The organism is Endozoicomonas sp., from assembly GCF_031844845.1.
Classification (GTDB): Bacteria; Pseudomonadota; Gammaproteobacteria; order Pseudomonadales; family Endozoicomonadaceae; genus Endozoicomonas.
Genome location: NZ_JAVRMB020000279.1, coordinates 1 through 47,308, shown reverse-complemented (window position 1 = coordinate 47,308; position 47,308 = coordinate 1). Strand labels below are relative to the sequence as shown.

Genomic DNA, 47,308 nt, shown 5'->3' with positions numbered 1-47,308 from the left:
TTCGACGGGTGTTTTTGATCCTCAATAATGGAAGAGGCGTTGTAGAAAATATCAGCTTTCCGTCATCCCCGCGAAGAAGGGTGTTGCAAAAGGTCTCAAATGCCGATTTGTACCGCTGCTGTCTTTCCCGCGAAGGAGGGTTTTGCGACAGCCTCGAAGGCGGGAATCCATCTCGAGAGTGGGAGTCTATCTCGAGCAGTGGATCCCCGCCTTCGCGGGGATGACGGTTACGAGTTCATTTTTGTAAAGTATTGAAATTTCTATAAATGGATTCAGATCGCGAGTTTTTTGTGACAGGTATCCAAGCTAGAATAGGCGCTTTAAAGTAAAAGTAGAAAATGTTGGACGTTAATTATGCGCTTTAAACGTGCTGCCTCAAATCCATTTTTCCTGAATGAGGATGTGCGTATTGAGAGGCTCTCCCATGATGGCCGTGGGATTGCCCGTCACAAGGGGAAAATCCTGTTTGTTGATGGCGCATTGCCTGATGAAGTCGTACGTGTTCAGGTGACTGAAGATAAGCGGCGTTTTATGAATGCCCGCGCCAGAGAAATACTGACAGCCTCTCCTGAACGTTGTGAGCCCGAGTGCAGGCATTTTCGCCAGTGCGGCGGTTGCGCTCTGCAATACTGGTCTCACGAAGGACAGCTCAGCAGTAAGCAGGAAATTGTCCTCGATCAGCTGCGGCGTTTTGCCAATATAGCACCTGAGCACCTTGATGAGCCTCTGGTTTCACCCCCTTATGGATACCGGTACCGTTGTCGTTTTGCCATACGCTGGAAAAAAGGAAATTTGCAGCTGGGCTTTCGTGAAAAATCCAACAATGCCATTTGTGTTATTGACCACTGTCCGGTACTGGCAGAACCTTTACGGGAAATCCCCGGGCTTCTCAAGTCATTTCTGCCAACGCTGAAAAGCCGTGAAGCCATTTCCCATGCAGAGTGTTTTCTTGCAGAGAATGGCCGCGGGTTACTGTTGCGTCATATCCGCCCCCTGTCTACAGGGGATCAGGAACTACTCAGGGAATTTGCGGCTTCTCACCAGCTGTTTCTTTATCTGCAGGGTAGCCCTGAAAGGATTGATCCTTTCTATCCGGTTGTTTCTGATGAGAAAGGGCATGAAGCGCTCTATTATCTCTTGCCATCATCTGGCCTGAAGCTGTACTTCCGGCCCCAGGATTTTACTCAGGTTAACTGGACGATAAATCAGTCGATGGTTGATCAGGCCATTGAATGGCTCAACCCAAAGCCTTCAGATAAAATCCTCGACCTGTTCTGTGGATTGGGTAACTTTTCTCTGCCGTTGGCCCGAAAATCAGGGCATGTTACCGGGATAGAAGGTTCGCAGAGTTCAGTGGATCAGGCGGTCAGAAATGCAGAGCTGAATGGTTTTGATAATGTGAGTTTTTATCGGACTGACCTGTCCAGTGATTTCAGTTCAGAATCCTGGGCCAGAGAACGTTACGATATTGTGGTGCTGGATCCGCCAAGAGCCGGTGCCGATTTTATGATTGGCCAACTCAGTAGGTTATTGCCTGACCGGTTGTTGTATATTTCCTGCAATCCGGCGACATTGGCAAGAGATGCAGGTATCCTTGCGTCCAGTGGTTTCAAGTTGCACCGCCTGAGTGTAATGGACATGTTTCCACAAACTTCTCATGTGGAATCCATGGCGCTTTTCATAAGGTAGCACCTGGCCGGTAGAGAACTCTCCGGTAATAACTGCCCTATTTTAAAGAAAGAGACGGAATGGAATAGATGGTCAAGGTTAGAGAGGATCAGCCTCAGCACTATGACGGCAGTGTCGATTTGGGTGCCTGGCTGAATCGCCTTCAGGAACGTTATGGTGTCGGTGATACGGATAGCCTGAGAGAGGCCTGTGAACTGGTCTGTCAGGCCGAGCTGCTGGCCATGAAGCAAAGTTCATCTGATGACACCGTCTGGCCAGCGGGGCAAGGTTGTTTCCGTACCGGACTGGAAATGGCGGAAATCCTGTCAGAGCTGAAACTGGATATGGATACCCTGGTTGCTGCTGTTCTCTACCGAGCCGTCCGTGAAGCCAAACTGCCGCTTGCCCAGGTCGAAGAAAACTTTGGCAAGGTGGTGGCTGGACTGATTCAGGACGTTCAGGGTATGGCTGCCATCAGTAATATCCAGAATCCCAGGAAGCAGGTGTTGGATCATCAGCAGGATCAGCTGGAAAAGATCCGCAAGATGCTGGTTTCCATCATTGATGATGTTCGTGTCGCGTTGATCAAACTGGCGGAACGAACCTGCGCCATTCGAGCGGTTCAGCATGCCAGTAAAGAGAAGCGGCAGCGAGTCGCCCGGGAAGTGTTTGAAATCTACGCGCCATTGGCTCACCGACTGGGTATCGGTTATATCAAGTGGGAGCTGGAAGACCTCTCATTTCGTTATCTTAAGCCCCATGACTATAAGAAAATTGCCAGGCTGCTGGATGGCAAACGGCTCGATCGTCAGCAATACATTACCGATGTCGTGGATGCACTGAAATCATCACTGTCTGAAACTGACGTCGAAGGTGATGTGAACGGTCGGGTTAAACATATTTACAGTATCTGGCGCAAGATGAAGCGGAAGAATGTTGATTTCCGTGATCTCTACGATATTCGCGCTGTCCGTATTCTTACCCATGAAGTCCGTGATTGTTATGCAGCTCTGGGGGTGGTTCATTCCTTATGGAATCACATCCCGAAAGAGTTTGATGATTATATTGCCACGCCTAAAGAAAATGGTTATCGCTCCCTGCACACGGCTGTATTCGGGCCGGATGGCAAGACACTGGAAGTGCAGATTCGAACCCATGATATGCACGAAGAAGCGGAGCTTGGGGTTTGTGCTCACTGGAAATACAAGGGCACCGACGTTAATAGCAGTAGCGATAGCTATGAAGAAAAAATATCCTGGCTGCGTCAGGTTATGGAGTGGCATGAAGATCTTGGCGATCTTGGTGAGCTGGGCGGCCAGTGGCGCGCGGATGTAGAACCGGATCGTATTTATGTTTTCACCAAAGATGGCCATGTGGTTGACCTGTCTGTGGGTGCGACGCCCATTGATTTTGCCTACCGTATCCACTCTGAAGTGGGTAGTCGATGCCGGGGAGCCAAAGTCGCCGGACGTATTGTGCCGTTGAACCATAAGCTGAAGACGGGGGATCAGGTGGAAATTCTAACCGCCCCCAATGCCCGCCCGAGCCGCGACTGGCTTAACCCGGATCTGGGGTATGTCATTACCAGTCGGGCCAGGGCGAAAATAACCAGCTGGTTCAAGAAACAGGATCGCGATGCCAATATTGTTGACGGCCAGAGCCTTCTGGAGATAGAAATAAAACGACAGGCGTTACATGGCGTCAACTACAGTGAGATTGCTCAGGCGGTCAACTGTCTTTCTCCGGACGATATGTTTGCCGGGATTGGTGCCGGTGACATAAAGCTTCGTCATGTGGTCTCGCTGGCTCAGAAACAGGTAGCACCGGAAGAAGAAAAATCTTTTGAGATTCGTACCAAACCGCAACAGGAGAGACTATCAGACAGCACCATCAATATTGATGGCGTCGGTAACCTGTTGACGCAGATGGCCGGTTGTTGTCAGCCGGTGCCGGGTGATCAGATTGTTGGCTACATTACCGTGGGCCGTGGTGTGACGATTCATCGTGAAGACTGTAATACGGCGCTCAATTTGCGAAGTCGTGAGCCGGAACGGCTGATTGAGGTTAACTGGGGTTCGAAACCTGAGTACAGTTATGCTGTGGACGTTATGATTACCGCCTATGATCGCCCGGGTCTGCTCAGGGATATAACGGTGGTGCTGGCCAACGATAAGGTCAATGTGCTCTCCATACAGACTCGTACCAGTAAGGAAGAGCTCCTCGCCAGTATGCTGCTGACCATGGAGGTTCCCGGCCTCGACAGCCTGGGACGTATTCTGGCAAGAATCAGCCAGTTGCCCAATGTCATTGATGCCGTCAGGCACCGGAAGATGAGTTGATCTCGCTTCCCGTTGCCCGCCCCCCGTTACCCGAAAAAGCCCGTCTTATCTTTTTCGGGTAACGGGCCGCGGGTAGCGGTCTTAAGGAGATTGAATTGCCCCATTCCATTGATGACCTTATTACGCTGATGGCCAGGCTCAGGGATACTGAACATGGCTGTCCTTGGGATCTTAAACAGACTTTTGCCACTATTGCGCCTTACACTCTGGAAGAGGCCAGTGAGGTCGCTGAAGCGATTGAACGGGAAGATTACGATAATCTCAGAGAAGAGCTGGGAGACCTGTTATTTCAGGTTGTTTTCCATGCACGAATGGCTGAGGAAGCCGGGCACTTTGACTTTACTGACATCAGTCAGGAGCTTCTGGCGAAACTGATTCGCCGGCACCCCCATGTATTTCCCGACGGTAGTCTCGAGTCGTTTTCTTCTCAGGAAAAACTCTCACCCGAACAAGTCAAACAGAAGTGGCAGGAAATAAAGGCAGAGGAAAAAAAGCAAAAAGGACAAAAAAAGTCTGACTCTGCCATGCCTGATGATTTGCCCAGAACATTACCAACATTACAGCGAGCAGAAAAAATTCAGGCTGCAGCCGCAAGAGTTGGTTTTGACTGGCCTGAAGCCGAACCGGTATTTGACAAGATTTATGAAGAGCTGGATGAAATCCGCGAAGCAAGAGATGAGGGCCAGGAGCGAATCTCTGAGGAAGTAGGGGATCTTCTATTTGCCTGTGTCAATCTTGCCCGTCATCTTGGCGTTGATGCGGATATGGCCTTGCGCAAGGCATGTCATAAATTTGATGGGCGCTTTCGTAAAATGGAAGTGCTTTCCTCAACCAATGGTCAGGTGTTTGAGCAGCTGACACTTGAGGAGATGGAAAACTACTGGCAGCAGAGTAAGGGTGCCAGTTGAGGTTTGATTCTGCTTTATGAATTGGCCCCCCCGGAAGGAGGGGCATCCATGCAAAGCACAATTGGTTTAATATTCATTTTCACAAGCGCTGTGTTTATTTTACTAAATGCTTCGATGATTTGATCATTATGTACTCTTGCAAGTTCGCTAGTACTGTCATCGGTTGAAGTTGTGTCAGCAAGACTCAGTTGAATATAAGTTATTTCAGTTTCAGACAGGGTTATTTTCATGCCATTGAATTTTACTACTGGTTTTTGTTCGGGTACTGAAATGTCAGGAACAACTTGATCTGCAGGTATGACAAGTTCGGGTAGAATAGAGCTCATAAAGCTACCCCGGATGATAAGGTTGTAATCTCCAGTCTCTATCCGATCCTTTGTATTATCTTTTGGCGATTCATCAAAGTTCTATAATAGAAGCAATGCCTGATCTTCTTGAAAAGAAAAGGCATTGAGTAAGCTTATTCTACAACATGGTGCTTGATGTGGTTGTTAAAAATTCTGTGAAGTTTTTATTTTTGTTGTTCGACTTTTTCACTGCTGGCCAATAGTCGGTCACTGAGTGCAATGATTCGCCTGTCAAAATATATTGCTGATGCTGGTATCTGTTCAAGACGGCAGGCTTCCCGGCTTATTGAAAGTGGCTGTGTTCTGGTGAATGGGCGGCAAGGGTTGCATATCGACCGTATAAAAGACGGTGATTGTGTACTTGTAAGCGGTCAGGAAATACAGGCAGGCATTGAAAAAGTCTATTTTCTGTATAACAAGTCGGTGGGGGTTGACTCGGTTTGTGATTTTGAAGATTCCGCCAGTATTGTGCATTATTTACCTGATCTGAAGGATAATCGTCGTGTTTTCCCGGTTGGCAGGCTGGATAAGGACTCCCATGGTTTGATGCTGTTAACAAACCATGGTGAGTTATGCCAGAAGCTGATGCATCCGGATTTTTATCATGAGAAAGAGTATCTGGTTCGTGTCGACAGGCCTTTTTCTGAAGCTTTTTTAGTAGCCATGGCCGCAGGTGTGCAGTATGGAAAAATTACTACAAAGCCCTGCCGTATCAGGAAAGTAGAAGACGAGTGGTTCAAGATCACTCTGACTCAGGGGCTTAACCGTCAAATACGCCGGATGTCTCAGAGTCTGGGGTATCGGGTTATGGACCTTCAGCGCATTCGTATGGTCAATTTGCAGCTGGGTGAGCTGGCGCTCAATAAACACCGGGAGCTTAAGGAGGATGAGGTTGCTGTATTACTGAGGGAAGCGGGCCATCAATAGAAAATCCTGCCCCTGTTGTTGATATCGCTGATAAGGCTGCAGGATATCAGACGGAATGCTTTCAATTTCCGGAAATATGAAGCCTGCTCTACGATAGAAGGTTTCAAGGTGAGAGTACGGGTAGCACCAACAGGTTGCTGATGCCAGACTCTTCATGTCCTTCATGGTTTGGTTGAGAAGTCGTGAGCCAATACCCTGTCTTCGGGCATTGCCGGACACCCAGACACTTCTCAATAAATAACCAGCGGATTTTGGGCTGGCTCTCAGTCCAGCCACAATCACGCCCTGTTCGTTCCGGGCAATCCAGGCTCGCTCACCACCTCTGGCCTTACCTTTGTGGCCATTTTCCTTGAAAAAACGGTTTACCAGGGGGAAAGCCAGATGATCAAGCTCTGCCACTGAGAAGGTGGCTGATTCGGTCATATCAGCTATTCTTTTTCGCCGTTTTCTGGGCTGCAACGAGAATTCCACGCAACATATTAAGCTCTTTTACTTCAGGACGGGCACGGTTAAAAAAGCGTCGCAGTCGGGTCATGACCAGTCCGGGGTGTTGCTGAATAATAAAGTCGATATCCGTCAGTGTGGTTTCCAGATGTTCGTAGAAAAGCTCAAGCTCCTTGATGAGAGGGTATTCCTGCTCTGGTTTCTCATTGTTGTCAGCGCAGTCGCTTTTAAGAGAGGCCTTGTGGATTTCATAACAAAGAATCTGGATTGCTGAAGCCACATTCAGCACAGGGTAGTCCGGATTGGCATCAATGCTGGTGTGGAAATGGCACTTTTCCAGTTCGCTATTGGTCAGTCCCATGGTTTCCTGACCAAAGACCAGCGCAACCGGAGATTGCCGGGACTCTGACAAGAGCTGGGCGGCGCATTGTTCAGCTGACAGCATGGGGCGTGAGAAAGAGTGGGTCCGGGTTCTGGCGCTGGTGCCTATCACTAAAGAGCAGTCAGCAATGGCTTCATCGAGTGTGTCGAACAGCCGGGCTTTTTCAAGCACATCAAGTGCGCCTGCCGCCATAGAGTTGGCCTCGGATGCAGGAAAGCGCTTGGGGCTCACCAGGCAGAGGTCAATCAGTCCCATGGTTTTCATGGCCCTGGCTGCGGAGCCTATATTGCCGGGGTGGAAAGTATTGATAAGGATAATGCGAATATTCTGGAGCATAACGACCCATGGCTTGCCCGGTGGTATAGATGAAACACTTTTGTTTCAGCACCGGATTATAAGGGAGTTATGACCCTGAAAACCAGTTGATCACTGGCGGTTTTTGTTTAAGGAAAGTGGCATTGTATATTTTGAATGGCAGCATCGCGGAACCCGGCTGGCCAGGATAATGCCGGTTTTAGAGCGATCCATTGTTCACCGGCATATTCACTGACATGGTTTGACGGCCGGGAATCAGAGATTGCTTTCTTCCCCGGCAGCGGTCCCTGTCTCCAGGCTGGCGACCGGGTCGTAATTGGCGACGGACGGCTGGTTACTTTCCCTGCCTCCCTGACGGCGGTTCAGTGGTGAGGCCAGCCAGGGCAGAACCCCTTCGGAGCGCAGGATTGCCCGGTTATTTTTCAGGCTGAAAGCGTAATAGCCAAGCGCGAAAACCACCGCCAGACAACCTGCCCCTACGGCCACTGCCTGATTCAGGCTGTTATCGGAGGAGTTGGAGTAGGGAGGTAGCAATTGCTCGCCAGCTTCGCTAACGGTTTTTGCGGTGCTTTCTGTTAATTCTGTGAAGGTGCCGGTGGCCTGTGCTGGTGTGGTACTCTTTTGCACGGCTGGGCGATCCTTGAAGCGATATTCTGGACAAGTACCGGGGCTAAAACATGCGGTGGCATTATATTTTGGCGACCAGAGTTTGCAGATTATATCACAGGATTCACAAGTGATAGCTTCGGGTTCGCAGTATACACCTTCAATAAAATCGCATCTATTTGAACAAGCATCGTCAATCATTTGAGGGCATCTATTATTACACTTTTCTGTATCATAATGAATCGAGTGATTGTCACAATATATACTACAGCTTTCGCAGAAGGTATTGGTGCAGTAGGTTTTGGAGGCACCTTTAACGCGGCTTTGTCTGCATTCCAAGTCGCTGCGACAAGTACCACTACTACTCGATATTACAGCACACACAACACACACCGCCAGCGCACCTCTTGCGTCCGGTGTACCGCAACTCTTCCCATTGTCAGACTTTTTGCGGTAGTCATTAGCGGCATGGTTAAGAAAAGTCCGGATATCCTTATCACCGGTGTCTTTTTGTATCGCCAGTTGCCTGCGGTTGTTCGCCTGTTCCAGCATTTTGCCAATGGTGATGCCGGGGTACCGCTCACACAGGGTCAGTATTGCCGATAGCAGGGGGCGGTCAATAGTTTCCCTGACCGGGGTGTTGAACAACAAATGGCTGGTAAAATTCACCAGACCCGGATTCTGGTAACGCCTGATGGCCAGCGCCAGGTAAAGGGGATAAAAGTCCTGTTGCATCAGTGAGCGTTCCTGCAGTATGTTTCGTTTTTTCAGCCCTCTTGCTGTTTCCATTGACTGGATAAATCTCCTGAGTTCACCGGTGGTTCGGCTGGCAAGACTTTCCAGCTGTTCCGCCAGATCATTGGTTTTATTCAGGTCCAGGGGCCGTTGCAGATTTTTCATATTCGCTTCGAACACTTGCTTTGCTTCGCTTTTCGTGAGCTTTGTCTCAGGGGGAGGGGGACATTGGTCGGTTCTGTTGATAACCGCTGAAGGGCAGGCTTCGGAGGAGGGCTTGTCGGGGTGATCTGGGTCGGTTTTACCAATATTTCTGGAGTTTATGTTTTGCCGCAGTTGAGTCCTTTCCCCGTTGATGGACGGTTGTTTGTTCCCGGATGGGGAACGTTTGACGGCATAGACAAATCGGTTATTTGATTGAACTGGGGGGGACTGGGGTTGAGGCAATGGCTGATCGAGAGTGGCCTGCTTTTTATTGGTTATCATAAAAAAAACCGGTTATGAAAATTAGTGATCTGAGTCGCTCCCGATTGGACAACTGGCATATTATTAAGTTCCTGATAAGTATTGACCCTGCTGTCTGGCAGCTTCAGCACCACCGATGATTATGATCCCCTCACCAGACTTGTAGCCCTGCGCCATTCGGAGGTTGTCGCAAAAGGCAGAAAAGCGGTCTCGACGCAGGTCGGTTCGCTTGCGTACCCGAAGGGCATAAAAGCCGACACCCGAACCAACCGCCGTGCACCACTCAATACCAAAGACCGTCGGCTTTCTGGCCTTTAAGGCTCTCGAGTCCTCGGGTCCCCCTGAACGGGGAACCGACCTGCACAGATTGGAAGCAGTTTTTGAGTTTTGCCACAGCCTCCTTCGCGGGAAAGACGGCAGTGGTATAAATCGGCATTTAAGACCTTTAGCGAAAACTTTTTCGGGCTGTGCATTTTCGGGGCTGTGCATTGCCTGAAGGATGTTCCGGGGACTGTTCGTAGTGAGCCCCCATCAACTTATGTACAATGCGCTCCTCAGGTAAGCAGTCCGGGAAATCAATAAAGCATGAGTCAAACTACGCAAAAGCAGGGCTATCGATGGTTATTACGGCAGATAAAACCGGCCCGGCATTGGCTGTTGATCTCAATGACCCTTGGTTTGCTCAGTGGAATTTTTTTGATTGTGCAGGCTTCTATTATGGCCAGCATGATTCACCGTCTGGTGATGGAAAATACCAGCAGGGAAATGTTAACCGATGATTTTTTCTGGATACTGTTACTGGTACTTATTCGCGGTGCCTGTGCCTGGGGGCGTGAGTTTTGTGGGTTCAGGGCGGGAGCGAGTGTTCGGGTTGAGGTGCGAAAACTGCTTCTGGATAAACTGAGACGGCTGGGACCTCTGGTTATTGGGGAAAAACCGGCGGGTAGCTGGTCTGCCATTGCCGTTGAACAGGTAGAAGAGCTGCAGGAGTTTGTTGCCAAATATCTTCCTCAGATGGTTCTTGCAGTGACGATTCCTGTGATCATGCTTGTTGTTGCCTTTCCTGAAAGCTGGGTAGTAGGGATTATTTTTCTGGGAACAGCACCGCTGATTCCGATCTTTATGATTCTTGTGGGTACCAGGGCGGCTGAGGCGAATCGCAGAAATTTTCAGTCGCTTTCACGTCTGGGCGGTTTTTTCCTTGACCGGCTGCAGGGGTTGGAAACGTTAAGACTGTTTCAGCGTACCCGATTTGCAGAAGAACAGCTGGTGGATGCCAGTGAAGACTTCCGGATAAAAACCATGCAGGTTTTACGCATGGCCTTTCTCTCATCAACGGTGCTGGAATTTTTTGCCTCTGTTTCCATTGCCATGGTGGCGGTATTCCTGGGAATGAGTTTTCTGGGGCATCTCACCTTCGGTGGCGAGGTGACGCTATATACCGGTCTTTTCCTGTTACTGCTGGCTCCCGAGTATTACCAGCCTCTGCGGGAGCTGGGAACTTATTACCATGCCAAGGCTAAGGCGGTAGGTGCGACAGAAGAAATTCTGGACATTCTTTCCCGTGAGGAGCCAGAAGCTCATCGGGGAAAGTTGATGTTCCCTGCAACGTCTCCGCTAACTATTGATGCGAAAATGCTATCGGTCACTGCCAGGGTAAAAAGCACTGCTAAATCAGTGGACGAAGATCTTCTTGAACATAAGGAACAGCTATTGCTGGATCAACTGTCGTTTACGATTGATGCGGGCAGTCGGGTTGGCATCATTGGTAGCAGTGGTGCCGGTAAAACGACACTGGTCAATACCCTGATGGGTTTCTGGAATTATCAGGGCGAGATTCGGGTGGCGGGTCAATCCCTTGCAGATACCGATCTTGATAGCTGGCGAAAAGAGATTGCCTGGCTGGGGCAGCATCCTCTGATTATTCATGGCTCAGTCTATGACAATATTGCCTTTGGTCGGCCGGTGTCCCGTGAGCAATGTCTGGAGGCTCTGGCCAGGGCACAGGGAATGGATATTCTTGACAGACTCCCCGATGGCCTGGATAGCCCATTGCAGGAACAGGGCGGAAACCTTTCTGTGGGTCAGGCCCAGAGAGTTGCACTGGCACGAGCCCTGGTCATGCCGGTTCGGCTATTGATTCTGGATGAACCAACGGCCAGTCTCGATGCCGCCAGCGAAACACTGGTGCTGGACGCGCTCAGTGCTATTTCGAAGGATTGTACGGTGATTACCATTACCCATCGAATCAATCAACTTAATGCCATGGATCAGATATTGATGCTGGAAAATGGTCGATTGGTTGCCAATGGTTCACCCTCCTCGCTGGCTAAGGAAAGTCCTGAGTACCAGCAGTTTATCCGTATGCACGGTGATCGAAATGCAGGGAGCCTGGATAATGAATGACCTCTGGCCTTTTCTGAAATTATACCGGCAACACCTGAGTATGTTGTCACTGGGGATTGTCCTTGCCATTATCACGTTGCTGGCCAGCCTCAGTCTGCTCTCCCTTTCGGGCTGGTTTATTTCGGCCACCGCCATTGCCGGTCTTACTTTAACGGCAGCGCAGACCTTTAACTTTTTTACGCCGGGTGCCGGAGTCCGGGGATTTTCCATTGTCCGCACCGCGGCCCGTTATGCTGAGCGCCTGATAAGTCATGATGCTACTTTCCGTCTGCTGTCAGGATTACGCAGCTGGTTTTTCAGCAAACTGATTCCTGTTTCTCAGGAGCAACTGGGGCAATACCGAAAGGGTGAGTTACTGGATCGGCTGGTGGCTGATATTGACGCACTGGATCAGCTGTATCTGAGGCTGGTCAGTCCACTGTTGTCGGCACTGATCGTGGCATTGCTTTTTTCATTCTTTCTGTCTTTTTTCAGTACTGCTGTGGCGATGGTAGTGCTTATGGTAATGAGCCTGTGGATTCTGTCCATGCCATTGCTTTTCTATGTGTTGGGCCGGGAAGCCGGTGAGTCTATGGGCATCCGGCAGGCTCGCCTTCGCCAGCAGATACTGGATTATTTGCAGGGGATGGCGGAACAGCAGATATACGGCAGTGATTCAGTCAGTCGCGCAACCATCGCCGATTCAGAAGATCAACTGATAAGGGATCAGTCCCGAATGGCTGCCCTGGAAGGGCTGGGTTCTGCACTCTTTGTTTCCTGCTCAGGGGCTGCTGCGCTGCTGGTTTTGTATATTGGCAGTGGTGAAATGAGCGCCGGACTGGTCAGTGGTCCGGTAATGGTGATGATGGTATTCGGTATGCTGGCCAGTTTTGAAGCGTTGATGCCGCTGCCTGTTGCTTTCCAGTTTCTGAGCCATACCCGGCACGCTGCCAGTCGTTTGCGTCAGGTGGTCAAGACGCCAGCGGTCGTCTTTCCGGATAAAGCTTCTGGTCACTCGGTAAAAGGTGAGATTCAATTCAGGGATGTTTCCTGTGCCTATTTTGAAGGTAATGGTGATGGCCATAAGATCATTAATAAGTTCACTTTAACGATCATGGCTGGGAGCCGCATAGCTCTTCTCGGAAAAACCGGTTGTGGTAAATCAACCCTGATCAAATTGCTGAACCGGGGGTTGGAACCTCTCTCCGGGCAGGTCTGCCTGGATGGTCAGTATCTTCAACATTTTTCGGAGCAGGAACTCTATCAGGCAATAACCTTTGTGCCCCAGAAAACCCATGTGTTCAGTGCCACATTAAGGGGGAATCTGCAATTGGCGGCTCCCCGGGCCACCGATGAAGAACTCTTGAATGTTGTTCATCGTTCTGGCATGGACAGGCTCGCAGCGGCAAGGGGAGAGGGGAGTGATTTACTGAATATCTGGCTGGGGCAGGGTGGCATCGCTTTGTCCGGTGGCGAGCAGCGTCGTCTGGCTATCGCGCGGGCCATGTTGAAACCGGCGCCGGTTCTGGTAATGGATGAGCCGGGTGAAGGCCTGGATATTCATAGTGAACAGGCACTGTTGGATACAGTACTGAGCGAGTTCAGGGAAAGTACCGTCATTATGATTACTCATAAAACCACGGTTCTTGAAAGGATGGATCGGGTCTATCGGATGGAAGATGGTTGTCTGATGAAACGGGTCAAAACAGAGCTATGAGATTTTCTATGAGTGGCTGTGTGTATTAGGAGTATATATTGGCTATACTTACTTTTGGTGTTATTGGAGGTAAGTATGACGAAAACAAGAACTACGGTCACCATTGATGAAGCCCTGCTGGCTGAGGCTCGCTCTCTGCCAATCCCCCCGTTGTCAGCATTGTTTGAACAGTCGGTCCGCAAGGCGGTAAAAACCGCCAGGGCAGAAAAGTGGCGGGAAGAGAACCGTCAGGCATTGGCAGAATACAATGAGCGGATTGAACGGGAAGGGGTATTCAGTGAGCAGTATGGGGTGTGGCATGGCAAATCAGTTTGACGTTTACCGGCTTGATAATTTGATGGTCGTTGTGCTGCAAAACAATTTTGCTGAAACAGCGACAACCGTGGTTGCACCGCTGTTGCCTAAGGAAAAGGTGAATACGCCGCTGACCGGGCTGATGCCGGAAGTGGAGCTTTCCGGGGCGTTAATGGTGGTGGATGTGCCGGCACTGGCAGCTATACGATCTAACCTGCTCCGAGCCCGTTCCGGTGAGTTGACTATGTATCGTGAGCCATTACTGTCAGCACTGGATTTACTATTTACCGGATTTTAAATAGCCGGTTTAGCTAGTGCTGGCCCCCTTAATAGAGTTTTTTTTCCGGCCAGTCTTCTATCAGGCTTTTGCGAATCGCTGAGCGTTCCTGCTCATTCATTTGGCAAATGTCTTTCCCGGCTACTTTCGAATAGAAGTGCCACATCCAGGTCTTGTTGACCGGGTTGGGAATAATAAAGTATTTTCTTCCATACTGGTCTCTGGTTTTTTCTACCGATGATTTATCAAAAGGGGATAGTCCCTGTTCTTTAAGATCAAAGTCATCCAGAAGGTCACCCACGTATAGTCTTACATCGTAGTTTTTGCCATTGATCTTTCCGGTCATGATGGCTTTACGTTGATACTCTTTACCACAACTCTTCCTGCTCCCCGGACAGTACTTTGAACGGTTGAGCAGATGGCTTTCTGTCACTTTAGGGAAACCATTGTAACTTAGCTGTTTCAGGGTCAGGGTTTCAATATCACCTTCGTGACCGGGACGTCCGGATGAGTGCTCCCTGGCCGTTAAATAGAAGATCTCATAGCCCAGTGCTGCTGCTTTATTTAGAAACTCTCTGGCGCCCGGGATAGAAGAGCTGCCAGGCCGTTTTTCGAAACTCTCCATTTTTTCTTTGGGATCAGTAAATGTCTGGCAAAGTGGCGGTATTAAATGAATCGGGGGGTAGTCGATTAATGTTCCATCAATGTCGACAATAATGGCCCGGTTGTCAGCCTGTCTGTTTTCAGACCGTTCAAGGGCCCGGGTTGCCAGATTGTATGTTTGCACGGCTATGGCACTAAAATCCGCAGACTTCCTGATCCAGAGGTCGGCCATCATGATCTGTTGCTGATAGTCTGGGGGAGAGGGTAAGGTTACGCCTTTGTAATTGGCTGCCCGAACTCTGGCATTATGTTTTTCATCGGGGTGGAGGGTTCGGTAGTCACTGGCAAGTGCTTCTTCCCAAAAACCGTAGACAGTATTGGGTAAAATAAACCATTCGCTGCCAAATTTATTTTGATGTCGACTGACCCATTTTTTTTTCACCGGATATAATCCCCTGTCAACTTCTCCGAGGTCGTTCAGCTGGTCGCCCAAAAGCATGACCGGGTGATAATCCATGCTGATAATATGGTGTCGTTTATCTTCTTTGCTCAGGGTTGTGTTATTTTCATCCTGAAGCAGAAGATGGTTTTTACTGCTGACTGGATAGCCCAGTTTTTTGAGTTTGTTGAGGGTTATTGTTTTTACGTCATTGAATCGACCACTGATATAAAAGATAGCTACACCCATCTCACTGGCTTTTTTCAGAAACTCGACAGAACCGGGAAGAGCGGTTGCTTTCTGATGGTTCCACCAGTACCTCGATCGTTCGATGCTTCGGGCTTCGCTGGTATCAACCATGCTGCTGAAATAGGCGGTGCCGGCAATCAGGGTGTCATCAATCGCCGTGATAATGGCAGGCTTTTTCCCTTTTGGAATGTTTTTCAGTGACTGTTTTAACTGGTCTTCTGCATTATTAAAAACCTGGTAAAAATAAGCGGCGTATTCTCCAGAATGTTGTTGCCAATTAGCCGCAATAATTATTTCATTGTTTAAGTCTTGTTGTTCATAGCTGTTGGCAAAGAATGATTTTGCCGTAAGCAGAGGTGTAAGCAATAGAGCTGCTAAGATTTTCTTGTCCATAGAGTCCGGGTCTCATCATTATGATTGTGATTAAATTGGCCGGTACAGAATAGACAATGAAATTGAAAGTCTATGGAAGACTTTGCTCTCGGTTGTTAATGAATAAGTTCCTTTTTATTGACAAAAGAGTTAAGGCTTTCGTTTAAAACCCTGATTTATCATCAGGGTTTGTACAGCATGCGCTTTCAGGGCTTTTGGGCATGAAAAGCCTGACCATTGATATGCTGGCTCTCATCACCCATCAGATAGAGATAAACCGGCATAATGTTTTCAGGTGTGGGCAGCGTTTGAGGGTCTTCACCGGGAAAGGCGGAAGCTCTCATGGTTGTGCGAGTGCCGCCAGGATTGATGCTATTGGCCCGGACGGAACTGACGCCATCTTCTTCATCAGCCACAATCTGCATTAATCCTTCGGTAGCAAACTTGGACACACTATAAGCCCCCCAGTGAGCCCTGCCTTTGTGACCAACACCGGATGAAGTGAAAACCACCGATGCTTTTTCAGAAAGTCGGAGCAGGGGTAATAACTCCCGTGTCATCATGAAACCGGCGTTCAGGTTAACCTGCATGATTTTCATCCAGGTTTCTGTGGGGAACTGACTGATGGGTTTCAGTTCTCCCAGCAGGCCGGCGTTGTGCAATAAGCCATCCAGTTGACCAAATTCATTCTCGATGGTTTCCGCAAGGTTGATGTAATCGAAGTCGCCAGCACTTTCCAGGTTCAGCGGGTAGATGGCTGGTTGTGGCCACTGGTTGAGTTCGATTTCATCATAAACCGCTTCCAGCTTTTCAGTGTTGCGTCCCAGCAGGATAACGGTGGCTCCGTGACGGGCATAAGTGAGTGCAGCGACTCTGCCAATGCCGCTGCCAGCGCCGGTCACCAGTATAACCTTTCCTTTCAGCAGGTCTTGTGGTGCCTGGTACTTAAACATAATGTTTCTCCTTATCAGGCTGCTTTCAGGCCGGTGATCGGTCTTTGGGCATTTCCCAGTTAAGGGACTCAAACCAGTTATGCAACTGCTGGACATTATCAATATTAAAATCTGCCTGCCATTGCTCAGGGTTATCACCCTCGGCGATATAACCATAATGGGCAGCAACAGTCACCATGCCGGCTCTTTTTCCTGCTTCAATATCACGAATATGGTCACCGATATAGACACTGTTTTCCGGTGAGCAGTTGGCTTGTTTGCAGGCAAGGATCAGGGATTCCGGGTCAGGCTTGGCGTTTCTGACATCTTCCGGGCAGACAATGGAGTGGCTTCTGTCAAACAGGCCGGCCTGTCGAATCAGGGCAATGGCGTAGGGCTTTGGCTTATTGGTTACGATGCCCCAGGCAAGGTTGCGACGTTCCAGCTCGTCGATCAGTGGCAGAATGCCGGGGTAGGGCTGAGAGAGGGTTGAGCGGTTGTGATCCTGAATGTGCAGGTCATAGTATTGCAGGAACTGGGCTTTTTTCTGCTCAAGCTCTGTTCCGGGGGGGATTTTAAACGCCAGCTGCATCAATCCCCTCGAGCCGGCGGATACATTCTGTCGAATTACATGACCGTCAAGTTCAGGTTGCTGGTGTTCGGTCAGCATCTTATTTATCGTGATCACAAAGTCTTCTGCGGTGTCTAGCAGGGTGCCGTCCAGATCGAAGAAAACGCCTTCAATGGCTTTCATAATTATTACTCTTATTTAGCGGGCTTTGATCCATAGATCAGATAGTTGACATCCACATCCTTTGGATTGAGTCGATACACTTTGGTTAACAGGTTGTAAGTCATTCCCGTCATATCATGAACGTCCAGGTCTGCTTTTCTCATATCACTGCATAGCTCACTGGGTTTGATAAATTTACTGTGTTCGTGAGTGCCTTTGGGCAGCAATTCAAGCAGGTATTCCGCGCCGACAATAGCGAAGAGATATGATTTCGGGTTTCGGTTGATGGTCGCGAAAAAGACCTGCCCGCCGGGCTTCAGGAGTTTGCTGCAGGCCTTAATAACAGACGCTGGATCGGGCACATGTTCCAGCATTTCCAGACAGGTGACCACATCAAACTGGCCAGGCATCTCTTCTGCCAGCTCTTCGGCCGTGATTTGGCGGTAGTTTACTTCAACGCCGCTTTCCATGCTGTGCAGACGAGCAACGGAGAGAGGTGCTTTACCCATATCAATGCCGGTAACATCAGCGCCTCTCTGAGCCATTGATTCACTCAGGATGCCGCCACCGCAGCCAATATCAACCACACGCTTGCCGGCAAGGCCAACACGCTCATCTATGTAATTCAGGCGCAGCGGGTTAATCTCATGCAGAGGCCGGAACTCGCTGTCCGGATCCCACCATCGACTGGCCAGTTCTTCAAACTTGGCGATTTCACCAGGATCCACATTTTGTGCAGAGCGCATTTCGGGCATTCGTTCTGATCCGTTAAGGAAAGCGTGTGATTTAGGCGGTAATGCCAGCTAAGAGGGGGGCGCCGGGAATAGGCTGGTACTGAAGTAGGGCAGTCTATTCCCGGACACCCTCCTGAATAAGGCGATTATACCTTTAATATTGCAGCTGATCGCAAGAGTCGCTTCTCATTCTCTGCTTTGGTCAGGCTCTCTGATCAAGGAGGGGGGTATGTCTATGTCTTCAAGAGGCCGCAAAGAGGATTGTTGTAGTGGTTTTATCCCAGAGATCTCTCGCGGTTGCAGCGTGTACTGTGGTAATCTCGCTCTTTTATTGATGGATCACTTATTGGTGATCCCATGAATAGTGATGCCTTGAATGAGAGCCTTCTTCTGTATTTCTCGCTAAATTAAAGAAGAACTTTTCAACATCGGTATCCTGGTCCACAGAACCGGAATGGATGCTGACTCCAATCTGTTGGCCGTAAGCAAAAGGACGACTGGGTTTCCATGACTGAAATTGCCAAAGAGATTCTCCCGGTAAATATTGAAGATGAGCTCAAGCAGTCCTATCTGGACTATGCCATGAGTGTCATCGTTGGTCGGGCATTGCCTGATGTACGCGATGGGCTGAAGCCCGTACACCGGCGCGTACTGTTCGCCATGAGTGTGCTGAGCAACGATTGGAACAAGCCCTACAAGAAATCTGCCCGTGTCGTCGGTGATGTTATCGGTAAATATCACCCCCATGGTGATTCCGCTGTTTATGACACCATTGTTCGTATGGCGCAGCCTTTCTCGCTGCGTTATATGCTGGTGGATGGTCAGGGGAACTTTGGTTCCATTGATGGTGACTCTGCGGCGGCCATGCGTTATACCGAAATTCGCATGAACAAGATCGCCCATCAGCTGCTGGCGGATCTTGATAAAGAAACCGTTGATTATGTGCCCAACTATGATGGCACGGAGCTGATTCCTGCGGTAATGCCTACCCGTGTGCCGAACCTGCTGGTAAATGGTTCCTCAGGCATTGCGGTGGGTATGGCCACCAATATTCCCCCTCATAACCTGACAGAAGTCGTCACCGGTTGTCTGGCATTGCTGGACGATGAAACGCTGACCGTTGATGATCTGATGGAATATATCCCCGGTCCGGATTTCCCCACCGCTGCCATGATCAATGGCCGTGCTGGCATATTGCAGGCTTATCGTACGGGGCGGGGTCGAATCTATATTCGCTCTAAAGCGGATATAGAACATGACGAGAAACGCAATAAAAGCACCATCATCGTTAATGAATTGCCTTATCAGGTTAACAAGGCCCGCCTGATCGAAAAGATCGCCGAGCTGGTAAAAGATAAGAAGATTGAAGGCATCTCAGAGCTGCGTGATGAGTCCGATAAAGACGGCTTGCGTGTGGTTATTGAACTGCGTCGCGGTGAAAACGCCGAAGTCGTATTGAACAATCTTTTTGCCCAGACCCAGATGGAAACGGTGTTTGGTATTAACATGGTGGCGCTGCAGGATGGCCAGCCAAAGCTGTTAAACCTGAAAGAAATTATTGCTGCCTTTATCCGTCATCGTCGTGAGGTGGTGACCCGTCGTACTGTTTATGAGCTTCGTAAAGCCCGGGAGCGGGGTCATATTCTGGAAGGGCTTGCGGTTGCCCTGTCCAATATTGATCCGGTAATTCAGCTGATTAAGGATTCGCCAACACCGGCAGAAGCCAAAGAGAAGCTGATTGCTCAAGGCTGGAATCCAGGCCATATGACGGAAATGGCGGAGCGTGCCGGTGCGGATGCCTGTCGTCCGGATGAGTTGCCGGAAGAATACGGACTCAGGGACGGGCTTTACTATCTGTCTCCCGTTCAGGCTCAGGCGATTCTTGAAATGCGCCTGCATCGTCTGACTGGTCTGGAACATGAAAAGCTGCTGTCTGAATACCGTGAGTTGCTGGAGAAAATCGCTGAGTTGATGCTTATCCTGTCCAGTTCACAGCGTCTGAAAGAAATTATTCAGGAAGAACTTGAGCGGGTTCGGGAAGAGTTTGGTGATGAACGTCGTACTGAAATTACCAGTTCCCGCCGTGACCTGACCGTTGAAGACCTGATTGATATAGAAGATATGGTGGTCACCCTGTCCAGTGGCGGTTACGCCAAGACCACAACATTGGATACCTATCAGGCTCAGAAGCGGGGTGGGCGTGGCAAGTCGGCGGCTTCGGTCAAGGAAGAAGACTACGTTCAGCACATGCTGGTGGCCAATACGCATACCCGAATTCTCTGTTTCTCCAGCAAGGGTAAGGTCTACTGGCTGAAGGTTTACCAGATTCCTCAGGCAGGCAGAACGTCCCGTGGTCGGCCGATTGTTAACATTCTGCCACTGGAAGAGGGTGAGAAAATCACCGCTATGCTGCCGGTGGAAGAGTTTACGGAAGGTCATTTTGTCTTTATGGCCACCGTAAAAGGTACGGTCAAGAAGACGCCTCTGGAACAATTCTCCCGCCCACGTTCTTCTGGCTTGATTGCTCTTGGTCTGGATGAGGGCGACACGCTGGTGGGTGCTGAAATCACCACGGGTGAGAAACAGGTGATGCTGCTGTCCAATGGTGGTAAGGCCGTTCGCTTCGAAGAGACGGGTGTTCGCGCCATGGGACGTACAGCCCGGGGCGTGCGTGGCATGAGGTTGCCGGAAGGTCAGCGGGTTATCTCCCTGATTATTCCTGAGGATGATACCCAGATTCTGACCGCCAGTGCCAAGGGTTATGGTAAGCGTACAGACGTTAACGAATTCCGTATAACCAGTCGGGGCGGGCAGGGTGTAATATCCATGCAGTGTACCGAGCGGAATGGTGAAATTGTCGGTGCTATCCAGGTGAAGAGCGGCGAGGAAATCATGCTGATTTCCGATCAGGGTACTTTAGTTCGTACGCGGGTCGATGAGGTTTCATCGCTTAGCCGTAATACCCAGGGCGTAACGCTGATTCGCGTCTCTGAAGGTGAAAAACTGGTGGGGGTTGCCCGGGTTGAAGAGCCGGAGACTCCAGAGGGTTTCGTTGGAGAGCTTGATGAAGACCTTGATGAAGACCTTGATGGAGAGCTTGATGAAACGCTTGACGGCGAGCCCGGTGGCGACGTAGACGTTGCCAGTGAAGCTGAGCAGGTTGTGGATCAGGGTGATCCTGTTGATAATGACGGGCCGACAGAGTCCTGATGGTTTAATTTAACGCCAGCCTCGTGCTGGCGTTTTTGCGCCTGATGGTTTTTTTATGGGTATTTTGTCAGTAATGATCCGGGTGAAGTGAACCGCCTTTTCTTGAGAGGGAGTCATTGTGAAGCATTCTGTACATGATGTTCTGGCACAGCTGGAAAATCGCGTTTACAACTTTTCTGCGGGTCCGGCACCGATGCCTCGCGAAGTTCTTGAGCAGGCTCGTGATGAGCTTCTGAGCTGGAAGGATGTGGGTGCTTCTGTTATGGAAGTGAGTCATCGGGGTAAGGAGTTCCTGGCTACGGCCATGGAGGCGGAGCAGGATTTGCGGGATCTGTTGAAGGTTCCTGACAATTATAAGGTGTTATTTCTTCAGGGAGGGGCCCGGGGGCAGTTTGCCGCAGTACCAATGAACCTGAAAGGTGACCGGCAGTCCGCTGATTACATTAATAGTGGTCACTGGGCTCAGTCAGCCATCAAGGAAGCTCAGCGCTATCTGGATGTGAATATTGCTGCAGATGGTAAGTCCGGTGGGTTTAGTACCATGCCCTCGCAGGACCAGTGGCGGCTGAGTACGGATGCGGCCTATTTGCACTACACCCCTAATGAAACCATTGGCGGCCTGGAATTCTCATTTATTCCTGACTCCGGAGCCGTACCCCTGGTTGCGGATATGTCGTCCAATATTCTTTCCAGACCCATTGATGTCAGCAAGTTTGGGGTTATCTATGCCGGGGCCCAGAAGAATATTGGTCCGGCAGGATTAACAGTGGTTATTGTCCGGGATAACCTTCTGAATCAGGGTTCTTTCATGTGCCCGGCGATTCTGGATTACAAGGTTCAGGCTGACAAAGACTCCATGTATAACACGCCACCGACCTTTGCCTGGTATCTGGCTGGCCTGGTCTTTAAGTGGCTGAAGAAGCAGGGTGGACTTGAAGCTATTAATGAAATAAATGAGCGTAAGGCATCCAAACTCTACGGGAAAATTGATCAGTCCGGTTTCTATCAGAACCCGGTTGACCTTCAGTGGCGTTCCCGCATGAATGTGCCTTTCACGCTTGTTAAGTCTGAACTGGATGAAAAGTTTCTGACCGAGTCTGAGCGGGAAGGTTTCCGCTATCTTAAGGGCCACAAGGCAGTAGGCGGTATGCGAGCCAGTATCTATAATGCAGTGCCTGAGCAGCATGTGGATGCTCTTATTGATTTCATGAAAGAATTTGAACGGCGGTACGGATAATGACAGAAGAGACGTTGGGGCAGTTGCGAGTTCAGATTGATTCTCTTGATCAGAAGATTATTGACCTGATCAGTGAGCGCGCGCGGTGTGCCCAGGAAGTGGCTCGTGTGAAAACCGAAGCTGACCCCTCTGCTGTTTTTTATCGTCCGGAGCGTGAGGCTCAGGTTCTTCGTAAAATCATGAAGAACAACGAGGGCCCTCTGAATGATGAAGAGATGGCCCGATTGTTTCGCGAGATTATGTCGGCCTGTCTTGCCCTTGAGGATCCGGTCAAGGTTGCCTTTCTGGGGCCGGAGGGTACGTTTACCCAGCAGGCTTCATTGAAGCATTTTGGTCATTCCGCGGTCTGCGTACCCATGGCGGCTATTGATGAGGTGTTCCGTGAAGTGGCGGCAGGTGCCGTCAATTATGGCGTTGTGCCGGTAGAAAACTCTACTGAAGGTGTCGTCAGTCATACGCTGGACAGCTTTATGGATGCATCACTGAAAATCTGTGGTGAAGTGGTGCTGCGCATCCATCAAAATATGATGGTTTCAGAAAATACCCGGCGCGACCATATTACCCGTATTTATTCGCATGCCCAGTCGTTCGCCCAGTGTCGTAAATGGCTGGATTCTCACTGGCCAATGGCTGAGCGTGTTGCGGTTAGCTCTAATGCTGAAGCGGCCAAACGTATCAAGGGTGAATGGAACTCGGCAGCCATTGCTGGTGATATGGCGGCGGAAATGTATGGTCTGGAAAAAATTGCCGAAAAAATTGAAGATCAGCCCGATAACTCCACTCGCTTTTTGATTATTGGTAATCAACCTGTGCCACCCAGTGGTAATGATAAGACGTCGATTGTTATCAGCATGCGTAACCAGCCCGGTGCGCTGCATGCCATTCTTGAGCCTTTTCATGTTCATGACATCGACCTGACCCGGGTAGAGACCCGTCCTTCCCGGTCAGGCATCTGGAACTATGTGTTCTTTGTGGACTTCGAAGGGCATCAGGAAGACCCTGTGGTACGCAAAGTGCTTGAAAAGCTGGGTGAGCGGGCGAACGATCTTCGTATCCTTGGTTCCTACCCCAAAGGTGTGCTTTAACAGTACACCTTATGTCAGCAGAATCTGAAGCCAACTATAAAAATGCGGTGTCTAATATCTTGGGCTTGCACCCTTAACCTCGGAAGTTGTTTGCAATAGTCATTAGTGCAGCGTCTTATTGCGAGGGCCTTCCTAAATTTTTGCGGAGCAAAAAATGTCTTGTGATTTTCTGGAACTGGCAGTACCCGGTGTAAGGAGTATGAGCCCCTATCAGCCAGGCAAACCTATTGAGGAACTTGCCCGGGAGCAAGGGCTACCGGTGGAAGATATTGTCAAGCTGGCCAGTAATGAAAACCCGTTGGGACCACCCCCTTCTGCGGTAAAAGCCATGACGGACTCTCTGGCAGAGCTTGCCCGTTATCCGGATGGCAGCAGTTATCTGTTGAAACAGGCTCTGGCGGAGAAGTTGAATGTGGCGCCTGAGCAGCTGACCCTGGGTAATGGCTCTAATGATGTATTGGTGCTGCTGGCGGAATCTTTTCTGGATTCAGACGGTTCTGCTATCTATTCTCAGTACGCTTTTGTCGTTTACCCTCTGGCTGTGAAAGCGGTGGGGGCAGAAGGTATTGTCGTTCCGGCGCTCAATTACGGGCATGATCTTGAGGCCATGGCCGCCGCCATTAAAGAGAACACTCGAATTGTGTTTTTGGCAAACCCTAATAACCCAACAGGTACCAGCTTCAGTGAGCAGCAGTTGCTTGAATTTCTTGATAAGGTTCCAGAGCGGGTCATTGTTGTTCTGGACGAAGCCTATTTTGAATACGGGATTGGTGGTGATCTGCCCAATGGCATTAACTTGCTCGATCGTTACCGAAATTTAGTCGTCACACGTACGTTTTCCAAGGCCTATGGTCTTGCTGGCGCGCGTGTTGGGTACTCAATATCCAATCCTGAAATAGCTGATGTGCTTAATCGTTTGAGGCAGCCATTTAACCTTAACCTTCTGGCTCAGTTCGGTGCGGTTGCCGCTCTGCAGGATGATGCCTATATGCAGAAGTCCATTGAGATTAATCAGCAGGGAATGGAATTTCTGGAGCAGGGGTTTGCTGATCTTGGTTTGAGCTGGATTTCTTCTTCGGGTAATTTTATTACCGTTGATATGAAGCGTGATGCCATGCCAGTTTATGAAGGGTTGTTGGCAGAAGGTGTGATTGTTCGTCCTGTGGGCAATTACGGAATGCCAGAGCATCTTCGTATTTCTATTGGTCTCCCGGAAGAAAATCGTCGTTGCCTGGAAGCGCTTGCCCGGGTTTTGGCATAAAGACCGCTTCCCGCTTCCCGCTTCCCGCAAAAGCACAAGCGGGCCGGCTTTTTCGGGCGGCGGGGAGCGGGCAGTGTTCTTTGAAGGAGTATGTTTGTGCAAACCGTTGATACACTGCTGGTGGTCGGGCTTGGCCTGATTGGGGGATCTTTCGCGGCGGCGGTGAAGTCTGCCGGAGTTTGCCGGCAGGTGTATGGTTATGATCAGGACAGGGGTTCGCTGGAGGAGGCTGAGGCTCTTGGGATTATCGATCATGGCTGCCAGAATCTTGCAGAAGGTGTTGCAGTAGCTGATGTTATTATGCTTGCTGTCCCCATGCTGGCGATGAGGCCCGTACTTGAGCAGCTGGCAGAGTGCTCTCTGGATGGCTCTCTTAATAGTAAGGTGATTACCGATGCCGGTTCCAGCAAGAGGACTCTACTGGATGCGGCGCTTGAGGTATTTGGTGAGGTTCCGGATTATCTTGTGCCAGGGCATCCCATTGCTGGTTCTGAAGAAAGCGGAGTGGCCGCTGCAAAAGCAGACCTGTTTGAAGCTCACGATGTTATTCTGACTCCGCTGGAAAATACCCGGCTCCCGGCTATTGAGAAAGTAAAAATGCTGTGGGAGGCCTGCGGGGCGGTGGTGACCAATATGGATCTCTATCATCACGACGAAGTGCTGGCAAAAACCAGTCATCTTCCTCATGTTCTGGCATTTTCACTGGTGGATACGCTGGCTGGGAATCCGGACAATCATGATATTTTCCGGTTTGCAGCCGGAGGGTTTCGTGATTTTACCCGTATTGCCGGTAGCGATCCTGTTATGTGGCATGATGTTGCGCTGGGTAATAGTCAGGCAGTACTGGCAGCACTTGATGAGTTTACAGACGGTCTTGAAGTGCTCCGCAAAGCCATTATTGAAAAAGACAGCCAGTCGCTGTTGGGTATTTTTGGTCGGGCTCGTTCGGCACGGCAGCATTTTTCCTCTCTTCTGGAGAGTAGAAAACAGAGGGTGAAAGCACTGCCTGAATCGTTGGTGAGTCGTGAGGGTTTATCTGGCTCTGTACTGTGTTCGTGCCCTGGACAGTTCGAAGAAAAAGAGACAAAAGAAGAAGTAATGGAAAGTATGAAAGAAAGTACGCAGATGTTTATTGCCAGCCCTGGTGGATCAATTTCCGGTGAATTTCGAGTGCCGGGTGATAAATCCATATCACACAGATCCATCATGCTGGGAGCCCTGGCAGAAGGTGAAACGGTTATTGAAGGGTTTCTTGAAGGTGAGGATGCCCTGGCCACATTGAAAGCCTTTCGTGATATGGGGGTACAGATTGATGGACCGTATCAGGGTCGGGTCACCATACAGGGTGTTGGCATGCATGGCCTCAAACAGCCGGAAGGTCCGCTGTATCTGGGTAACGCGGGAACTGCCATGCGCCTGATGGCGGGCCTTATGTCCGCCCAGTCTTTTGATGTCACCCTGACCGGCGATCACTCTCTGTCGGGTCGACCCATGAATCGTGTGGTTGACCCTCTGGCTCAGATGGGTGCCAGGATTGAGACTTTAGACGGTGGTCGCCCACCACTGAAAATCAAGGGTGGGTCTCATCTGAAAGGTATTGAATATCAGCTTCCCATGGCTTCTGCCCAGGTTCAGTCCTGTCTTTTGCTGGCCGGTATGTATGCTGAAGGGGAAACGGTTACAGTAGCGCCGGGTATTGTTCGTGATCACACCAACCGGATGCTTAGTGGTTTTGGGTATCCTGTTGCTGTGACTGGTGATAATGGCTGCAGGGTGGCCGTAGAAGGCGGTGGAAAACTGGAAGCAACCCGCATTGATGTGCCTGCCGATGTATCATCTGCCGCATTCTTTATGGTTGCCGCTTCCATTGCTGAAGGCTCAGAAGTCCGTCTCTCTCATGTCGGCATGAACCCGACCCGCTCAGGTGTTGTGGAAATTCTTCAGTTGATGGGCGCAGATATTACTCTTGAGAATGAGTCCCTGGTTGGTGGTGAACCGGTTGCGGATATTGTTGTTCGCTCAGCACAGCTGAAGGGGATTGATATTCCTGAACGCCTGGTTCCTATTGCTATTGATGAGTTTCCGGTACTTTTTGTTGCAGCAGCCTGCGCACAGGGGCGAACGTTGCTGACCGGTGCCCGTGAGCTTCGGGTTAAAGAGAGTGATCGAATTCAGGCGATGGCGGATGGTCTGATTTCATTGGGTATTGATGCACAACCACTGCCTGATGGTATGATGATCAACGGTTCCGGTGTTGCCACAAAGCCTGTATTCAAGGGTGGAACCATTGACAGCCATGGCGATCATCGTATTGCCATGGCATTTGCAGTGGCTGCACTGCGGGCAAAGGATGATATTCGCATTTTGGACTGTGCCAATGTGGCGACTTCATTCCCGGATTTTGCAGGTCTGGCAACTCGAGCCGGTATGCGTATTGTGGTTAAAGGTAAATGCGAGTGAGTGAGTCTCAAACACCAGTGACTGTGGTCACCATTGATGGACCCAGTGGCTCTGGCAAGGGAACCGTTGCGGCCCTGTTGGCCAGAGAATTAGGCTGGGGACTTTTGGACAGTGGTGCGTTATATCGTTTAACTGCCCTGGCGGCGTTGAATCACGGGGTGGATTTTACCGATGAATCCTCTCTGGAAGTGCTGGCAGGCCATCTCGATGTGCAGTTCCTTCCCCTGGAAAGTGGCGAGGGATTGACCATTATTCTTGAAGGGGAGCAGGTGGGTCCCAGTCTCCGCACGGAGGATGTTGGGGCTATGGCGTCCAGGGTTGCCGCTCTGCCGGGTGTGAGAAATGCCCTGTTACAGAGGCAGAGGGATTTTGCAGAGCAACCGGGTCTGGTTGCTGACGGTCGGGATATGGGAACCGTTGTTTTTCCAGATGCTGCGCTCAAGGTCTTTCTGACAGCCAGTTCGGAAGAGCGTGCGAAAAGGCGTTATGAGCAGTTGCATCAAAAAGGGATTGGTGCTAGTTTTGATCGCCTTTTGGCAGATATTAAGGCCAGAGACGAGCGAGACAGCCAGCGGGCTGTAGCGCCGCTCAAACCGGCCGATGACGCCATCATTCTTGACAGTACCCGTATGAGTATTCATGAAGTATTCAACGAAGTACTCGAACAAATGCGCTTGAAAGGGCTGGTATAGCACTTTTGCTGCCATTGTTTGCATGCTCTGTCATGAAAAAGCTACACATTTGAGCGGTGTTTCATCGCTCTTCGAAGGGGGTACAGATAATACTGTATCCTTATTTTCTGGAGGTTCGTTTCTGGCGTAAAGCCAGCATTGCAGATTCGAACCTGTTTAAAGTAACCCATACTGGCTGGCGGTGTGGATGACAAGCAGCGATGCGCTATCCGGTTGTTGTTAACCGGCTGACAGAGCAGAAGCTTTTCAGTTGCGTACGTTGTCACAGGAAAAAACATGAGCGAGAGCTTTGCCGAACTATTTGAAGAAAGCCTGAAAAACATCGAAATGAAGCCAGGCGCCATTGTCAGTGGTGTTGTGGTTGATATCGATAACGATTGGGTAACTGTCCATGCTGGTCTGAAGTCTGAAGGCGTTATTCCCAAGATTCAGTTCCAGGATGAGAACGGCGAACTGACTATTGCCATTGGTGATGAAGTTCAAGTGGCTTTGGATGCGGTTGAAGACGGTTTCGGTGAGACTCGTCTGTCCCGTGAAAAAGCCAAGCGTATGGAAGCCTGGAAGGAACTTGAAAAAGCCTTCGAAGCGGAAGACGTGGTTAAGGGTGTTATCAGTGGCAAGGTCAAAGGTGGCTTCACTGTTGACGTGGCGACTATCCGTGCATTCCTGCCAGGCTCTCTGGTTGATGTCCGTCCGGTTCGCGACACTGCGCACCTGGAAGGCAAAGAGCTTGAATTCAAAGTTATCAAGCTTGATCAGAAGCGTAACAACGTTGTTGTTTCCCGTCGCAGCGTTCTGGAAGCTGAAAACAGTGCTGAACGTGAGCAGCTGCTGGGCTCTCTGCAGGAAGGTCTGGAAGTTAAGGGTATCGTTAAGAACCTGACTGATTATGGCGCCTTCGTTGATCTGGGCGGCGTAGACGGCCTGCTGCACATCACTGACATGGCCTGGAAGCGCATCAAGCATCCTAGCGAAATCGTTAATGTTGGTGACGAAATCAACGTTAAGGTTCTGAAGTTCGACCGTGATCGCAACCGCGTATCTCTGGGTCTGAAGCAACTGGGTGAAGATCCATGGGTTGCTATCACCAAGCGCTTCCCTGAAGGTGCCCGTGCTTCTGGCCGCGTAACCAACCTGACTGACTACGGCTGCTTCGTTGAGCTGGAAGAAGGTGTTGAAGGTCTGGTACACGTGTCTGAAATGGATTGGACCAACAAGAACATTCACCCATCCAAGGTTGTTAACCTGGGTGATGAGGTTGAAGTTCAGGTTCTGGACATCGATGAAGAGCGTCGTCGTATTTCTCTGGGTATCAAGCAGTGCAAGATCAACCCGTGGGAAGACTTCTCAGGTACCTTCAACAAGGGCGATAAGCTGGCTGGTAAGATCAAGTCTATCACTGACTTCGGTATCTTTATCGGTCTGGACGGTGGTATTGACGGTCTGGTTCATCTGTCTGACATCTCCTGGAACGAAACTGGCGAAGATGCTGTTCGTCAGTACAAGAAGGGCGACGAAGTTGAAGCCGTTATCCTGGCAATTGATGCTGAGCGTGAGCGTATCTCTCTGGGCATCAAGCAGTTGTCTGAAGATCCATTCAGCATTTATGCCAGCCTGAATGAAAAAGGCACTATCGTTAAGGGTATTGTCAAGGAAGTAACGGCTAAAGCGGCTGTTGTGGAACTGGCAGAAGAAGTTCTGGCGACTCTGAAAGCTTCTGAAATCAGTGTTGATCGCGTTGAAGACGCAACCAACGTTCTGAAAGAAGGTCAGGAAGTCGAAGGTCGTATCATCAGCATCGATCGCAAGAACCGTAACATCAGTCTGTCTATCAAAGCGAAAGACCAGGCTGAAGAAAAAGTAGCTATGAAAGAGCTGCGCACCAAGCAGGAAGATGACGTCGCTGGTCCGACCACCATTGGTGATCTGATCAAGGCTCAGATGGAAGGTAAGTAATCCATCGGACTCCTGATTGCTTCTTGAAGTACTCTTGTTTCGATAGCTGTTTCAACAGTAGTTTCCAGAAGTAGAAAAAACCGCGAGCGTTTTACGCCTCGCGGTTTTTTTTGATCTGATGGAAGCTGCATTTTGAAAGATATCAGCTTGTCTCCGTGGCAAAAAAAGGTATATTCAGGTTTGCCGCTTCCCTAAAGGTTTTTAGCGTCTAATCAAAGGGTTGCTTGATTTCTCGGTGTGGGTTAGCTAGTGTAGAAACAGCCTGGATTTTTAAAGGTGATGTGCGAATAAGAGTGGTGTCTGGCAAGGTCTACAGAGCCTTGAGACATTCCGGGAATGGCAGGGAAAGGAAAACGACGATGACCCGGTCTGAACTGATTGAGCGGATTGCCCAGTTGCAACCGCAGCTCTCTATCAAGGATATTGAGTTGGCTGTAAAAGCTATCATTGAACAAATGTCTCATTCGCTGGCCAGTGGCGAGCGCGTGGAGATCAGGGGGTTTGGTAGTTTCTCCCTTCACTATCGTGCCCCAAGAATTGGGCGAAACCCGAAAACCGGTGAATCTGTATGCCTTGATGGTAAATATGTTCCCCACTTCAAACCGGGCAAAGAGCTTCGGGACAGGGTGAATCGTGGCTTGCAGGCAGAAGCGGATTGATCGTGAAATAACTTTATGGCGGATTATCAGTTGGCTCTTGTCAAAGGTGGTTTTACGACGATAGTCGTATGGATAAAGCGTCTGCTGGTTTTGGCGCTCTTTGTTGTTCTGCTGGTGTTTTTTGTCAACTTTACCCTGTCGAATACAGAACAGATCAGCCTTGGAATGGGTGGTTTGAGTATTCCTCCGGTGACTAGTTCGACGCTTGTTATGGTTCCCTTTGTATTGGGTGGCTTTTCAGGTCTTCTGGTTTCTCTGATGCTGGTGATTCGGCTGCGTCTTGCTAATGCCAGTTTGCAAAGAAAACTGGGTCGCCGTGATGCTGAAATTCAAAAATTGAGATCCAGCGCCCTGAAAGGGTTAACGGATGCCTGATATTGCGTTACTGGGTCTTATTCTGGCAGCAATCGTCATTGGTTATTTTCTCGGGTGGCGTGATCAGAAAAGAAGAAAATCCGGAGGGGATGGTCAGCTCTCGAAAGATTATTTTGTGGGCCTGAACTACCTGATTAATGAGCAAACTGATGAAGCTATTGATGTCTTCATCAAGGCGCTGGATATCAATAATGACACAGTGGATACCTATCTGGCGCTGGGCAGTTTGTTCAGTAAGCGTGGAGAGGTGGAAAAGTCCATTCGTGTGCATCAGGATCTCCTTGCCCGACCCAGTCTGACATCGGTTCAGTCCTTCCAGGTTCAGCTTGCGCTGGCTCAAAACTACTTTTCTGCCGGTCTGCTGGATCGTGCGGAAGCTATCCTTATTGACCTCAGTCGCCAGAATCATGACCTCCGAGACCAGGCCCTACAGCAGTTATTGAGAGTCTACGAGCAGGAGCGGGAGTGGGATAAGGCGACGGAGGTTGCAGAAAGGCTTCGCCGTACCCGTGGAGAGCATTTTGCGGTCCTTCTTGCTCATTATTATTGTGAGCAATGTGAGATTGCCCTTAAGCACAATGATCGTGTGGCTGCTCATCGGCTGATTCGTCAGGCCTTTTCCCGTGACCGGCAGAGTGTCAGAGCCAGCCTTTTACTAGGGCAGATGGAGTTTGATGAGGGAGGCTATAAAGAGGCGATTAAAGTCCTGCAGAGGATTTCCGTTCAGGATATCAGTTTTATGCCACTCTCTCTTCCGTTGCTGGAAAAGGCATTTGAGCAGACCGGGAGCCTGCGGGGCTTTGGTGCATATCTTGGGCGCTGTTTGAATGAACGCCCTGGAACAGCAGTCACCATCGCTATGACCCGTCTTTTGACCAGAGAGTCAGGCGAATCTCAGGCAGTTAACTTTCTTTCAGCGCAGCTTGATCGTCATCCAACGCTCAGAGGGTTGCATGAACTGATTGATCTTCGCCGCCACTTTCAGGGCGATCCTCCGGATAATATATTAGGGTTAATTCATCGTCTGACGGATCGAATGCTCGAGCTTAAGTCGGTGTTTGCCTGTGGTCGCTGTGGATTTTCTGGTAAGGAAATGCACTGGCAATGTCCTCGTTGTAACCACTGGGGGGCGGTCAAGCCTATTCAGGGTTTCGAGGGGGAGTAATTTACAATATATGACGTAGATGCTTTTATTTTGAACTTTAATTTTAGGTTTCAGTCTTTTCAATGAAGGATTTTTATTTATTTAAAAAGGTTTTCAGATATATCGGTATGTCTAATTCTTACATGCTAATTTGAGAAATCAGGAATGCCAAACTGTTTTAGTTCAATTACCAATAGTTTTTATTGTCCGCGATCCGATTCCGGGCGCCAGGAAACAATCAAGAGAAAGGGAGGTACGATTACTCAAAAATATGAGCAAACTTATAGAGAGTTTTCCTGTTCTTCATTATTTTGTGGGATGACTGTCTTTGGCGTAAATACGGTTGAGAAAATGACCGTTACTCCTCTTGTTGGATTATCTGAAAGTAGTAAATGGTATTACTGCGCGGCTTGTTGTTGTTTGACCAGTTATTTGACTCATGTTTTTTGTGATAAAACGGCTGTTGGTTGTCGCGAAGCTGTAGATGGTTCTGAAGAGATATATTGCTCTTTCAAAAAAAACTCATGTGGTGATACTGCAAAAAAAGTAGGTGAGGATTTTGATTTTTTTATATCTTGTTTTTCTTGCTCAACTGATCAACGGACTACAATATTTTCGACTGAGCAACAAGCTGCAAATATTGTAATTACTCAGCAACCACAGATCCATCGTTCTTAGCAGCAGAATGTCCAGTAATCATCCTATTTGTACCAGTCACTGTATTATCAGCAGATTTTTGTGAATGCTGGGTTCAAAGAAGGTAGGCTCCTGTTGCACTTATTGTATTACTCCAGCATTCGGTATTTCTTTCTTATTGAATTGGTTCTATTTTATGTGAATAAGATATATCAGGCCTTTTTATAACTGCTACATTATTAATTTTCTTTAATTGTATCTGCAATGTTGATGTATTTTCTTCCTGATCATCAAGGTGTACCTATTTATGGAATTGAATTGAAGGCATGTGCTTAATTAATGTTGGCTGTAGTATTTTGTAATCAGTAATATGTAGAGTTAGAGCGCGATGGTATATGAGACTGATTATTTTATTGTGATAAATATGGTTTTTGATTGCTATGAAATATATGGAAGCTTATTTTTCTCAGTGTGAAGTTATGTATGGCCGGGTTGGTAGAAATTCTGTCGCTGAACTGGGGGCTTGCCATAATTTCTCACTTCATTGGCTTCGGCTGATTCTGTCTGACAGAAGAATGTTACCTAAGGCAAGGATGTCAAAAATGAAGAAAAACTCCGGTGGAGCCAATCTATTGATGCAATATGTATATGGCCTTCGCTTTAGCCCAAATGAATTGATAGAGTCTGACAAGATGCTATTACGCCTCCGTGGCTTAAAAGCTTTGAATCCGACAATAGGTTATTCATCTTATTATTGGGATGACCTTTTCAGCCATATATGCTGGACAAAAGGAGGGTTTGTTTATTCCTTTTGGTTTGAATCTCGAAATAAGGTTAGCGGAGCTGAGAGTGATGCTCACAGTATTGCTTTTTACCGTACTTCCGTTGGCCTTGAGGGCTTTATTATTGTTTATGATCCCAATTTTGGTGAGTTTCATGTAATACCAGAGGATTTCCCATCTTTTTGGCGCGAGCTTGCGTCAGTATATGGTTCGTTCCATTCTCATTTGCTCAGAGAAATTGAAATTGATGGGAAAGACTGCTTGCATGGCTAAATTGTTTGCTTTGTAGTGTTGTAAATATTGCCCTCTGTGTCAGTTTGTCAGATTAATATACATGAAGGGGTTTATAAATGGAGAATGTTCAAGGTTCAGCGGTTTTTACCAGAGTCGAGGGCGTACCATTGGCTGAGGCTGCTATCAATGGTAGTGGTGTTAATAATGTTGATATTGCTAATTATATTGGTGGGCAGAGTAGTGATATCCCCGAAAATAAATTGCGCCGGTCTTTATCTGAACTCAATGTACGACATCTGCCAGAGAATAAAAAGAATTCAGTTTTAGAATTGACCGTCGAGGAATTCAAATCACTTATGCGTGGTAGTAATAATGTGTTTTCGTCAGATGTTTGTTTTATTGTGGATTCAGATCTCGACTTAACTGAATGTGAAAATGTCATTCTACCTCCTCATCTTTGTGTTCGGGGTGATTTAAGAATAGGTCGGAAGAGTAAAAATGTGCCAGAAAAACTGTGCAGTGGTGGGATTGAAGGTGCAAAAAGTAACCGGGAGTATATTCTGTCGCGATGCAATAATCTGGGCAATGCTGATTTAAAAAAAGAATTGCCGGGTATTGAGGTTAAGTGGCTGAGTCTGCCTGACAATCTGGTCGTGGATGGGAATTTCGTTGCCTCAAATTATCAGCAGTTGATCAAGTTCGGTCATAAAACTTTGGTAAATGGTAATTGTGAAGTTAATGGGTGTGAAAATCTTGAGTCGTTAGGCAACCGGTTTGAAGTGCCAAATGGCTCTTTTTCTGCAGCAGGATGTCGCAAGTTGAAGATGCTGTCTGATACGTTTTTAGTGAAAACTTCAGTTAATCTGTCTAAAACTGGCCTGATTAGTTTCCCTGAAAATAAGACGTTTGAAGGCACTGTTGATTTGGCTAACTGTGTTTTTTTGATATTTATTGGCAAGAATGTTTCTGCGAAGGATATTGTTCTTTCTGGTTGTATAATGCTTGAATCGTGGCCTGAAAATATGTCGATAACGCGTTCAATTTACTTAGACAAATGTCCTGTTGTGAAAGAAATGCCTGAAAAATTTGAAGCAAAGGGTGATCTTGTCCTCTCAGAAGGTCCGTTGAATTGGTTGAAAGATTTAAAGGTAAAACGTCATCTAATCATTAAGTCAACTGAAATTTTAAACTTGGGCGAAGCTGTTAAGGTCAGAGTTGGAGGTAATATTGATTTAACACATAGCCCTATGAAATCCATTCCGGCTTGGTTATTTGACTGCTTTATGTCAGATTCAGAGTTAAGCCCGCACCATATATTTTTAAAAGGAACAGGTTTAACCAGAGCTAAATCAGGAGCAGTAGACTCTAATGATATTAAATTCCATTTTGATGATGACAAATGACTTGATAAAATATCCAGCGAGGGCTATTCGGTTCGGTTCATATTATATTGGATACAAGTTTTTTGAACATGTCTGTGTCAGATGCTTACCTGCTAATTGGAGAAGCCAGGCTTGTTTAGTTCAATTATCAGAAATAGATCGTCGGAAATTTAAATCGGCAGTCGTTGGGACTTTAGGGAGTGAGTAGTAATGGAGTATTTGGCTCCCCGAGCTGGACTCGAACCAGCGACCCAATGATTAACAGTCATTTGCTCTACCAACTGAGCTATCGGGGATCAGAAGTATGTCGTAAATGTTACCTTTATTGAGTTGCCTGTCAAGCTACGGAGTACCGGAAACGGGTACTCCGTAAAGGTATTAATTACGGATCAGGAAAGCGCAGACTGCAGGCGATCCAGGGCTTTTTCCAAAGCCTCATCGCTGGTTGCGAATGAAAGTCTCATGCAACCATCAGCACCGAATGCTGATCCGGGAACCAGGGCGACACCTTTCTCCAAAAACAGTGCTGCAAGGTCAGTATCCTTTTCAAAGTCCATTTTCTTCATGGCTTCGTTGAAGTCGGGAAAGGCATAAAAAGTACCGTCCCCTTCAATGGCGCTGACACCTGGTAGTTGGTTCAGTCGTCCAACCACATAATCATGGCGCTTTTTAAACACCTTGAGCATGTCTTTAACGCAATCCTGAGAACCATTCAGAGCTTCAACCGCTGCAGCCTGAGCAATAGAGCAGGGGTTTGACGTACTCTGGGACTGGATCTTCTTCATGTTCTTGATCAGCCACTCAGGACCACCGGCATAACCGATACGCCAGCCGGTCATGGCGTAGGCTTTGGATACACCGTTCAGAACAATGGTACGATCGTAGAGTTCAGGGCAGGCCATCAGGATGTTGCAGAATGGCTCCTCGGTCCAGAGGATATGTTCGTACATATCATCCGTAGCCACCATCACATCCGGGTATTTCTTGAGAACCTCGCCCAGGGCTTCCAGCTCTTTACGATTATAGGCGGTGCCCGATGGGTTGGATGGGCTGTTCAGAACCACCAGTTTAGTCTTGTCAGTGATGGCCGCTTCCAACTGTTCAGGTGTAATCTTGAAACGGTTTTCCAGACCTGCTTTTACGATGACGGGTACGCCCTCGGCAATAATGACCATATCTGGATAAGAGACCCAGTATGGGGCAGGAATAACCACCTCGTCACCCTTGTCCAGCAGAGACAGTGCCAGATTAAAAAAGCTCTGTTTGCCACCGCAGGAAACCAAAATCTGGTTCTGTGTGTAGCTCAGGTCATTATCCCGCTGGAATTTATCAATAACTGCCTGCTTGAGTTCTGTGGTTCCATCCACGGCAGTGTATTTGGTTTTACCTTCAGCGATCGCCCTGACCGCTGCTGCCTTAATATGCTCAGGCGTGTCGAAATCGGGTTCGCCAGCGCCCAGGCCAATAATGTCATGTCCGGCAGCTCTCAGTTCAGCAGCCTTGGCGGTGACTGCCAGGGTAGGGGAGGGCTTGACCATTTGCACGCGTTGGGATGGATGACCAGTCACGGTGTTCCTCGTTTATGCTTATTACCTAAAGAGCCACGTGGAGAGCCACGTAGAGAATTATAATGCTTGCCTTAGCCTTGTTTTGAGAAATATTTGCCTTGTTGTTGTCGATTCCTGCGGAGTCAAAAGTTTCTTGTGTCGCTATAGGCATTTTTGCTCTTATGGAGGTAAACATCTATCCGACACTGTAGTATAACAGTGGGCAGTAGTGACTATCCGCCATTTGAGCAACAGATGCATCATACACAATCGAATGCCTATAGCGGAAGAAAGATATTGGTTATCAAGTGAAGGGTGATATGAGTCGAGCGTTCAGGGTTTCTTCCCGTTTCAGTCCGGCAGGTGACCAGCCTATGGCTATTGACCAGTTGGTTAAGGGTATTGAGTCGGGTCTGGCCTGTCAGACCCTGCTGGGTGTGACGGGTTCAGGCAAGACCTTTACCATCGCCAATGTGATTGAGAAAATTCAGCGGCCAACCATCGTGATGGTCCACAATAAAACTCTGGCTGCTCAGCTCTACGGGGAGTTTAAAGAATTTTTTCCGGATAATGCGGTTGAGTACTTTGTCTCCTACTACGACTATTATCAGCCTGAAGCTTATGTGCCCACCTCGGATACCTATATTGAAAAAGACGCATCAGTCAATGAGCACATTGAGCAGATGCGGCTATCGGCTACCAAGGCATTAATGGAGCGTGATGATGCCATTATTGTGGCAACGGTTTCCGCTATTTATGGTCTGGGTGACCCTCAGTCCTACCTGAAAATGATGATGCATCTGGACCGCGGCGACATTGTTGATCAGCGAACCATTTTACGACGACTGGCCGAACTTCAATATACCCGTAATGATGCGGATTTTCGCAGGGCGACTTACCGGGTTCGGGGTGATGTGATTGATGTGTTCCCGGCGGAATCGGAAAAAGAAGCGATTCGTCTGGAGTTGTTCGATGACGAGCTGGAATCCATCAGTGAATTTGACCCGTTAACCGGCGAGGTGTTTAGAAAGCTCCCCCGGGCAACCATCTATCCGAAAACCCATTATGTAACCCCCAGGCAGACCATTCTGGATGCGGTGGAAACGATTAAGGTTGAATTGGTTGAACGCCTTAAAGTCCTGCGCGATAACAACAAGCTGGTGGAAGCCCAGCGCCTTGAACAGCGAACCCGGTTTGATCTGGAAATGATGATTGAGCTGGGCTACTGCACGGGCATTGAAAACTATTCCCGATACCTGTCCGGCAATAAGCCTGGGGCAGCACCGCCAACGCTGTTTGATTATATTCCCGATAACGCATTGCTGGTCGTTGATGAGTCTCATGTGACCGTGCCGCAAATCGGTGCCATGTATAAAGGCGACCGCTCCCGTAAAGAGACATTGGTGGAATATGGCTTCCGTCTGCCCTCGGCGCTGGATAACCGGCCCATGAAATTTGAAGAGTGGGAAGGACGACGACCGCAGACTATTTTTGTGTCTGCAACGCCCGGTAAATATGAAGCCGAAAATCAGGGTCAGGTGGTGGAACAGGTAGTCAGGCCAACCGGGCTGATCGATCCGGAGATTGAAGTTCGTCCGGCGACTACGCAGGTGGATGATCTGATCACCGAAATTAATAAAACCGTTGCCAAAAAAGAGCGGGTGCTGGTTACGGTAATGACCAAGCGGATGGCGGAGGACCTGACCGAATTTCTTCATGAACAGGGTATCCGGGTACGTTATCTTCATTCGGATATAGAGACCATTGAACGGGTAGAAATTATCCGTGACCTGCGAATCGGTGCTTTCGATGTGCTGGTAGGAATAAACCTGTTGCGGGAAGGGCTGGATATGCCAGAGGTGTCGCTGGTGACGATTCTGGATGCGGATAAGGAAGGGTTTCTCCGTTCTGACCGTTCGCTGATTCAAACCATTGGCCGGGCGGCGCGGAACATCAATGGTCGGGCGATTCTCTATGGAGACCGTATCACGGGTTCCATGGAGCGGGCGATCAGTGAAACAGATCGACGCCGGGAGAAACAGATCGCCTATAACAAAGAGCATGGCATAACCCCGAAAGGTATTTTTAAATCCGTTGCGGATATTCTTGAGGGTGCAGTGATCATCGGGCGCAAAAAAGGCAGCAAAGGCAGGAAGGGAGTTGCAGAACCCGGGGCCGATTACCAGGTTCCCATGACACCGGAAGTGATGGCAGCCACGATCAAAAAACTGGAAGCGAAAATGATGGAACATTCCAGAAATCTGGAGTTTGAACAGGCGGCGGCGGTCAGAGATGATATTGCGGTGCTCAGAGAGCGGGTATTAAAACACTGAGGATTGTTAGAGCCGTTGTCCGCTACCAGCAGCCCGCAGCCCGCTACCCGCTACCTGCTACCTGCTACTCGCTACCCGCTACCCGCAAAAGCATAAACGGCTCTGGATTTTTCGGGTAGCGGGCTGCGGGTAACGGGTAGTGTTCATTGAAATGGGAAAGATAGTTCAGGGCAGTTTCCAGTGTAGGTATTTGCCCTGTTAGAAATAACCCGGTTGGAGTGTTGCATTTTTTAGCCGCATTGATAATATACGCTCCACTTCAGGCGGTTAGCTCAGCTGGTTAGAGCGTCGCGTTGACATCGCGGAGGTCGCTGGTTCGATTCCAGTACCGCCTACCATTTCCTGATTTACAACTTAGACGGTTAGCTCAGTTGGTTAGAGCGTCGCGTTGACATCGCGAAGGTCGCTGGTTCGATTCCAGTACTGTCTACCAATTCTTATCATTCCAGTTTCTATCTTTTAGTGTTAAGCCTGCCTTGTAGTTTTAACTTGTACTACTGAATACATTCATCCTGTAATTTCTGTACTATCGGTTTGTACCACTTGGCATCCAGTGCTTTTAACATCTTACCCCTGTCGTCTTTCGTATCAACCAGCCAGCCGGATGGACAGTCAATAGATCGATAGCAACGTACCACCGTGCGAGTGCGATTCTTCTGCACGGGGTAGAAGTGGGTGGTGACCAGGTCTCCAGGCTCAAATGGTTTTTTCATAGCTGACTGCTGAGATTTACCTGCATTCGTAATCGACTACATACTCTAATGTAGTCTACGTTAATGTAGCCTGCGATTGCTCACCGTTCAGCTTATGTGAGTCGACTGCCGTATATAATGGCGGTAACCCTGTTCAACATAACAGTAAAGCAGGGCAGACTTGTCGATGGGATCAGGGAAATAATCCCGAACAGTTTTCATCGGCCAATTAAGAGTTGGCTTAATGCAGTATCACAAGGTGGTGGACAGTATTAACCAGACAGGTTATCAATAAATATATAGAGTGTTTTGCTTGAACAGGGATAGTCAGCACTATGAAATGGATAACAATTCTAACAATGGTCATCGGGCTGGTATTGATCGTTTACAGTGGATCCATATTCATCCAGTCGGGTGAGCTGGCTCAAACCATTTCTTTAGAGAAGACCGGCGAGAGCAAGGGGCGGATGAAGCTGTCCCCCGATATGAGCCCTGTTCGGGTGATATTGAATACAGAGTTTATCAGCCGCACCAAAAGTCAAACGGTAAGGTTCTACCGTTACGCTGTCGAAATGACGGATGAACAGAATAATACCCTGTTGTCGAAAAATGGTGCCCTGACCCTCCGTCGTGAAAATAAGGATATTCCAGCCAATGAGTTGTCCCGTACCCGACAGCGTATCCATTCTCTTGATGTTTCTTCCATTCGGGAAAAAGGTTTTTATGACTGGACTGTTCAGCTGACTAACCACCAGGCTGAAATTAGCAGAGCCCATCTGGAAATTCGGCGGAACGTCGAAACCGAGCTGCCCTGGACTTTGTGGTTAGGCCTGGGTTTACTTCTTGGCGGTATTCTCTTGGGTTTTTTTATCACTCGGAAGCCTGCAGAGGCTTAGGCTAAATATTATTTCCGATTGCTAACAAGCTATGTTGTGAATCATTTTTGGCGGGTGCGATGTTTATCGGTTGGAGTTAAGACCCTCCTGCCTGGTGTTTCTGGCCACCATTTATTCTGATATTCCTTTAAATCAGGCTAAGGGAATATGCTAATATTGCCCGCTCAGATTAAAGGAGTGGTTATGACTGTTGGCATAATAATGGGTTCAAAGTCCGACTGGCCTACGATGCAGCATGCAGTTGAAATGCTGGAAAGGTTCGGCATTGACTACGAAACAAAGGTTGTTTCTGCCCATCGCACTCCACAATTACTCGCTGAATACGCCTCACAAGCGGCATCCCGTGGCATCAAAGTGATTATTGCCGGGGCAGGGGGCGCTGCACACTTACCCGGCATGGCCGCTGCATTTACCAGCCTGCCGGTACTGGGGGTTCCTGTTAAGTCAAAAGCACTGAACGGGATTGATTCATTATTGTCTATCTGTCAGATGCCCAAAGGCGTTGCTGTTGGTACCCTGGCGATCGGTGAAGCCGGAGCTGCCAATGCAGGCCTGCTGGCAGCGCAGATACTTGGCTGCCAGCAGCCTGAGCTGCAAGCCAAAATCGATGAGTTCAGAAAACAGCAAACCGACACCGTATTAGCTAACCCGGACCCTGCCGAATAATATGAGAATTGTATGAACATTCTAGTGTTAGGTGCCGGACAGCTTGCCCGTATGATGAGCCTTGCGGGGGCACCACTCAATCTCAATATCATTTCTTATGATGTTGGCTCAAAACAGTTAATGCATCCATTAACTCTCCACGTTATTGATCAAAGCCTGACTGAAGCGATTGCTGAATGCGATGCCATTACCGCTGAGTTTGAGCATATTCCTGATGATGTTCTTACTGAGTGCTCGGTTTCCGGGAAGTTTTACCCGGGTAAGCAGGCCATTAAAATCGGTGGTGACCGCAGTCTGGAAAAAGCTTTGTTGGGTAAAACCTGCGTGCCTTGTGCCCCATATCAGTTGATAACGGAAAGGTCTCATCTGAACAATGCGATTGATGATCCTGGCCTGCCACTGGTGATTAAAACCTGTCAGGCTGGTTACGATGGCAAGGGTCAGTGGAGGATCAAGTCTGACAGTAACGTTGAACAGATCTGGTCGGAAATGTCGGATTTTCTGGCTGCTGGCAGTAATGATGCACCACACTCCATCATCGCTGAAAAAATGATTCCTTTTCAGCGTGAGGTATCCGTTATTGGCGCCCGGGATAAGTTTGGCAATACGGCCATTTATCCGGTCACTGAGAATGAGCATACCGGAGGGGTACTGACTTTATCGGTGGCTAAGGCCATTTCCCAGGATATTCAGCAACAGGCTATGGATGCCTTTAATAGGCTGGTTTCGGAAATGGACTATGTTGGCGTGCTGGCCATTGAGTTTTTTGATGTGGATGGCAAACTGATGGTGAATGAGATTGCTCCTCGTGTTCATAACTCCGGTCACTGGACACAGCAGGGCACCTTATGTAGTCAGTTTGAAAACCACCTGCGGGCGGTCGCCGGTTTGCCTTTGGGGGCTACTGAAATGATCGGGCCAAGTGCCATGATTAATGTTTTGGGTCAGGCCGATATTCCAGTCGAGGTGTTATCTGTTCCTGATGTTACCAGCCATTGGTACGGCAAAGCCCAGCGACCTGGTCGCAAAATGGGTCATATCAATGTGGTGGCTGAGACGGAACAATTGCTGGGTGAAAAGCTTGTGGCTCTCGCTGCGTTTTTGCCTGAAGAGGATTACCCGGGTGTTGCCAGGCGTGGCAAGGATCTAACGCAAAACTAAGTTTTGAACCGGGCTGATGTGACGAGTTACTGTTGGTGATAAAGGCTGAACTGTCCTGGCGATCAATATGATTGCCAGAACAGTACTTAAGATTTGTCCTGAAATAACTTACCCATTTTGAACTCAGTTTCCGTTCACTCTGAGCGAGGCGATTTCCGCCACCCGCCCCCCGTAAAAGCATGCGTCTTTTCTTTTTCGGGCGGCGAAAACAGGTAAATTATTTTTAGGGCAAATCCTTACTGTCAGCCAGGCGTGTACCCGGGCTTTATTTTCTTCTGTTTTTGCAGCCAGAGTAGAGGCGCTGCAATCGCCAGCATGCCTGCGGCATAGGCCATCTTCCAACCGAGTCCCCAGGCCAGCATCAGGCAGAACAGACAGCCAGTGACGGTTACCCAGTGATATTTAGCAGGCAAAAGTCTGAATGCCGCCAGCATTGAAGCAAAGTAGATAACAACGAAGACGCCGTTAACCCAGGAAACAATGTCTTCCAGATCCTGATCCGTATGGTGAGTAACGATCACAATGATTGCCATGATAAGCAGTACGCTGGCCAGGGCTCTCTCTGAAACACCATAACGGTTCTGTTTACTGAACCAGACTGGCAGTATGCCTTCCTGGCTAAAACTCAGAATCAAGCGGATAACACTGGCGGTATAGACATTAACGGTGGCAATACCTCCCGCCAGGCCAAGAATGCCGATAACCTGCGAACCCATACCACCCATCAGCTGATCAAAAACACCAGCCATTGCCAGAGGTGTCGCCACCGGAATAGAAAGAATCAGCCAGGTACACGCCAGGTAAATACAGCCAACAATCACCACGCCAATCATTATCGCGGGTTTGAGATCTTTCTCGGGACTTCTGAAGTCGCCGGCAAGATGGGACATAGCCTCCATACCCATAAAACTCCAGAAGGCGAGTCCTGCGGCTTTCAGAATCAGGCTGCTATCAATCATGACATTTTCCGGTTTGGCTGGTACATCAGCCACACCCCAGGCCACCATCATCAAAACCAGTACCGCCGCAATAGAGAGGGTGAGCACCAGCTGGAGGGTTGCAGAAATATGAATTCCGCGAAAATTCAGGGCATAGAGCAAGACCAGAAACCCCAGTTGAATGGTAATGGTCATCGAGTCAGGCACCATAAACAGGGCATCAATAAACTGGTAGGTCATCATGATGGCTGCCGGTGCTCCAAGGGGAACGGCAAACAGAAAAATAATGCCAATGGTTCGGCCGGCAATGGAACCAAAGGCCTTCTCTACGAAATAAGCAGGCCCGGCGGCATGGGGAAAGCGACTGGCCAGGCTGGCAAAAACCAGTGCCACCGGAATAATGGTCAGTGTGAGCAAAACCCAGGCCCACAGAGCGCTATAGCCCGCCAGTTCAATGGTTAACTGGGGAAGAATAAATACGCTGGTACCCAGCAAGGTGGTGGCCAGAAGTCCTGCTCCTTGCCAGCGACCGATTCCAGATGGTCCGTCCTGCACTGCGGTTGACTTTCTCATTTGTTTATCAGTCAGTGGATTTCGGCTTTTACTATAGAGCAGATTGACTTAACATTCTGTCGAAATTTTGAAAGCTGGTGATGGCCGAGTGGATTGATTACTGCTGGGAGCAAGATATGGCCGCCAAAGAGATTGAGCAATTCCAGCTTCCGGTTGCAGAGCCTGTTCTGATCACCCGGGTTGATCCACGAACGGCCTATGGTGGCTGCCTGTCGTGAGCTGGCCTTTACCACCAAAACCATTCAGGAAATTGTCTTTGAACCGGGTTACGACGATACCAGTTTCTTTCGCCGGGAGACCGGGGTATCACCCAAACCGTTTCGCCGTCAGGTTTTTGCCTGATCCCTTACCCGTTGGTAATAAGTTTTTACCAGACTGTTCAGCAATACCTCTGTTTTCTGGTGTTCAAAGGCCAGTGGTTGCTTCAGGCTGGCAAACAGTGGAATACCTTCACCCAGCAGGAGCGGCACGGTGGTTATGGTCATCTCGTCAATCATGTCCCATTGCAGGAACTGCTGAATAGTCGCGCCGCCATCAATATAGAGATTCCTGAGACCCCTGGCGTTCAGAACAGAAACTATTTCCCCCGGAGTGCCTTGAATCAGTGAAGCCTTGTCTTCAAAGCCTGGAGGCACCAGGTCAAGCGTGTTGCTGGCCACATAAACCGGTTTTGAGTAAGGCCATTCACCGTCAAAACTCATTACAGTTTCAAAGGTGTTGCGTCCCATCACCAGGGCGTCAACCGTTGCCATAAATTCGGCAAAACCAAAATCGGAATCATCAGGGTTGGGTATTGAGTGAAGCCAGTCCAGTTCACCATTTTTGCCGGCAATAAAACCGTCAAGGCTGGTGGCTATATATACGCTGTTGGTCATTTCAAAGTCCAGAGTTATAGAAGTGATAAATGACTTGGCAGTTGAAATAAAAAGCAACGAACGCAACAAGCCCTGCTAGTCTTGGCCTGTGCTGGTCTTTTGGTCGCAATAACACAGTCATTTCCCTGTTTCCAAGGCAATGTATTGTGTTTAGGGCTTGCATAAAGGCAGCTTGAGCCTTGGATCATAACAACGAATGTTGTGCTCGTTGCGGTTTTAATCAAGAGTATATACCTGTCGTCTTTGAGTACATATTTTACTCTGTGACCAGAACAGCCAGAGCGCTGAATGCTTATGATGGAGGTTTGCCTTTACTGGAATTCATCTGGCAATGAGTACTCATTGCCAGATGAACACTACCTTAACCAATACTGGTTTCAGTAAAAGAAAAAGTCCGGACATCAAACAACCCATTGGAGGTCAGTTTCAGCTCAGGAATCACCGGTAAACTCATAAATACCAGTGTCATCAGTGGCTGAATATTGGCATTAACTCCCAGTGTGTTTCGTGCTTTGGCTAAAAGATCACCCATGGTGTTCGCAACGGTTTCTGCGTCCTGATCTGACATCAGGCCAGCAATCGGTAAGGGTAATTCGCCAATGATTTCTCCATGGTGAACCAGAACAAATCCACCGCCGATGGATTTCACCTGTTTGACAGCAGTCAGCATGTCCTGATCATTATCGCCGACCACAACTATATTGTGTGAATCGTGAGAAACGGTGGTTGCGATTGCGCCACCCGTCAGTCCATAGTCAGCGAGAATAGCCAGGGACATATTACCAGAGGCTTTATGGCGTTCAATGACCGCCAGTTTATTCAGTCCGGGATTTAGCCGGGCATCAAACAGGCCATTGGTATCTGGTTTAATATTGACTTCCAGGGCTTTGGTCAGAACACCACCGGGCAGCACGCCGATCGCTCGTGCTTTTTCAGAACTCAGGGGGAGCTGGAAATTCTCAATACTCAGAGGCGCCAGATTCACGGTATTCAGTACTGAAGGGCAGTGGTAGTCCTGAATATCCACAAGCAGCTCACCATTTCGAGCAACTTCCTGACCTGCACAGAATACCCGTTGTACCCGGAAGCTCTGCAAGTCTTTAACAATCACAACATCGCCATCATAACCAGGGGCAAGAGCACCTTTCTTTTTCAGGCCGTAGCATTCAGCGGCATTCAGGCTGCCAATGGTAATGGCCATGATGGGGTCAATGCCGGCTTCAACGGCCAGACGCAGGTTCTTATTAATATGTCCGCCATTGATAATGTCCTTTGGTTCCCGGTCATCGGTGCAGAACAGACAGCGGCGGGCGTTACCGGCATTAACACCTTTAATCAGTTCCACAAGATCCTTACAGGCAGAACCTTCACGGATCTGGATGTACATACCCATCTGAATGCGAGCCAGCATGGCTTCAATGTTGGAGCACTCATGGTCGGTTTTAATTCCGGCCATGGCGTAGGCCTGCAGATCAAGCCCTTTCAGACCGGGGCTGTGCCCATCGGCAATATAGCCATGGTCATGGGCCAGTTTTACTTTGGCCAGCATGGCCTCGTCGCCATTGATCACGGCAGGGAAGTCCATCACTTCGCCAACGCCAAGCACATCCGGGTGGTTGATGAGTTCGGCCAGATCTTCCGCCAGTAATTTTGCACCGGACTCTTCAAAGGGGGTTGCCGGCACACAGGAGGGCAGCATGATTTTCACGTTCAGTGGCAGGTTTTTTGAAGCATTCAGCATGTAGCTGATACCGTTCAGTCCGCAGACATTGGCGATTTCATGGGGGTCGGCAATGACGGTTGTTGTGCCGTGGGGCAGAACAATTCTGGCGAACTGGGGCGGTGTGATAGAAGACGACTCGATGTGCACATGGCTATCGATCAGGCCAGGCATCACAATACCGCCTTTGGCATCAATGATTTCGTGAGCTTCGTACTCACCAATACCAATGATTTTTCCCAGACCCAGTGCCAGAGGGCCGTCAATCAGGCGCTGGTTAAATACGTCGACCACCTTACAGTTGATGATCAGGGTGTCTACAGGGGTTCGGCCAGCGGCCATATCAATGAGTTGTTTCATGCTTTTATAGAGTATGTCTCGTTCCCACGGGCTGGGTGGGAATTCAGATGGCTGAAGGGTAGGCGTTCCCACGCAGGGCCCATAGGGCCTAAAAGCGTGGGAACGAGTTACAGTTTTTCAGAGACTGTTATTCCGCAGCACTTAAAACCGGATTTTTGTGGATGTCCTATTTCTTTGTCTTTGTAGATTTTGGATGTCCTATTTCTTCTGTGGGTGAAACCAACATTAAAGACAAACTGCTGAAAGGCCATCGCGCTGGAGATATGACCTATAAAGTTCATCTGGACGGTTTTAACCTGATGCCTTACTTCACTGACAAAGAAGACAAGTCCCGGCGTAACGAGTTCTTCTACTTTAACGATGATGCCGAACTGGTGAACATCCGCCAGGGTGACTGGAAGTTTGTCTTCGGTGAGCAGCGTGCCCACAGTTTCGCTGTCTGGAGTGAACCCTTTGTATGGCTCCGTATTCCTAAAATCTTCAACCTGCGTCGTGACCAGGGCGATAGAATCGGACGAACAATCATTCAATAAAGTACAAAACCTTACTTTCTGACCTACTTA

General features: G+C 48.9%; 41 protein-coding genes and 3 tRNA genes. 30 read left to right on the top strand and 14 right to left on the bottom strand.

Annotated features, from left to right (window positions below; translation table 11 throughout):
* Positions 1-354 precede the first annotated feature (354 nt).
* The 3 genes from rlmD to mazG all read left to right on the top strand — a co-directional run bounded on the left by rlmD (position 355) and on the right by mazG (position 4,915).
* Positions 355-1,689: a 23S rRNA (uracil(1939)-C(5))-methyltransferase RlmD gene (gene rlmD / locus RM811_RS15000; RefSeq protein WP_402525796.1), complete on the top strand. Its 1,335-nt coding sequence runs from the start codon at positions 355-357 to the stop codon at positions 1,687-1,689.
* Positions 1,690-1,757: 68 nt separating this feature from the next.
* Positions 1,758-4,007: a GTP diphosphokinase gene (gene relA, locus RM811_RS14995; RefSeq protein ID WP_402525793.1), complete on the top strand. Its 2,250-nt coding sequence runs from the start codon at positions 1,758-1,760 to the stop codon at positions 4,005-4,007.
* Between the two features lie 95 nt (positions 4,008-4,102).
* Positions 4,103-4,915, top strand: a complete 813-nt coding sequence (gene mazG, locus RM811_RS14990) for a nucleoside triphosphate pyrophosphohydrolase (protein WP_402525791.1) — start codon at positions 4,103-4,105, stop codon at positions 4,913-4,915.
* Between the two features lie 14 nt (positions 4,916-4,929).
* Here mazG and RM811_RS14985 read toward each other — a convergent pair whose 3' ends face one another.
* Positions 4,930-5,241, bottom strand: coding sequence for a hypothetical protein (locus RM811_RS14985; RefSeq protein ID WP_402525789.1), 312 nt, complete (start codon positions 5,239-5,241; stop codon positions 4,930-4,932).
* Between the two features lie 240 nt (positions 5,242-5,481).
* Here RM811_RS14985 and RM811_RS14980 point away from each other — a divergent pair, with 240 nt between their 5' ends.
* On the top strand, positions 5,482-6,189 hold the full coding sequence (locus RM811_RS14980) for a pseudouridine synthase (protein WP_402525786.1): 708 nt from the start codon (positions 5,482-5,484) through the stop codon (positions 6,187-6,189).
* On the opposite strand, the gene RM811_RS14975 is transcribed toward RM811_RS14980, so the two are convergent.
* The 3 genes from RM811_RS14975 to RM811_RS14965 all read right to left on the bottom strand — a co-directional run bounded on the left by RM811_RS14975 (position 6,163) and on the right by RM811_RS14965 (position 9,157).
* Positions 6,163-6,612 (bottom strand): GNAT family N-acetyltransferase, encoded by a 450-nt coding sequence (locus RM811_RS14975; protein ID WP_402525784.1) that lies wholly within the window; start codon positions 6,610-6,612, stop codon positions 6,163-6,165. The genes RM811_RS14980 and RM811_RS14975 overlap by 27 nt on opposite strands.
* 1 nt (position 6,613) lies before the next feature.
* Entirely contained in the window at positions 6,614-7,351 is a 738-nt protein-coding gene (trmJ, locus tag RM811_RS14970) for a tRNA (cytosine(32)/uridine(32)-2'-O)-methyltransferase TrmJ (protein ID WP_402525782.1), read from the bottom strand.
* Positions 7,352-7,585: 234 nt separating this feature from the next.
* Positions 7,586-9,157 (bottom strand): hypothetical protein, encoded by a 1,572-nt coding sequence (locus RM811_RS14965; RefSeq protein WP_402525780.1) that lies wholly within the window; start codon positions 9,155-9,157, stop codon positions 7,586-7,588.
* Positions 9,158-9,721: 564 nt separating this feature from the next.
* On the opposite strand from RM811_RS14965, the gene cydD reads away from it, so the two are divergent.
* The 4 genes from cydD to RM811_RS14945 all read left to right on the top strand — a co-directional run bounded on the left by cydD (position 9,722) and on the right by RM811_RS14945 (position 13,830).
* Positions 9,722-11,542 carry a heme ABC transporter permease/ATP-binding protein CydD gene (gene cydD, locus RM811_RS14960; RefSeq protein ID WP_402525777.1) on the top strand — a complete coding sequence of 607 codons (1,821 nt, stop codon included), beginning with the start codon at positions 9,722-9,724 and terminating at the stop codon, positions 11,540-11,542.
* A complete protein-coding gene (gene cydC, locus RM811_RS14955; RefSeq protein WP_402525775.1) occupies positions 11,535-13,238 on the top strand; it encodes a heme ABC transporter ATP-binding protein/permease CydC in 1,704 nt (567 codons plus the stop codon). Before cydD ends, cydC begins: the two co-directional genes overlap by 8 nt.
* 75 nt (positions 13,239-13,313) lie before the next feature.
* A complete protein-coding gene (locus tag RM811_RS14950; RefSeq protein WP_402525773.1) occupies positions 13,314-13,553 on the top strand; it encodes a type II toxin-antitoxin system CcdA family antitoxin in 240 nt (79 codons plus the stop codon).
* On the top strand, positions 13,537-13,830 hold the full coding sequence (locus RM811_RS14945) for a CcdB family protein (protein ID WP_402525770.1): 294 nt from the start codon (positions 13,537-13,539) through the stop codon (positions 13,828-13,830). Before RM811_RS14950 ends, RM811_RS14945 begins: the two co-directional genes overlap by 17 nt.
* Positions 13,831-13,858: 28 nt before the next feature.
* On the opposite strand, the gene RM811_RS14940 is transcribed toward RM811_RS14945, so the two are convergent.
* The 4 genes from RM811_RS14940 to ubiG all read right to left on the bottom strand — a co-directional run bounded on the left by RM811_RS14940 (position 13,859) and on the right by ubiG (position 17,883).
* A complete protein-coding gene (locus RM811_RS14940) occupies positions 13,859-15,493 on the bottom strand; it encodes an HAD family acid phosphatase (protein WP_402525768.1) in 1,635 nt (544 codons plus the stop codon).
* A 185-nt stretch (positions 15,494-15,678) separates the two neighbouring features.
* On the bottom strand, positions 15,679-16,425 hold the full coding sequence (locus tag RM811_RS14935) for a YciK family oxidoreductase (protein WP_402525765.1): 747 nt from the start codon (positions 16,423-16,425) through the stop codon (positions 15,679-15,681).
* Positions 16,426-16,450: 25 nt separating this feature from the next.
* On the bottom strand, positions 16,451-17,158 hold the full coding sequence (locus RM811_RS14930; protein WP_402525763.1) for an HAD family hydrolase: 708 nt from the start codon (positions 17,156-17,158) through the stop codon (positions 16,451-16,453).
* A gap of 11 nt (positions 17,159-17,169) precedes the next feature.
* A complete protein-coding gene (gene ubiG, locus RM811_RS14925) occupies positions 17,170-17,883 on the bottom strand; it encodes a bifunctional 2-polyprenyl-6-hydroxyphenol methylase/3-demethylubiquinol 3-O-methyltransferase UbiG (RefSeq protein WP_402525800.1) in 714 nt (237 codons plus the stop codon).
* A 495-nt stretch (positions 17,884-18,378) separates the two neighbouring features.
* Between ubiG and gyrA the strand changes: the two genes are divergently transcribed.
* The 13 genes from gyrA to RM811_RS14860 all read left to right on the top strand — a co-directional run bounded on the left by gyrA (position 18,379) and on the right by RM811_RS14860 (position 35,005).
* On the top strand, positions 18,379-21,081 hold the full coding sequence (gene gyrA / locus RM811_RS14920; RefSeq protein WP_402525761.1) for a DNA gyrase subunit A: 2,703 nt from the start codon (positions 18,379-18,381) through the stop codon (positions 21,079-21,081).
* A 118-nt stretch (positions 21,082-21,199) separates the two neighbouring features.
* Positions 21,200-22,318, top strand: a complete 1,119-nt coding sequence (gene serC, locus RM811_RS14915; protein WP_402525759.1) for a 3-phosphoserine/phosphohydroxythreonine transaminase — start codon at positions 21,200-21,202, stop codon at positions 22,316-22,318.
* Entirely contained in the window at positions 22,318-23,403 is a 1,086-nt protein-coding gene (pheA, locus tag RM811_RS14910) for a prephenate dehydratase (RefSeq protein ID WP_402525756.1), read from the top strand. The genes serC and pheA overlap by 1 nt, the downstream gene beginning before the upstream one ends.
* A gap of 154 nt (positions 23,404-23,557) precedes the next feature.
* A complete protein-coding gene (gene hisC / locus RM811_RS14905) occupies positions 23,558-24,664 on the top strand; it encodes a histidinol-phosphate transaminase (protein ID WP_402525754.1) in 1,107 nt (368 codons plus the stop codon).
* Positions 24,665-24,754: 90 nt separating this feature from the next.
* Entirely contained in the window at positions 24,755-27,124 is a 2,370-nt protein-coding gene (locus tag RM811_RS14900) for a bifunctional prephenate dehydrogenase/3-phosphoshikimate 1-carboxyvinyltransferase (RefSeq protein WP_402525752.1), read from the top strand.
* Complete coding sequence (gene cmk / locus RM811_RS14895) at positions 27,115-27,816, top strand: (d)CMP kinase (protein WP_402525749.1); 702 nt, start codon at positions 27,115-27,117, stop codon at positions 27,814-27,816. Before RM811_RS14900 ends, cmk begins: the two co-directional genes overlap by 10 nt.
* Before the next feature lie 276 nt (positions 27,817-28,092).
* Positions 28,093-29,772, top strand: a complete 1,680-nt coding sequence (rpsA, locus tag RM811_RS14890; RefSeq protein ID WP_402525747.1) for a 30S ribosomal protein S1 — start codon at positions 28,093-28,095, stop codon at positions 29,770-29,772.
* Between the two features lie 359 nt (positions 29,773-30,131).
* Complete coding sequence (ihfB, locus tag RM811_RS14885) at positions 30,132-30,431, top strand: integration host factor subunit beta (protein WP_402525744.1); 300 nt, start codon at positions 30,132-30,134, stop codon at positions 30,429-30,431.
* A 15-nt stretch (positions 30,432-30,446) separates the two neighbouring features.
* Positions 30,447-30,806 (top strand): hypothetical protein, encoded by a 360-nt coding sequence (locus RM811_RS14880; RefSeq protein WP_402525742.1) that lies wholly within the window; start codon positions 30,447-30,449, stop codon positions 30,804-30,806.
* A complete protein-coding gene (lapB, locus tag RM811_RS14875; protein WP_402525739.1) occupies positions 30,799-31,971 on the top strand; it encodes a lipopolysaccharide assembly protein LapB in 1,173 nt (390 codons plus the stop codon). The genes RM811_RS14880 and lapB overlap by 8 nt, the downstream gene beginning before the upstream one ends.
* A 144-nt stretch (positions 31,972-32,115) precedes the next feature.
* Entirely contained in the window at positions 32,116-32,628 is a 513-nt protein-coding gene (locus tag RM811_RS14870; protein WP_402525737.1) for a hypothetical protein, read from the top strand.
* Between the two features lie 398 nt (positions 32,629-33,026).
* Positions 33,027-33,641 (top strand): YopT-type cysteine protease domain-containing protein, encoded by a 615-nt coding sequence (locus RM811_RS14865; protein WP_402525735.1) that lies wholly within the window; start codon positions 33,027-33,029, stop codon positions 33,639-33,641.
* Between the two features lie 77 nt (positions 33,642-33,718).
* Positions 33,719-35,005, top strand: a complete 1,287-nt coding sequence (locus RM811_RS14860; RefSeq protein ID WP_402525733.1) for a hypothetical protein — start codon at positions 33,719-33,721, stop codon at positions 35,003-35,005.
* Positions 35,006-35,204: 199 nt separating this feature from the next.
* On the opposite strand, the gene RM811_RS14855 is transcribed toward RM811_RS14860, so the two are convergent.
* Both RM811_RS14855 and RM811_RS14850 read right to left on the bottom strand, forming a co-directional pair.
* Positions 35,205-35,280: transfer RNA gene (locus RM811_RS14855), tRNA-Asn, on the bottom strand.
* A 93-nt stretch (positions 35,281-35,373) separates the two neighbouring features.
* A complete protein-coding gene (locus tag RM811_RS14850) occupies positions 35,374-36,522 on the bottom strand; it encodes a pyridoxal phosphate-dependent aminotransferase (protein WP_402525798.1) in 1,149 nt (382 codons plus the stop codon).
* Positions 36,523-36,851: 329 nt separating this feature from the next.
* On the opposite strand from RM811_RS14850, the gene uvrB reads away from it, so the two are divergent.
* From uvrB to RM811_RS14835, 3 genes are all read left to right on the top strand, one after another.
* Positions 36,852-38,864, top strand: a complete 2,013-nt coding sequence (gene uvrB, locus RM811_RS14845; RefSeq protein WP_402525732.1) for an excinuclease ABC subunit UvrB — start codon at positions 36,852-36,854, stop codon at positions 38,862-38,864.
* 261 nt (positions 38,865-39,125) lie between these two features.
* Positions 39,126-39,202: transfer RNA gene (locus RM811_RS14840), tRNA-Val, on the top strand.
* 18 nt (positions 39,203-39,220) lie between these two features.
* Positions 39,221-39,297, top strand: a tRNA-Val gene (locus RM811_RS14835).
* Between the two features lie 61 nt (positions 39,298-39,358).
* On the opposite strand, the gene RM811_RS14830 is transcribed toward RM811_RS14835, so the two are convergent.
* Positions 39,359-39,577 carry a hypothetical protein gene (locus RM811_RS14830; protein WP_402525729.1) on the bottom strand — a complete coding sequence of 73 codons (219 nt, stop codon included), beginning with the start codon at positions 39,575-39,577 and terminating at the stop codon, positions 39,359-39,361.
* A gap of 314 nt (positions 39,578-39,891) precedes the next feature.
* Here RM811_RS14830 and RM811_RS14825 point away from each other — a divergent pair, with 314 nt between their 5' ends.
* From RM811_RS14825 to RM811_RS14815, 3 genes are all read left to right on the top strand, one after another.
* The gene (locus RM811_RS14825) at positions 39,892-40,452 is read left to right on the top strand and encodes a hypothetical protein (protein ID WP_402525727.1); all 561 of its coding nucleotides are present in this window, start codon (positions 39,892-39,894) and stop codon (positions 40,450-40,452) included.
* Between the two features lie 183 nt (positions 40,453-40,635).
* Positions 40,636-41,118, top strand: coding sequence for a 5-(carboxyamino)imidazole ribonucleotide mutase (gene purE / locus RM811_RS14820; protein ID WP_402525724.1), 483 nt, complete (start codon positions 40,636-40,638; stop codon positions 41,116-41,118).
* A 12-nt stretch (positions 41,119-41,130) separates the two neighbouring features.
* Entirely contained in the window at positions 41,131-42,279 is a 1,149-nt protein-coding gene (locus RM811_RS14815) for a 5-(carboxyamino)imidazole ribonucleotide synthase (protein ID WP_402525722.1), read from the top strand.
* 242 nt (positions 42,280-42,521) lie between these two features.
* Here RM811_RS14815 and yjeH read toward each other — a convergent pair whose 3' ends face one another.
* The gene (gene yjeH, locus RM811_RS14810; protein WP_402525720.1) at positions 42,522-43,790 is read right to left on the bottom strand and encodes an L-methionine/branched-chain amino acid transporter; all 1,269 of its coding nucleotides are present in this window, start codon (positions 43,788-43,790) and stop codon (positions 42,522-42,524) included.
* 80 nt (positions 43,791-43,870) lie between these two features.
* Here yjeH and RM811_RS14805 point away from each other — a divergent pair, with 80 nt between their 5' ends.
* Both RM811_RS14805 and RM811_RS14800 read left to right on the top strand, forming a co-directional pair.
* Positions 43,871-44,008 (top strand): hypothetical protein, encoded by a 138-nt coding sequence (locus RM811_RS14805; protein ID WP_402525718.1) that lies wholly within the window; start codon positions 43,871-43,873, stop codon positions 44,006-44,008.
* On the top strand, positions 43,989-44,132 hold the full coding sequence (locus tag RM811_RS14800) for a hypothetical protein (protein ID WP_402525716.1): 144 nt from the start codon (positions 43,989-43,991) through the stop codon (positions 44,130-44,132). The genes RM811_RS14805 and RM811_RS14800 overlap by 20 nt, the downstream gene beginning before the upstream one ends.
* Here the strand turns inward: RM811_RS14800 and RM811_RS14795 are convergent.
* The gene (locus RM811_RS14795) at positions 44,117-44,665 is read right to left on the bottom strand and encodes a dihydrofolate reductase family protein (RefSeq protein ID WP_402525715.1); all 549 of its coding nucleotides are present in this window, start codon (positions 44,663-44,665) and stop codon (positions 44,117-44,119) included. The genes RM811_RS14800 and RM811_RS14795 overlap by 16 nt on opposite strands.
* A gap of 361 nt (positions 44,666-45,026) precedes the next feature.
* Positions 45,027-46,817 carry an adenine deaminase gene (gene ade / locus RM811_RS14790; protein WP_402525713.1) on the bottom strand — a complete coding sequence of 597 codons (1,791 nt, stop codon included), beginning with the start codon at positions 46,815-46,817 and terminating at the stop codon, positions 45,027-45,029.
* 89 nt (positions 46,818-46,906) lie between these two features.
* On the opposite strand from ade, the gene RM811_RS14785 reads away from it, so the two are divergent.
* A complete protein-coding gene (locus RM811_RS14785) occupies positions 46,907-47,278 on the top strand; it encodes a hypothetical protein (RefSeq protein ID WP_402525711.1) in 372 nt (123 codons plus the stop codon).
* The last annotated feature ends 30 nt before the right edge of the window (positions 47,279-47,308 follow it).

What these genes read in the sequence shown, in the direction of transcription:
- relA (WP_402525793.1), top strand. Translation starts at nt 1,758, where the DNA reads ATGGTCAAGGTTAGAGAGGATCAGCCTCAGCACTATGACGGCAGTGTC.
- pheA (WP_402525756.1), top strand. Translation starts at nt 22,318, where the DNA reads ATGACAGAAGAGACGTTGGGGCAGTTGCGAGTTCAGATTGATTCTCTT.
- RM811_RS14850 (WP_402525798.1), bottom strand. Translation starts at nt 36,522, where the DNA reads ATGGTCAAGCCCTCCCCTACCCTGGCAGTCACCGCCAAGGCTGCTGAA.
- RM811_RS14980 (WP_402525786.1), top strand. Translation starts at nt 5,482, where the DNA reads ATGATTCGCCTGTCAAAATATATTGCTGATGCTGGTATCTGTTCAAGA.
- RM811_RS14860 (WP_402525733.1), top strand. Translation starts at nt 33,719, where the DNA reads ATGGAGAATGTTCAAGGTTCAGCGGTTTTTACCAGAGTCGAGGGCGTA.
- lapB (WP_402525739.1), top strand. Translation starts at nt 30,799, where the DNA reads ATGCCTGATATTGCGTTACTGGGTCTTATTCTGGCAGCAATCGTCATT.
- rpsA (WP_402525747.1), top strand. Translation starts at nt 28,093, where the DNA reads ATGAGCGAGAGCTTTGCCGAACTATTTGAAGAAAGCCTGAAAAACATC.
- RM811_RS14870 (WP_402525737.1), top strand. Translation starts at nt 32,116, where the DNA reads ATGCCAAACTGTTTTAGTTCAATTACCAATAGTTTTTATTGTCCGCGA.
- RM811_RS14965 (WP_402525780.1), bottom strand. Translation starts at nt 9,157, where the DNA reads ATGATAACCAATAAAAAGCAGGCCACTCTCGATCAGCCATTGCCTCAA.
- RM811_RS14805 (WP_402525718.1), top strand. Translation starts at nt 43,871, where the DNA reads ATGGCCGAGTGGATTGATTACTGCTGGGAGCAAGATATGGCCGCCAAA.
- purE (WP_402525724.1), top strand. Translation starts at nt 40,636, where the DNA reads ATGACTGTTGGCATAATAATGGGTTCAAAGTCCGACTGGCCTACGATG.
- RM811_RS14975 (WP_402525784.1), bottom strand. Translation starts at nt 6,612, where the DNA reads ATGACCGAATCAGCCACCTTCTCAGTGGCAGAGCTTGATCATCTGGCT.
- cydC (WP_402525775.1), top strand. Translation starts at nt 11,535, where the DNA reads ATGAATGACCTCTGGCCTTTTCTGAAATTATACCGGCAACACCTGAGT.
- RM811_RS14985 (WP_402525789.1), bottom strand. Translation starts at nt 5,241, where the DNA reads ATGAGCTCTATTCTACCCGAACTTGTCATACCTGCAGATCAAGTTGTT.
- RM811_RS14930 (WP_402525763.1), bottom strand. Translation starts at nt 17,158, where the DNA reads ATGAAAGCCATTGAAGGCGTTTTCTTCGATCTGGACGGCACCCTGCTA.
- trmJ (WP_402525782.1), bottom strand. Translation starts at nt 7,351, where the DNA reads ATGCTCCAGAATATTCGCATTATCCTTATCAATACTTTCCACCCCGGC.
- RM811_RS14950 (WP_402525773.1), top strand. Translation starts at nt 13,314, where the DNA reads ATGACGAAAACAAGAACTACGGTCACCATTGATGAAGCCCTGCTGGCT.
- hisC (WP_402525754.1), top strand. Translation starts at nt 23,558, where the DNA reads ATGTCTTGTGATTTTCTGGAACTGGCAGTACCCGGTGTAAGGAGTATG.
- RM811_RS14795 (WP_402525715.1), bottom strand. Translation starts at nt 44,665, where the DNA reads ATGACCAACAGCGTATATATAGCCACCAGCCTTGACGGTTTTATTGCC.
- RM811_RS14830 (WP_402525729.1), bottom strand. Translation starts at nt 39,577, where the DNA reads ATGAAAAAACCATTTGAGCCTGGAGACCTGGTCACCACCCACTTCTAC.
- RM811_RS14935 (WP_402525765.1), bottom strand. Translation starts at nt 16,425, where the DNA reads ATGTTTAAGTACCAGGCACCACAAGACCTGCTGAAAGGAAAGGTTATA.
- gyrA (WP_402525761.1), top strand. Translation starts at nt 18,379, where the DNA reads ATGACTGAAATTGCCAAAGAGATTCTCCCGGTAAATATTGAAGATGAG.
- rlmD (WP_402525796.1), top strand. Translation starts at nt 355, where the DNA reads ATGCGCTTTAAACGTGCTGCCTCAAATCCATTTTTCCTGAATGAGGAT.
- RM811_RS14900 (WP_402525752.1), top strand. Translation starts at nt 24,755, where the DNA reads ATGTTTGTGCAAACCGTTGATACACTGCTGGTGGTCGGGCTTGGCCTG.
- RM811_RS14800 (WP_402525716.1), top strand. Translation starts at nt 43,989, where the DNA reads ATGGTGGCTGCCTGTCGTGAGCTGGCCTTTACCACCAAAACCATTCAG.
- cydD (WP_402525777.1), top strand. Translation starts at nt 9,722, where the DNA reads ATGAGTCAAACTACGCAAAAGCAGGGCTATCGATGGTTATTACGGCAG.
- RM811_RS14815 (WP_402525722.1), top strand. Translation starts at nt 41,131, where the DNA reads ATGAACATTCTAGTGTTAGGTGCCGGACAGCTTGCCCGTATGATGAGC.
- yjeH (WP_402525720.1), bottom strand. Translation starts at nt 43,790, where the DNA reads ATGAGAAAGTCAACCGCAGTGCAGGACGGACCATCTGGAATCGGTCGC.
- RM811_RS14785 (WP_402525711.1), top strand. Translation starts at nt 46,907, where the DNA reads ATGTCCTATTTCTTTGTCTTTGTAGATTTTGGATGTCCTATTTCTTCT.
- RM811_RS14945 (WP_402525770.1), top strand. Translation starts at nt 13,537, where the DNA reads ATGGCAAATCAGTTTGACGTTTACCGGCTTGATAATTTGATGGTCGTT.
- ihfB (WP_402525744.1), top strand. Translation starts at nt 30,132, where the DNA reads ATGACCCGGTCTGAACTGATTGAGCGGATTGCCCAGTTGCAACCGCAG.
- ubiG (WP_402525800.1), bottom strand. Translation starts at nt 17,883, where the DNA reads ATGCGCTCTGCACAAAATGTGGATCCTGGTGAAATCGCCAAGTTTGAA.
- uvrB (WP_402525732.1), top strand. Translation starts at nt 36,852, where the DNA reads ATGAGTCGAGCGTTCAGGGTTTCTTCCCGTTTCAGTCCGGCAGGTGAC.
- RM811_RS14880 (WP_402525742.1), top strand. Translation starts at nt 30,447, where the DNA reads ATGGCGGATTATCAGTTGGCTCTTGTCAAAGGTGGTTTTACGACGATA.
- RM811_RS14825 (WP_402525727.1), top strand. Translation starts at nt 39,892, where the DNA reads ATGAAATGGATAACAATTCTAACAATGGTCATCGGGCTGGTATTGATC.
- cmk (WP_402525749.1), top strand. Translation starts at nt 27,115, where the DNA reads ATGCGAGTGAGTGAGTCTCAAACACCAGTGACTGTGGTCACCATTGAT.
- RM811_RS14865 (WP_402525735.1), top strand. Translation starts at nt 33,027, where the DNA reads ATGAAATATATGGAAGCTTATTTTTCTCAGTGTGAAGTTATGTATGGC.
- RM811_RS14940 (WP_402525768.1), bottom strand. Translation starts at nt 15,493, where the DNA reads ATGGACAAGAAAATCTTAGCAGCTCTATTGCTTACACCTCTGCTTACG.